Here is a 57,671-nt window from a genome sequence, read left to right as displayed (position 1 = left end):
TTGCTCATCACTTAAAGCTTGTCTCTGCGATGAATGAGTCAAACCACTCCCACTTTTGGGAAAGCAGCAGGATTATTGATATTGTCGGAAAATACCTTGAGAAGCATCTTCAGGAGAGTCCGTCCAATGAAGAGCTTAAAAAATGGTGCGACGGATTTAGAAATGATAAGCGCAATACTGCCCGCCGCTACTGGAAAGAGCTTAGAGACGGAATGAATGAGGTATTCAGCACGTATTAAGGGGTGGCAGTCTGCATTTCGCTTCAAACTTCAGGCGCTCATATGCAGCCTGCCACCACTTAGCCGTCAATTCAAATCTGCCTGTTGACAATTCCAGGAAAATCTGAATTCTAATTTTGTATGCGCAGAGCAAATATTATTTTTTTGTTGTTTGCCATTATTCTTTCTTCGTGCTCGTCTTTAAAGTTCCATGAAGGGAGCAATGATTCCCTTTATGTTTACCGTGATTTCGTAATGGGTGTGCAGGTCGAGCTTACGCTTAGAAGCAGTGACGAGAATACCGCCCAAAACGCCGCAATGGAAGCATTTGAAGAAATGAAACGCCTCGACAGGATGCTGAGCAACTGGAAAGATGACAGTGAAGTATCGGAGATAAACAGGAACAGCTCTACGGAATGGATTAAAGTCTCTGATGAAATGTTTGAAGTGCTATCAAGAGCGCAGAGTCTTTCTAAAGAGACAAACGGGGCATTTGACATTACTGTGGGAAAGCTTCTGCATCTCTGGAATTTTTATTCGCGTAATCCTCTGGAACCTTCGGAAAAAGAACAGCGCAATGCCATGGGGTATGTGAGCTATAAGTTTATCGAACTGGATCGCGTAAAAAAAATGCTCCGTTTCATTAAACCTGGCATTGAGATTGATCTCGGAGGTATCGCGAAAGGATACATCCTGGAAAAAGGGTATGAGGTCCTCGAAGATAATGGAATACAGGCAGGACTAATCAATGGTTCCGGAGATGTTTATGTCTGGGGGGAAAAGCCTGACGGAAACCTCTGGAATGTAGCTGTGAGGAATCCGGGAAACCCTGAAACACCTCTTGCAATCCTGCCTCTTACAGATATGGCAGTGTTTTCATCAGGCGACTATGAACGGAAGTTTTCAAATGAAGGGAAAACTTTTCATCATATCTTTGATCCAAGAACCGGTATGCCTGCGACAGGATGCCACGGTGTTACTGTCATCGCAAAAACAATAAAAGATGCAGATGGTCTTTCATCGTCTGTTTTTGTAATGGGCCCTGAGGAAGGGAAGGATTTTGCTGATAAGATTGGCGGCACAGGTGTAATAATAATTGAGAATGATGGACGCGTGGTTTTCAATAAATGGGTTCGAAAAAGATTTTCAGGTGTTCAAATCGAGTAGGAACTAATTGATTTTTTTGGTGTAAATATAGTGTAAAAAAAATTTGCACATTTTTTACAATTGGTTTAAGATAAATTTGATTTTCGAGCACCCACTCTAACTTTTAATTTTGGAGGAATGTTGTATGACGAGACTCAGATGGCTGTTGGTGATTGTGCTTTGCGGTTCTCTAGGTTTTTATTCTGCTGGTCTTTTTGCTGCTGACGAAAAACCGGGAGCTGCTTCAGCGGCAAGTGCACCTGCTGAAACAAAAGTAAAGCCTGCTGCAATAAAAGCAACGGATAAAAAAATCCCGAACCACCCGAATGTTGAAATATCAATGACCTGCTCTGAATGCCATGAAGTTCAGTACGATGCAGAGTCAACAGCAACTAAAACATGGATTAACAACTATGCTCAGATGCCAAAAGATGCTCTCTGGAAAAAGATCTCTGATTTTCTTCCCAACAGGCAGCGTTTCGTGATGGCAACAGTTGGAGAAAAAGACGGCAAATATTATCCTACGGCAACTACTGCTGACTTTACCCTTGTTCCTGATGAGCATATCTTCATCTGCTCCAATGAAAAGGGAACTGAAAAGATGACAGAGCTTACGAAGAACTCACTTGTAAGCATGGTACATTATGAAGGTTCCATCGAAGGACCAACACCTCCTTCGGTCCGCTGGTGGAAGAGTGTTCAGGTTTTTGGCAAGGCAACTCCTTATGAGCCTGGTACCGCGGAATTTAGTGATCTTGCAAAAAAATATGTCTTTTACAGAGTAACTCCTGACCGCGCTTTGAAAAGAATGATTATGACAAGGATAGATGTTGAAAGGATAATTTATTTTGATTCCTCACTTATGAAAGAAGGGTTTTCACCTTATCAGCTTTGGGAAAAATGAGGGATTGGAATAAATAAATGACAGAGCAAAGTAAAACTAATTCAAAATTCGTTGGTATAGAAATTCCTTCTGGGGTAACCAGAAGGAATTTCTATTTCCTTTATACTGCTGCTTTTCTTGTAAATGTATTGATGGTTTTCCCGGCTGTCATACAGCCTGTATTCCTGAAAGAGATAATAGGTATTCCAGACAGCAAGGCAGGCTCAATAAATTCGCTTTTACAGAATTTAAGCCAGGTGGCTTCGCTTTTCCTTGCAGGCTATGTTGGATTTCTTTCCGACAGACTTGGAAGAAGGATTATGCTCATGTCAGGTGCAGCCATCACAGGGCTTTTCATAATCAGTTTTGGCTATTCAAAAGAATTGGGCATGATAGTCGGATTGTCACCAGAGTATGCTGTCTATGTGACAAGATTCATTCTGGGAGTTGCCCTTATATTTACCTGGCCACATTTCAGTCCTCTCATTGCTGATTATACCAATCCATCAAGCCGCGGAAAAGCTATGGCTATGTATGGAATAGCGATGGGACTTGGCACTATCCTTTCCTTCGGTGCAATAGGTCAGATGCCCAGGGTATTCGGGATATACAACAGCTTCCTTGTTGCGGCGGGAGTTGCCTTCCTTGCATCCATTGTTATCTGGGCAGGGCTGGTTGACAGGATGTCAGAGGAGAAGAAAAAACAGCCCGGCAGATTCAAAGAGCTCATGGCACTTGTAAAAAAATCAACACCGTTGAAAGTGAGTTATGCCGCTACTTTCATAGGCCGTGCGGATACGCCCATAATCCGGCTTCTCATGATGGTCTGGCTCGTCACGGCAGCAGAAAAACATGGATTAACCCCTGTCAAAGCAACCGGTATCGGTGGACTTATAATGATGGGTTTTGCAGTAATGGCAATGCTTAGTAATGTTGTAGCAGGTCCTCTTGTGGATAAGATAGGCCGCGTAGCAACAATAATCCTTTCCATGGCAAGCGCATCCATAGGATTTGGTCTGCTGTATTTTGTTGATAATCCCTTTTCATATGCTGTAGCATTGCCAATAGGTCTTATAGGATTCGGGATGTCTGGAGTGGTGATCGGCGCAAATACACTTGCGGCAGATGCAGCACCGAGGTATCTGGTCGGCACTGTTATGGGCGGGCTGAATACAGTCCAGTCAGTAGGGTTAATATTACTTTTGCAGGCGGCAGGAGTTATCCGCGATATATTCTCGACCCAGTTCGCGTTCATGTTCAAAGCTATTCTTAACGTACTTTTCATCGTCTGGTTACTGGTTGTAAGGAAAAAATGTGAGGCAGAACTCACATTGACAGCAAATGCTGAAAATCTTGGGGCCGCAGAAGCAGTTTTAAAATAATGGAGGACACCGCATGACTTTCAGGTTTTTAGGGGGGAGATACTGGTTTGCCGTGCTTTTTGCTTTATTTTTGATTTTATCTTTTTCCGGCACTTTAGCTTCCTTTGCGGCAGAAAAAGGAAATATCTCAGGCACTGTCACAGATGAGGCAAGCAAAACGCCTCTTCCCGGTATAGCTGTAACCGTAGAAGGAACGGACATTATCGTTTATACGAATGAAAAGGGAGAATATGAGATAAGTCTTAAACCCGGCACATATAAGCTAAGGGCTGAACTTTTAGGATATAAACCCTCTGAGGCATTGAATGTAACAGTACTTGAAGGGGAAACAACCAAAGTCAATTTAAAAATGGAGGAAGCCCTTGCCATCAAAGGTGAGGAAGTCGTAGTCACGGGAGAAAGGCTTAATATTCCCCTTTCAAAGACAACAGCTTCGGTTGCTGTAGTGTCTTCCAGGGATATTGAGAAAGTCCCGGTTGCAACAAATGCTGCTGATCTTCTTGCTTATACCCCGGGTGTACAGATGGAAAGCGGCTCATCTCCTTTTACCAAGACGATAAAGATAAGAGGAAGGACTGCAACCCCTCCGCGTACCGCATCAAGCGGGATACTTCTCCTTGTTGACGGCATACCTTCAAATGACCCTGCGTCAGGATATGCGAACATTTACCAGATACCTTCCGAGAACATCGAGAGGATCGAGGTTGTAAAAGGTGCTTCATCAGCACAGTACGGTGGTCAGGCAGCAGCGGGTGTCATAAATATCATAACGAGGAAAGGGCAGACTAAACCTTATACATCTGCAGGAGCAAGTTTCGGGACATTCCAGCGCAGAAGCAGGGCTGAAAGAGAGTTATATGAAAGTTATACCTTCAGTCACGGCTGGGGAAATAAGTATTTTGATTATGCATTAAGCGTGGCGTATGCCCATACAAGCGGTATTACGAGCGCAGATACCAATAAGGTTGGAAGCGCTTACAGCCTGTTTGCCAAAAGCCATCCCGGGCAAGGGCGTCTTCCTGATGGTACGAAGGTTCTTCTCAACAGAAGGGAAATCCCTTTTATGCTGGGGAAAAATGTCAACGAGCTTTTTGATGTTGGTGACCATGACAAGGCTGAGAGATATTCAGCAAGTGCTAGCCTTGGCATTAATCTGTTCAAAGGGAATAAGCTGAGAATCAACCCGAGTTATTCCTTTCTTAACTCCTACAGCATATTCTCTCCCGGAAACATACCTATATCAATACCAAGTGAAACATTTCTCCAGTCAGGCTTAAGGATACTTAACAGAAGGGATGCTCTTAACATAATTGACAAATGGGATATCACCCCGAATCTTACTTACAATTTCAGGATGGGACTAATAAAAAGCACTGATATCGCTGATTTCCTATTTGTGAATGATTTTATTGACTATGATAAGGAGACGGAAGCGGTATCTGGTTTGAAAGACGGTTTCGTAGGAGGAGGTGGCCCATTTTCACCTGCCCCTGACTTTATGTTAAACAGGAGCTTCACATTTGCAAATGACTTAAGCTACAAATTTGACATTTTAGATGGCGACACGCTTACAATAGGCCAGGAATATCAATGGACAAAAAGCTCATCGCCCACCTTAAGTTATGTACAGCCGAGCGTTAAAAGGAATATTCATTCCCTGTTTTTTCAGAATATGCTTGTTATAAAGGACCTGACATTTTCAGTTGGCGGCAGATGGGACCAGGCTACAACGTTTATCGATGATTTTGATGATGAGTTTTCACCTCGTGTTGGATTTAATTATGAGATTTCTCCGGGCACGAGTTTCCGTTTTTCAATTGGAAGGGCAAGAAGGTTTCCTGAGTTTGCAAGAAAATTCGGACTTGCTCAGTCAAATGGACGTTCTTTCGGGAATCCTGCCTTAGATCCGGAAATTAACTGGACATACGAACTCGGATTCAAGTTCTCGACTAAATATGTAAATGGCGATATCGCATACTTCTATGATGATTACTCGGATTTTGAACTTCCCGTGACCCTGCAGTCATTGGGATTTGCAGACGGTGCGGCTTATTCGGAACAGGTTCTTGGTATTTCAAGAGCAGCACAGGCAGCCACTGGCAAGAATTTTGAACAACAAAGGAGCAATACTTATATAAACGGACCTAATGTTGTTTTCCAGGGATTTGATACATCTGTTGAAATAAATCCAACAAAAGACTGGCAGATTTCACTTTCGTACCTGTTCCAGAGGGCTATTGTAGGAAATCCCAATCCTTTTGACTTCAGTCAGGGAACTCCTCAGAGACTTTTCATTGCTGCTGACGGGATACCAATAGGACCACTTCTTGAGCAAGGCAACAGACTCGAGTGGTATCCTACCCATATATTCAAAGTAGGTTCCGGTTATACTTTTCCATTCGACCTGAGAGTTGATGTAGAGGGGCGCTTTAAGAGCACCACTCATTTTGTGACTGCTGTGTATCCCGGCGGAACACTTCCGCAACCCGAGCACTGGATATGGGATTTCAAGATGGCGCAGCCTTTATTTAATGGCAAGGCGAAACTTACCTTTTCCATAGAGAACGTTTTCAGCAAGCTCTATTTTGAAAATGGCGGAATACCGTCCAATGTGGCGAGGTATGTTTGGGGGTTGGAGACCAAATTTTAAACAGATGCAATATTTTGCATAATACTTTGTCAGTTGCCGGATCGAAAATGCTCACATACGGAAAAAGTATGCTCCGCTTTTCTCACTGGCAACTTTCGCGTCTTACGCGAAAATCTTGCATCTGCTTGAGAACTACAACACTCCTAATATTTACCATGTTTTTTTTCCAGACAGGTGCAGCTTATTCAGCAGAAGAAGAGCTGAGTGATAATACTGTCTCTTCTGAAAGAATCTCAGAAAAGGATTTTGAAAAAATCCCTTCTCCGGTTGATGCAGCAGATTTCCTTACTTATGTTCCTGGGGTAGAAACTGAATCGAGTTCATCGATAATGATGAAAACGATAAAGATCAGGGGAAGGACTGCTGTTCCGCCAAGAATCGCATCGAGCGGGATAAAGCTTCTTATAGATGGTATTCCATACAATGACCCTGCAACCGGTTATGCAGACATCTACCAGATTCCATCTGTCAATATCGAAAAAATCGAGATTTTAAAAGGAGCATTATCGGCACGCTACGGCACAGAGGCTTCAGCAGGTGTTGTAAATATCATCACCAGGAAAGGAACATTGAAACCTATTACAGATGCCAAGGTTAGCTATGGGACTTACCAGCGGCGAAGAAGTGCTGAAAGAGAGTTATATGAGAACTATTCAATGTTTCATGGCTGGGGCAACAAGTATTTTGACTATGCAATAAGCGCTGATTATGTTCATTCAAGCGGGTTTACCACTGCTGATAAAAATAGGGTAGGAAGTGCATACACCCTTTTTGCAAAGAACAATCCCGGAATGGGCAGGTTTCCTGATGGAACAAAGGTTCTCCCCGGCGGCAGAAGAGAAATCCCATTCAAATTAGGAGAGGATCTCAATGAACTTATAGATGTTGGAGACCATGATAAGTCTGAGAGATATTCTGTTAACCTTAATCTTGGCTTCAATCTCTTTAAAGGAAATACCCTGAGAATAATGCCGGGGTATTCTTATGTTGATTTTTACAATGTTGTTTCTCCGGGTAATATGCCGCTTGAAAGACCTAGTGCGATATTCTCGCAGTATTTAATAAGGATTAAAAACAGGAAGGACACACTTAATATTTCAGACAGATGGGAGATAACGCCAGGGCTTACATACAATTTCAGGGCTGGTCTTATGAAGAGCACTGACATGGCAGACGCTATTCTAGTAAATGATTATATTGACTATAGCCCGGAAGAAGAAACTATAAATGGTCTAAGAGACATGTTTGCAAATGGCGACCCTGAAAATCCTTTTTCCATTATTCATGACGAACTCATTAACAGGAGTTTTAGCATTGCAAATGATTTAAGTTACAGGTCTGATATCTTTGACGGGAATATATTGACTGTCGGTCAGGAATACAGATGGACTAAGAGCACATCAAAATCTTTGGGATATTTAAACCCAAGTGAAAAAAGGAATATTCATTCCCTGTTTTTTAATGATCTACTTTATGTTAAAAACTTTACATTGTCCCTTGGCGGAAGATGGGATCAGGCAACAACATTTATAGATGATCTTGATGATGAATTCTCCCCGAGAGCGGGCTTAAATTACGAGTTCAGTCCCGGAACAAGCCTTCGTTTTTCAGTTGGAAGAGCAAGAAGGTTCCCGGGGTTTACAGATAAATTCGCCTTTGCCCAGTCAAATGGCATTCTTTTTGGCAACCCTGATTTGAAACCTGAAGTGAACTGGACATATGAGATGGGTTTTAAGTTCTCAACTAAATACGTAAGCGGTGACATCGCTTATTTTTATGATGATTATTCTGATATTGAAATCCCTGTGCCATTAGGTTTCGTTGGCAGGGATAGAAATGGTGTCCGATACAATGGTTCGACTTACAGCGAAGAAGTTCTCGGAATTTCGCCAGAGCAGCAGTACAGATCAGGCAAGAATTTCGCTAACTACACGGCGTATACATTTATCAATGGCCCTGATGCAGTGGCTCAGGGTTTCGATACAGCACTTCAATTTACTCCATTGGGAAAATGGGATATCAATGTTGCATATACTTTCCAGAGACATGTTGCAGGAAACCCCAATCCCTTTGACTTCAGTCAGGGAGCTCCTCAAAGACTTTTTATTGCCGTTAACGGAACAGCCATAGGGCCTAAGTTTAAGGATGGGAGTAGAATGGAGTTCACTCCTACCCATATATTGAAGATTGGCTCCAATTATACTTTTCCATTCGGTCTATGGTTTGATGTTGAAGGGCGTTTTAAGAGCACCACTCATTTTGTGACTGCCGTATATCCCGGCGGTTCACTACGCCAGCCTGAGCATTGGATATGGGATTTAAAGATGGCACAGCCTTTGTTTGACGGGAAGATGAAGCTCACCTTTGCGATAGAAAATATCTTCAGTAAATTCTACTACGAAGATGGAGGATTCCCATCCGCAGTTGCAAGATACATAGCCGGTATCGAGACTAAATTTTAGTTCTCATATTTAAATCAAAGCACAAGTTTCCTGTAAAGCATAAGCTGAGGCAGTCTGCGTTTCGCTTAAAAATTCATGCGCTCCATGCAGACTGCCTCAGCTAAATCCTTGCTTGGATATAGTTAACAAGAAGTTTAAACGCTAAGCCAGCCATGAAATGAATATGATCAGCGGGCGAGTCTGATGAAATGACAAAACCTTACATATAATGATTCCTTCAACTCCTGCTGGGGGAGCTTCAGATTAAAATACGAAACTTCTATAAAGTATGAGCTGCAGTGCTTAGCCTATGGCTTGGCATGTCCCGCAGAAGGCGCATGTAGTTCTAAGCCTGCGCGGGACTGGCAAGCCATAGGCTACAGGGTATTATTTCCCGAAATACCTTTCCATTTCTTCAATCAGGCAATGAAAAGATGAGAAGTTGTTTTCAGGCATGATCTTGACATCAAGCCCCATATTCTTTGCTGTTGCTCCGGTATAAGGTCCGACGCAGGCTATTGTCGTGCTGTTGAGTGCTTCTTTTCTATTGCCTAAGATTGACAGCATGCTGTCAACTTCCGCAGAGCTTGTAAAAGTAACAACATCTATTTCACAATTAATCAGCATTTTTTTCTCTAAATCATAACCGTTTTTTACGGGAGCCGTTGTATATGCAGGTATCCGTTCCACATCCATCCCTAAACGTTTAAGCCTTGCAACGAATTCCGGTACAATGCGCGGCTCCTTCATCCCGATTACTTCAGGTACTGGAAGGAGGATCCTGCCGCTTTTGATGTTTCTTCTTTTCATTTCTTCAACTATTCCCTCTGTACTAGCCTCCTCGGGGATAAGGTCAGGTGTTATCCCTCTTGATTCCAATGCCTCGCTGTCTGCTCCTATGGCGCAGGTCTTTGTTTTTCTGAAAGCCTCTTGTGGATTTATTTTAAGCACGTTAAGCCTTTTAAAGAATGCCTCTATTCCATTACGGCTTGAAAAGCCGACCCAGTCATAGCCAGAAAGTCCGTTTATGGCATTGTCGAGAGCATGGTAATCCTTCACAGGTTCTATCTCGATTGTTGGCATCCATACCGGCTTTGCGCCGCGCTCTACAAGATACTTTACAAGGATCCCGGCATAATTTCTCGGAGATGTTATAAGAATATGTTTTCCAAACAAAGGAAGCTCTTCCTTTGCTATTAACTTCTGGTTAAAATCTATATTTATTACTTTTCCCATTTATTTCTCCTCTTACCTGGTTGACTTTTTCTTCATCCTCCATTCCCAGAAATTTACCAGGATAGAGGAAGTAACAAGACAAAGAACTGTATAAATAGCAGGCGCTATGGCTGCATCCTTTGAAAAATGCTTGAGAGCAAGAACCGTTCCAAGCCCTGCATTCTGCATCCCTACCTCAATGGCTACAGTTTTTCTTGCCTCCACATTCCATCTTAAAATGGCTCCCCCGCCGTAACCGCAGAGATACCCTCCGAAATTCAGAACTATGAGAGCTGCAAGGACATATAGTGAAGAAAAAAGAATATGTTCACGGTTCGATGCGACAACGATTGAGACAATCAATATTATTGTTATTGATGCTATTGCTCCAAGATAAACCGTTACTCCCTCGATAGTCTTTTCAAAACGGGTTTTGGTAATGTATCCTGCGATAACAGGAATTACTACCATCCAGAGAATACTCAATACCATTGAGAAGAACTGAAGTTCGAGTTTCCCTCCCCCGTAAAACATAAGCATCATTGGGGTAAGTATAGGAGAGACAATAGTTGATAGCGATGTTATGGATACGGAAAGAGCCACGTCAGCCCCTGCAAGAAGTGACATGAGATTGCTTGCCATTGCTCCCGGCACTGCTCCTGCAATTAATATGCCTGTGCGTGCATCTCCGTCTATCCTGAAAATCCATACCACAAGAAATGAAAGCAGCGGCATAAAGAAAAACTGCATTGCCGTACCTGAGATCGCACGCGTTGGTTTCTGCCTCAACATCTCTACCTGTTTTTTAGGCATAAGCATTCCAACGCAAAACATAGTAATGGCAAAAAAATAATTCAGGTATGGAGCCGCTGAAAGAGCCCAGAAGGGCACTAAATATGCGAGCGCAGAAAAGATCATTACATTGAGGACAAGATAATCCTGAATAAATGATGCAATTTTTTTAGTCATTTGAAATTTTCCCGCAATTGAATAAACAATTTTATCTTACAAAAATAAAATTATTATGTAAATAATCTTCGCATTAGATGTGTGCTGAAGTTTTTAGCGACCAAAAATTCAATTTATTGTCTGCAATAGTTTATGTTATAGATAAAAAAATGAGGAATATTCTTATAGTTGGTATTGGCGGATTTCTCGGCTCTGTGTCGCGATATCTCGCTGGAGGCTGGGTGCACAGGATACTTAATAACTCATCGTTTCCATTCGGGACGCTTGCGGTTAATATCTGCGGTTGTTTTCTTATAGGTCTTCTTGGCGGGCTTTCAGAATCCCGGCAGCTATTTACAGGCGAAAGCCGACTTTTTTTATTCATAGGAGTTCTTGGTGGTTTCACCACATTCTCATCCTTCGGATATGAGACATTCGCTCTTGCGCAGGATGGTGAGACACTGGCAGCTTTAGCAAATGTTGCGCTTCAGGTTGTTCTTGGGCTTTCTGCCGTATGGCTTGGTAATGTTGTTTCACGTTTTATGTGAGGTGATATATGGTTTTGCCGGAAGAAGGACATTTACTTCGTATTTTCATTGGAGAAAGCGACAAACATGACGGTATCCCGCTCTATGAATGGATAGTGAAAAAGGCGCGGGAGTTCGGGCTTGCAGGAGCTACGGTTCTGCGCGGGCTTGAAGGGTTCGGGGCTCATAGCCGCGTACACACTGCAAAGATACTCCGCCTTTCAACTGACCTGCCAATCGTAGTTGAAATAGTTGATACGAAAGACAAGATAGAAAACTTCCTTCCGGTAATCGACGATGCCATTCCGGAAGGGCTTGCAACTCTTGAAAAAGTCCAGATCCGTTTTTACAGAGCCGGAAAACCGAAATAAGATTAAGCTGGCAATTTATGCCTTAAAGCAGATGTTTCATGATATCCATTGGCACCTCAGGTTTCAGCTATGATGACTGGCGCGGAGCTTTCTACCCGGATAAGATGCCGCAGGGGGAGTTTCTCGCTTATTACTCGAAATATTTTGATACCTGCGAACTCAATTTCTCTTACTACCGGATGCCTGACAGTAATATCTTTGAAAGAATGCTTGAAAAGAGCGGGGGGAAAGTCAGCTTTTCCGTAAAGGCATTTCAGGATATAACTCATAAACCTCAATGCCCTCCTGAGATAATCAGGCAATTTAAAGATTCGTTGTCGCCCCTTGTTGATGAAGGGAAGCTTGCGGCACTCCTTTTCCAGTTTCCCTATTCATTTAAGGATGTCTCGGCGGGGATGAAATATATAACTGTGCTTAATGAAGAGTTTAATCCCTTGCCTATGGTCGTTGAATTCAGAAACCGTGTATGGATTTCTGAAAACACCTTCTCATTCCTTAAAGAGAAAAATATCGGATATGTATGTGTTGACGAGCCTCAGTTAAAAGGGCTTATGCCTCCTGTTGGTGTCTCTACGTCGGATGTTGCATATGTGAGGTTCCATGGGAGAAACAGTGAAAAGTGGTGGGATCATAAGGAAGCATTTGAGAGATATGATTATTCCTACACAGATGCTGAGCTTGCCGGGTGGGTGCCGAAGATAAAAGCCCTTGATGAAAAGAGCAAGAGTACTTTGGTCTATATGAACAACCATTACCGGGGTAATGCGGTTAAAAATGCAAAGAGGCTCAGGGAAATAATGGAATCGGATAAATAGGGTTTTTATGATTAATCGGGAAGATGCAGACGGTCAGAGAATTAGCTTGACGACGTGCTTTATTTCTATTATTTAGTATCGAGTGAGCATTCGAAAAATACCGGCTTACCGGACTAATATTGCAAGTTCAGTAAAGAAGCAAATTTAAACTCGAAGGGGGAAATTTATGGACAGAATCATCAGAGTGGATATGACCACACTGAAAGTGAAAGAGGAGAAGTGCCCGGCTAAGTATGCACTGCTAGGCGGACGCAGTCTGACTTCGCAGATAGTTGCAGACGAAATTCAGGCGACATGCAATCCTCTGGGACCGCTTAACAAGCTTATCGCAGCGCCCGGAGTTTTAAGCGGCACATCTGCAGCATGCTCAGGCAGGATGTCTTTTGGCGGAAAGAGTCCTCTTACCGGCACGATCAAAGAATCGAACGTCGGAGGTATCGCAAGCCAGAAGCTCGCAAAGAACAATGTCAAGGCTATCATCATTGAAGGTGAACCTAAAGACAACAAGTGGCATCTTCTGAAAGTTACAAAAGATGGCGCGGAACTCGTTTCAGCAGATGACATTGCAGGTCTTGGAACCTATGCGACAGTTGAGAAGCTCTGGAACAAGCACGGCAAAGGCGTTGGCGTAATCAGCATTGGACCCGCAGGTGAAGAGAGAATGGCGAATGCCGGAATCTCCGTATGCGACCCTGAAGGCGGCTCAGGAAGGTTTGCAGGAAGAGGCGGCTTAGGCGCAGTTATGGGTTCAAAGAAACTAAAGGCAATAGTCGTTGATGATGCAGGCGCAGGTAAGGTTGCCATCAAAGATGAAGAGAAATTCAAGGCAGCAGCAAAGATTTTCAGCCAGGTCCTGTTAAAGCACCCGGTTACAGGTGAAGCGCTTCCCAACTACGGGACAGCAGTTCTGGTCAACATCCTGAATGAAGCAGGCGGATTCCCGACCAGGAATTTCAGGAACGGCCGTTTTGCAGGCGCAGCAGGAATCAGCGGAGAAAAGATAGCTGAAGAATGTAAGAGCCGCGGCGGTGAAGGAAAAGCAGTACATGTTTGCCATCCAGGATGCGTAATCAGGTGTTCCAATATTTTCCCTGACAAGAATGGTAAATCACTTTGTGCTCCAGTTGAATATGAGACAGCATGGTCATTGGGCGGCAATCTTGAAGTTGGCGACATTGACAGCGTTGCGATAATGAACAGGATTTGCAATGACGTGGGAATTGATACGATAGAAGCAGGAGTTACCCTTGCAGTTGCTGCAGAAGCAGGGCTTGCAAAGTTTGGCGATGCAGCTTCCTTTATCAAAGTCCTTGAAGAAGTAGGAAAGAAAACGCCTCTCGGCAGAATAGTAGGACAGGGCGCAGCAGTTCTCGGCAAGATATACGGGATTACCCGCGTTCCTGTTGTTAAAGGACAGGCGCTTCCTGCTTATGACCCGAGGACAGTAAAAGGTATCGGCGTAACCTATGCCACAAGCACAATGGGCGCAGACCATACAGCAGGTTATTCTGTATGCCAGAACATCCTCAAGGTAGGCGGCGATATCAATCCTCTTAAGAAAGAGGGACAGGTTGACTGCTCAAGGGATATGCAGGTTGCAACAGCGGCTGTTGATGCAACAGGGCTTTGTCTATTTGTTGCGATTGCATGCCTTGATATGCCAGAAGGATTGCAGGCTATTGCAGATATGATCAGTGCTCAGTACGGAATCACATTCACGGTTCCTGATATTATCGAGCTTGGCAAGAGCATTATCCGCACAGAGCTCAAATTCAACGAGGCAGCAGGTTTCAACAAGAACGACGACAGGCTTCCGGAGTTCTTTGACCTTGAAACATGTCCTCCGCATAACATCAATTTCGGTATCACCCCGGCTGAGCTGGATCAGGTCTGGGCAAAACTATAAGTTTAATTTCAAGCCTGCCGTCTCGCTCGGACGGCAGGCTTTTTTTTGAGGCAAGGTAATTTTTTATGCAGAAAATCGAAGTCAGAGCTTATGCTACCCTTTTGAAATATATGCCGGACCTTGATCTTGCGAAGGGGAAGATGATAGATATTGAAGACAACACTTCAATAGAAAGTCTTCTTAAACTGCTTGGCATACCAAAAGAAGAAACAAAGATCATAATCGTGAACGGCGTCCATGCCGAGCTTGATTACATTGTAAAAGAAAACGACCGCGTTGCGATTTTCCCACCTGTCGCCGGCGGGAATTAAAAAGGGGACGCAACCCTTTTTTTCTTTCTTTTTTACTTTTCTTTAATAAGGGTTGCGTCCCCTTTTTAATTTTTATAAGGGTTGCGTCCCTTTTTTACTCTCTTTTTTACTTACTTTTTTAGCATTAGCAGACCGTGAAGAGTTGTAAGCGGATGGGGCGGACAGCCCGGGATATATAAATCAACCGGTACTATGCTGTCAGCTCCGTTGTTAGCCTGACAGTGGCCAATATATGGACCTCCTGAGATAGCGCAAGCGCCTGCTGCAATGACAAGCTTTGGAGACGGTACGGCAGCATAAGTTTTTTCAAGGGCAAGTTTCATATTTTCAGTGACCGGGCCTGTTATGAGCAGGCCATCTGCATGGCGTGGCGATGCGACAAACTGAATGCCGAAGCGGCCAAGATCATAGACTATGGTGCTCAACACATTTATATCAGCCTCACAGCCGTTGCATCCTCCGGCGCTGACCTGGCGGAGCTTTAGAGACCTGCCAAAAAGTTTTTTTATTTTTTTATCAAGCCCTGTCTCAACATTCATTGTTTCGCCTGCTTTTAAAATCAGGTTCTCCCTCTTATGTTTTGAAAGCTCGTGATTTTTCGTGAAGCTTATTGCTTTCCCTGTGCATGCATCTGTGCACTCGGTGCAGAAAAGACATTTACCTAAATCAATCTGAATTGTCTTGTCATTACATGAAAGTGCAGATGAAACAACAAATGAAACAGCGCCCACAGGACATGCGTCTATACAGGCGCGGCAGTTGTCGGGACATTTAGACCGGTCGATCGCAGGATATCCCCTAAAGCGGTTCGGCAGAGGAGGTGCATCTCCTGCCGGATAGGCAATTGTACATTTACCCTGTTTAAAACGCTCTTTTAAGACCTTCAGCATATTTTTACCTTACAAATCATGTCCGCAGTATGAAAGGTTGAAACTTTTATTGCATAAAGGAAAATCTGATATCTCCTCATTGCGCATGGCCATTGCAAGCCCGAACCAGTTGTGGAATGAAGGATCGACTATCTTATAGCGGGAAAAGCGGCCGTTCTCATCTGTTATCCCTACATGGCAGATCTCCCCGCGCCAGCCTTCAACGAGTGATACTACGAGTGAATCGGAAGATAATTTACCTATGCTGGTTTTCACCTTTTCATCGGGCATTGTTTTAAGCTCCTGCCGGATGAAATCTGCAGACCTCTGTATCTCAAGCCAGCGAACATAAGCTCTGGCAAATACATCACCTGAGCCCCACGTGGATACAGGGATTTGAGAGAACCTGAAGTAGCCGTATGGAAAATCGAACCTTACGTCACGCACTATGCCGCTTGCTCTTGCAGGAACGCCCACGATTCCTAAAGCTTCACAGGTTTCCCGTTCAAGTTTTCCTGTTTCTTCAAACCTTCCCACAACGGTTGCAGTTTCCCAGAGCAGGTTTACAGCCCCTGCTGTCTCTTCCGTTGCACGTTCAAGCCTTTTTAAAAGTTCTGAGACGAGAGCTTCATCTGTGTCGAATGCTGTTCCTCCCGGTCTTATAAACCCGCGTCCGAAACGGCTTCCGCAAAGGAGCGCCGTCATGTTGAGAAAATCGCCGCGCAGCCTTCCGCAATATGATGCTGTCGGAAGATAGCCGATATCTCCGGAAAGCGCTCCCAGATCTCCTGTGTGATTTGCAAGGCGTTCAAGCTCAAGGGCGACTGCCCGAAGAGTCTGCGCCCTTGCGGAAATATTGCATCCTGCCAATGCCTCAACGGCATGGCAATATGCGGAAGCATGTCCCACCGAAGTGTCGCCGGCAAGTGTTTCCATGTAGTGGATTGTGCGCTTGTCAGGTCCTCCGGGAATAACCTGCTCTATACCGCGGTGCTGGTAGCCAAGTGATATCTCAAGGTGCAGGACTTTTTCTCCGTGGCACTGGAAACGAAAATGTCCCGGCTCGATTATCCCTGCGTGAACAGGGCCGACTGCGACTTCATGCACCTCTTCACCTTCGACTTCAAAAAAATCAGTAACGCCCGGAAGCATTTCTTTCTCTCCCTGATGTTGTTTCTGCTTATTCTTTTCAGCGCCAAATGGTAAGTGAAAACGGACCGGCTTTAACCATGGATGACCTTCAGGATGGATGCCGAATTGTTCTGCTATTTCCCTTTCAAACCAGTGCGCCTGCGGGCAGTCGGGTGTCAATGATTTATAGGTATTCCCGCATTCACTGGCCGCAAGAGACAGGACTCCGGTCTGATCCTGCGCAATAACAGCTATGAGAAGGACAGAATTATCTTTTCTTCTAAAACCGAACAATGACACAATCCTTGCCCCGGCTTCAACATACTCTATAACTTCTTTTCTGAACCGGGAAATATCAAGTAATGGAATGTTTTCAAAGGGTACGGCTACGGAGTTATAGATATTTAAAAAAGGAAAATTATCCATCAGAATCCTCCCAACATATTAGATGCCTGCTCAACCGCACGGCTTAGAAAGGAGGGAATATAGATGCCAAGCACTACCATTATAATACCGAGCGCCACTGGGGGTATTATTGAAAGCAGGGTTTCTTTTCCCGGTTTGAGGTTTTTAATCTCTTCTGACGGGGTTCCCTGTACCATTGGCATCATGACGGTTGCCATCCCTATGAAAATCAGGGCCAGAAACAGGAGATATGCTGATGCTGCGATGAAGTGTCCGCTTTCAATGGCGCCTTTCAATATGAGAAACTCGCTTATAAATGAGCCAAATGGAGGAGAACCGGTAATCGCAAAGAGCCCGGCTATCCATAATGCTCCTGATTGAGGAAGGATGCGTGATATCCCCTTGACCCTGCCGCAGTCCTTGGTTTTATAAAAACTAAGGATGTTCCCTGCCAGAAGAAAAAGCATCCCCTTTGTAAACGAATGATTGATTGCATGAAGGATTGCGCCGAATCTTGCGCTTCCCCCGATACCGACACCGAGAGAGAGGATACCCATGTGTTCTATGCTTGAATATGCGAGAAGCCGCTTGTAATCGGTCTGGCCGATAATGAAAACTGCGGCTACAAGCATTGAAAAAAGACCGAATACAGTAAGTAATTTCTGACTGAACTGTGCGATTCCCGCGGCAGAGCAAATCTGATATGCCCTTAATATCCCTACAAAGGCGCAGTTTAGAAGCGCTCCTGAGAGAAGTGCGGAGACTACTGAAGGTGATTCACTGTGAGCATCAGGAAGCCATGTGTGCATCGGAGCAAGCCCCATTTTTGTCCCATAGCCTACCAGAAAACATATGAAAGCTGCTTTAAGCCACGGGATATGAAGATGTGGTGCATCTTTTATCATCTCGCCAAGGACCATGGAGATATGGTTCCCTTTTTCCATGGAGGCAGCTACGGCAAGGGAGAAATTGCCGAGCAATGCAACTGCGATTCCGACAGAGCAGACAAGCAGATATTTCCATGTCGCCTCCAGAGACCTGTGATGTCTGTGAAAAAAGATAAGCGGCGCACTGGCAAGCGTCGTTGCTTCAATTGATACCCAGAGTATCCCGAAATGCTGGGAAAGCGGGACAAGGGTCATGGTTGCAAGAAAAAAAAGAAGACATCCGGTGAACCTTGCTTCAGGTGCATTTGAAAAGAAAACCCTTTCTTCAAAGTCCTCATGGTTTACAGGCGGTTCGTTTTTCAGATAATTGATCGCATATAAACTACAGAAGAAAAAAAGAAGGCTTGTTATCGTGAGAAACAGAAGACCTATTGCATCAAAAGCAAGCCATCCTTCAAGTGAAGGTGCTGGTTTCACCGACCATGCTGACAAAGTCATACCTGTGTGGAAAATCGCAGTGATCAACAGCAATCCCCTGCGCCAAATATTATTTCGCAGGATCAGCGCCGCGATACCTGCAAAGAGAGGGACTAATATCAATGCTGAGATCATTTTTCTCCGTCCTTCAATTCTACGAGCTGGTCGGTGCTTATGCTGTCAAACTCACGGTTGATATGAAAAAGCGTGATACCCATGACGAATACGGCAACGAAAATATCGAGTAATATTCCAAGGTCAACAAGGAGAGGCTCATCGTATGCGAGTCCTACCCCGAAAGTATAGATTCCGTTTTCAAGCGTAAGATACCCAAGCACCTGACTTATGGCTTTCCGCCTTGTGACTATAAGGAAAAATCCTGTTAAAATAGTGAAGAATGCAACGGACAATGTAAGAGATGAAGCTTCCCCGTGAGGGACTGGAAGCCGTGAGCCTATCCATAATGAGATTACGAATGCCGCACCTCCAAAGCCAAGCGATGTTATGTAGCCTACAAAAGGCTCTACTTCGCGACGTACTTCGGCCTCACGGATTGCACGGGACAATAACCACGGGAAGACCATCCCCTTTAAAATGATTGTCCCTATAGAAAGGATCAATGAGTCGATAGTTAACCCGCCCCCGCTTACCATGAGAGGCAGAAGACTTAGGAGTATCCCCTGCAATGCAACGATCCGTATGCAGCCTGCAAGCCTGCTTGAGCCGAGAAGAAGAAGGCTTGTGATCATAAATACGATCATTATGGCATCAAAGAAATTTATCATTATATCACCTTAGATATCACCTTAGCGCCAGGGCAAGTGCAATGACCGCGGTTGCGCTTGCTCCGATGAGGAGTTGCGGAATCCTGCGAAGCCTGAGCCTTGCCATTGTTGATTCAATGATCCCGACGCTGACAGAAAGTATGAACAGAAAAGCTGATGTCATCAGGATGTTCATCCAGTAATTGCTGCTAAGTACAGGAAGGATTATTCCGGCCATCAGTGCACCAAGCACCCAGAGCTTCAATGCTCCTGCATAAAGAATCAATGCCAAATCAGGACCTCCGTGGTCCAGCACCATTACTTCATGAATCATAGTGAGTTCAAGATGTGTGTTAGGGTCATCTACCGGGATACGGCAATTCTCGGTAAGGAATACGGCGAGAATGGAGATACCTGCAAGAACAAGTACTGCCAAAGAGCTTGTCCATGTATCAAGTGATAAAGCCTTAGAGATTCCTGAGATAGAAAATGTCCCGGTCTTGATCACAACCGCTGAAAGCCCTAAAAAAAGTGTGACTTCTGCAAGGGTTGAAAACTGTGCTTCGCGGCTTGCCCCCATACCTTCAAAGCTTGACCCTGTGTCGAGCGCTGCGAGGATAGTAAAAACACGGCCAAGACCGAGTATGTACGCAAACAGTATGATGTCGCCGTTAAAAGCAATAAGAGCCCTGATCCCGCCGAAAGGAATGAGAGTTAGCGCTATCAAAACAGAAGACAGTCCTGCTATGGGGCCTGCCCGGAAGATCCATGATGTCGTACGGCTGTAAACAGCTCCTTTGCCAGCAAGTTTCCAGAGGTCGTAATAAAGCTGAAAAATAGGCTGGCCTTTTCTTCCTCCAAATAACGCCTTGGTACGGTTTATCACTCCGGGGATAAGTGGTGATAAAATTATGGCCATTAATGGCGGAATAAATAGAGGAATAAATAGAGGAATAAATGAAAGAGTTTCCATCCGTTACATCAGCCCCCAGATTAAAAGGATTAAAAGTGTAAGGGCAATATAAAGAACATAAACCTGCACTTTTCCGCGCTGAAGCCACTTCAGTTTGGATATGCCATGGTTTATTACATTGAAGACAGGTTGATAAAAGCCTTCAAGAAAAGTATCTTCAGGTTCGCTTGCAAATGATGCGTGCGCAGGAAAAAAACCTTTTGGCGGAAGACCTCTTCCTTTTAACCAGATGAATTTGCTGAAAAGTCCTGTCAGCACCGCAGGATATGAAGATGAAGTGTATTGCATTCGCGGTGAAGGCTTTGCATATCCGCAGTCCCATGTAACAGTTTCTTCTGTCTTTCGTCCCTTGAGGAGTATATGGCGAATAATCGCTATCACACATGCGAGAAGTAAGACTCCGCATGCACAAACTGCGATAAATGAAAGCATGTCTGTGACTTTTCTCATGCTTTCTTCAATAGCTCCTGCGCCTCCTCCGGTTATATCTCTTAAAACGGGTATAAGGAGCTTTACAACAGCATAGGGGAATATCCCGATAAAGAGACATGCAGCAGAAAGAATCAACATCGGTATCCGCATTAAAAGACCCGGCTCATGAGCGTCTGCGGCATGTTTTGTCCTTGGTTCGCCAAGAAAACATATTCCGAAAACTTTTGTAAAACAGGTGGCGGCAAGTCCGCCTATCAGGGCTAGACCTCCGATAATTGCGAGCATCAATCCTGCTGTCTCCCCGTGATTTGCAATGATTAAATAAAATGCGCCCGAATAGATCATGAACTCACTGATAAATCCATTAAGCGGAGGCAGTCCCGAGATTGCAACCGCGCCGGTGAGAAATGTCATCCCTGTCCACGGCATTCTTTTTTGAAGACCTCCGAGACGGTCGAGGTTTCCCGTGCCTGTACTGTGTATCACCGAGCCTGCGCCTAAAAAAAGCAAACCCTTGAAAATTGCATGGTTCATGACATGAAGCAGTGCACCTCCAAAACCAAGTATCGCTACTGTAAAGGATCCGAAACTCAGCCCGAGATATCCCAGACCAAGCCCTGTCATTATGATTCCGATGTTTTCTACACTGCTATATGCAAGCAAAGGTTTAAGCTCACGCTGGGTAAGCGCAAAGAGAATACCAATGATACCTGAACTCAATCCAATCCCTACCATCATCCAGCACCACCATGGTTGCGGCGTGCCAAGAAGCATTAAGATCCGCATAATGCCGTAAATGCCTGTTTTGATCATGACTCCTGACATCAGGGCAGATACATGACTTGGCGCGGCAGGATGTGCTTCAGGAAGCCACACATGGAGCGGAACAAAACCGGCCTTTGTGCCGAATCCGGCAATGGCAAATAAGAATATTATGGTTATGACTGTGGGGGAAAGATTGTTTACCTGACCCAACCGTTCAAAGTCAAGAGAGCCGCTCCTGCCTCCAAGCAGAATAAACATGACGAATAAAAATGCTGTGCCTGTGTGCGTTGCAACAAGATAAGTCCAGCCGGCTTTTTGCACATGTTCTTTTTCATTTTCGAATGTGACCAGAAAAAAAGATGAGAGAGACATGATCTCCCATGCAACAAGGAATAATATCCCGTTTCTTGCGATGACGACCATGAGCATGCTTGCAATGAGCAGGTTAAAGAAGAACCACGGCGTCCCGAGAGATTTTTTCTCCCTGTAAGCCATGAGATACCGGTAGCCGTACATTGCGGCTATAATGGACAATCCGAGGATAATTGCAGCAAACCATGCGGAAAGACCATCCAGTCCGATGTTAAAGGAGCCGTATGGTATATTCCATGAAGCATGGAATGATTCAGAGCTTCCTCCGGTAAGGATCCGGCTTGCCGGGAATAGCCCGGCAACAGAGCCTGCTATTGCGCCTGCGGCTCCAATACCTGAGGCTGTTATCGGAGACCTGCGGGTTGCAAGTGCGCCGAAACCGCTGATTATGAAAACACTGATTGCTATGAGAATATAGAACATTGGAAATGTCCTGCCCTTTATTTATCCGGTTGAACCAGGTGATTTGATATTTGAATCGATCCGGTGCGCCATCTTTAGAATCTCTTCCTTCGGGAGTTTCTGTTTGATGACTTTGTTGAAGGAAGGATTATGAAGCGCAAATGCGAGCCTTGAAAGGAGTTGCAAATGAATACGGGCATTGGGAGTCACAATCGTGAAAAGAGTATGAACAGGTTCTCCGTCGATAGCGCAGAAATCTATCTCTTTTTTCAGAAAGCATAAAGAAATTACAGGTTGTGAAACATGAAAAACTATAGGGTTTCTGGAATGCGGTATTGCTATCCCCTTGCCGATTCCGGTTGATGATAATTCTTCTCTTGCAAGAAGAACGCGCAGCAATGACTTGCGGTCAGCCTCCTTTGGAAGCGGCATGAGATCAAGAACAGATTTAAGTACTGATGGTTTGTCATCACCCTCGACATTATAGAAAATTCCCCCCCGTTCAAGAGCGCTGGAAAAACTTAAAGCTGAGCCAGAACCTGAACCCACACCTGAAACAGAGGTGGCATCCGTTGTTTCAATAATTTCTTCTGAGATGTTTACGCCCTGCGAAGTAGCCCATTCAAGAAGCTCGGCCCGATTGAACCATGTACGTCCGCTAACCTGATTTGCCGGAAGTTTCCGATCCCGGATCCATTCATATATTTTTTTTTCTGAGACGTGCAGAAGCTTTGCAGCGTCCCTGATGTTTAACTGCATTATACCTTTCCCATTATGCTTTTACTGCACTACAGAACTGCCAAATATTTAAAACGTGATTAATACTCCTTTTGTGAGCCTCTGTCAATAATCGCACAGATTTGATGTATAGGCATGATTAAAAATCTCTCTGCAAGTTGAATTCTTTTGACAATAAATCAATTTTGATAGTAACATTTCCAATGTTAATTGTACCTTCTAATTAAGAACTATTATAGTGAATGACAAAGTCCAATACTGGATTGAAATTTCCGACTACGATATTGAAACTGCAAGTGCAATGTTGGAAACGAGAAGATTTTTGTATGTAGGTTTCATGTGTCATCAGGCTATAGAGAAAATTCTAAAAGCTTTTTATCAGCTGATAAGAGATGAAATCCCTCCAAAGACTCATAATCTAAGATTTCTTGCAAAAGAAACTGGGTTAAGTGAATCATTGTCAGAAACCCAGAAATCTTTTTTTAGAATGTTGGAGCCAATGAACATAGATGCACGATATCCTGAGTATAAAGAAAGAATATTTGACTCTTTAACCTATGAAAACTGCAAAGAAATTCTAAGCAAGACACAGGAGATGCAGAAATGGATCAAACAGAAATTATTAGAAAAGCAGAAGAATATATAAAGCTAATCAGAGAGATTCTTTTTTTAAGAAAAGCTGTTCTGTTTGGGTCGTATGCCAATGGAAATCCGCAGTCTTTTAGTGATATAGATATTGGTTTGTTTATTGACAGCTTAGATCCGGATGATGATTATTTTCATTTGATGGAAAGGCTTTACGAATTAGCTGATGATATTGATGTCAGAATAGAGCCGCATCTTTTTATAAAATCTGAAGATCGATCAGGCTTCTCTGAAGAAATTGAAAGAACAGGCATTACGATAGGTTAATCTTTTTACATCTATAAATACATTACAACTACGTTTGCAGCTTTGAATTGACATTCCTCTTCAATCGAAGTTAAAGATAAATGAGTAGTGTTTTTCCATAGCTCCATATAAAGAAGTGATATGGAGTCATAGGGATTGATAAAATAAAAGATTGACAAGATAAAGGATTGATAAAGTAATTGATAAAGTAAATGGAGTGATTATGAAGATTCACGATATTTCTCTACCTGTCTATGAAAAGATGGTCGGCTGGCCTATGGATCCGAAGGTCAAACTAAGATTGAAAAGTAAAATAGAGTCCGGAGCCCCCTGCAATCTCACAAAGATAGTTATGAGCGCCCATTCAGGGACGCATATCGATGCACCTTTTCATTTTATAAAAAAAGGAAAAACTGTTGACCGCCTCCCGCTTGAAGCATTTTATGGAGATGCTGTCGTGGTTGAACTGGATTCTAAGGACAAGATAAATATCAGGGATCTCTCGGCTTTGAAACTTAAAGGTAAGAAAAGGGTTCTTTTTAAAACCCGTAATTCATCTTTATGGAAGAACAAAAAATTCATAAAAGACTTTGTTTACTTCACTGAAAAATCGGCTGAGCATCTTGTAAAATGCGGAGTAAAGCTTGTTGGTATTGACTATCTTTCTGTTGAAGAATATGGAAATGAAAAGCATCCGGCACACTCGGTTTTCCTTTCTGCTGAAGTCATTCTTCTTGAGGGATTGAATCTTTTGACAGTGAAGCCGGGAAATTACACGCTCTGCGCGTTTCCATTAAACCTTAAGGGGTGCGACGGGGCACCGGTTAGGGCTGTATTGATAGAGGAATAAGTTGGAGTGTAAGCTTTAGGAAAAAGGGTTGCGTCCCCTTTTTAAAATGGAGGGATTTTTGAATGATCAAACTTACAGAAGAAGAAAGACAGCAGTTATTGACTTCCTATGTCAACGGTCTTGGCATTGAGCGAAGGCATCTCAGTAAAGAGGAGACAGAGCAGGAAATAGTGAAATTCCTGTCGCTGAACAATGTCTGTGTCCTTTCTACGGTAGGCAGCGACGGAAAGCCGCGTTCAACTGTCGTTGACTATGAACATGAAGGAATGATAATCTATATAATGACAGAGGGTGGCGTTAAGGTTGACAACATCCTTGGCAATCCCAATGTCTCGCTCGGCATATACGCACCTCACAAGACCATGCGGGGAGTCATGGGACTGAATTATCAGGGGACAGCGGAAGTCTTCACGTTCCAGGAACACAAAGATATTTTTATGAAAGTCCTGCCGCTCTTCAGTCATGTGATAGAGAACTTCAAAAAAGAGGTAAAAGGTGTAACTCCGCGCCCTGATGTTATGAAACTAATAAGAATAAGTCCGGTGAATGTGAATTTTATATGTTATGCAAGAGGTCTTCCCGAGGCTGTGTGGACAAAGTGAGCATTTTAACGCATGATCGCTGAAGAGGAACTTTATTTTTCACTGAGGAGGATATTCAAGTCAGTTTTTCTTGTTCTGGCTATCTTTCTTTTTGGAACAGGCGGTTATTATCTGATTGGGATTGCAGAAGGGAAGGGATGGAGGCTTGCGGAATGCGCCTACATGACGGTGATAACCCTTTCAACTGTAGGTTTTGGTGAAATTCTTGACATCGGCAACAGCTTGTACGGAAGAGGGTTCACAGTTTTCCTCATCCTTTGCGGGATGGGTATATTGCTTTATGGAGTAAGTACGATCACGGCATTTATCGTTGAAGGTGATCTCACAAAAATTCTTGCGAGAAATAAAATGAAAAAAAAGATACAGGAGAAGAAAGGACATTATATAGTCTGCGGTGCAGGGGTCACTGGCTCCGGCGTAATAAGAGAGCTTCTCGATACAAAAAGAGATTTTGTGGTGATTGACAGCAACATCGAAAAAATCGAGAAAGCCAGAAAAGAGGGTGAGTTCCTGTATATAGCCGGTGATGCCTCGGTTGACGAAGTATTGCTAGACGCTAATATACTTGAGGCTGCCGGTCTTATAGCCTGCCTTCCGGAAGACAAGGATAACCTCTTTGTAACCATGACAGCGCGGGAGTTGAATCCTGATATACGGATAATATCAAAGGTGATTGACTATAGCTCAGGTCAAAAGCTTTTAAAGGCAGGCGCGAATTCTATTGTTTCCCCCAGTACGATCGGAAGTCTGAGGATGGTCTCAGAACTCATACGCCCCAGTGTTGTAAGCTTTCTTGATGAGATGCTAAGGGGAAGAGAGAAGAATTTCCGTATAGAAGAATTTCAGATACCGGATGGTTCGAAGCTTTCCGGTAAGTCAATCCTTTCTTCAGGCGTATACACTGAAGCTAATATCCCTGTCCTTGCTGTAAGAGAAAAAGGGAAAAAGGAATATATATATAATCCTCCTGCTGACATGAAACTTTCCCCGGGGACAGTGCTGATAGTTCTTGCTGACAGCAGTGCATTGTCAACATTAACGAAACTCAGTAATGAGTAATGTATCGAATACCACCGCCTTTGTGGCTGGGATTCTATCCTTTGTCTCTCCATGCGTTCTTCCTCTTGTACCGGCTTATATTTCCTTTGTGTCAGGAATGATTGCAGGAAACGGAGATGAGCCAGAGAAAAGGAGAGGAACAACATGGATTACATTCATAAATTCCCTTGCCTTTGTAGCGGGTTTTTCCATTGTATTTGTAATCCTCGGTGCCTCTGCAACTTTTTTAGGAAGCTTTCTCGGCAGCAAGGTTACACTGGTAAGCCAGATAGCCGGCGCCATTATAGTGATATTCGGCCTCCACACGATGGGTGTTTTCAGGATAAAGGCGCTTGACATTGAAAAAAGATTCAACATCGGGAAGAAAAGGGTCGGCGTTTTAGGCTCACTGCTTGTAGGATTTGCTTTTGCCTTTGGATGGACACCCTGCATTGGCCCGGTGCTCGGCGCAATCCTTGCCCTTGCTTCTGCGCAGGACTCTGTAAAAGAGGGGATGGTGCTTCTTTCCTTTTATTCAGCCGGGCTTGGCATACCGTTCCTGCTCACATCTCTCGGCATCAATCAGTTTTTCAGATTCTTCGGCAAAGTAAAAAAACATTTCCGGACCATTGAAATCGTTGCGGGGGTTTTCCTTGTGGTAGTTGGTCTGCTGATAATGACAAATAATTTCCAGAAGCTTATTTACCTTATAGCATGGTAGACGGGATTCATGGTTAAAATTTCGGTTGTCATTCCAGTTAAGAATTCCGGAAAAACTCTTGAGGAATGCATCCTCGCAGTCAGAGCCGGCACTTTTCAGGATTATGAGATTATTGTCGTTGATGATTTAAGCTCTGACAACTCGATTGATATTGCCAGAAAGCATGGCTGCACGGTTGTTAAATCCCATTCACCTCATGGCGTTTCAGCGGCACGAAATACCGGCGCTGCCGCTGCCGCTGCCGGGGCAGAAATAATCCTGTTTATTGATGCAGACATCTTGATAGAAAAAGATTCTCTTGATAAGATAATGAAAATCTATAATGAGAAGAATGTTGATGCTGTTGTCGGCGTACAGTCCGAATTCCTGCGATACACTAATTTCCTGAGCCAGTTCAAGAACCTATGGATGCGTTATACTTATTTAAGCCAGCCCGATTATGTTTCATTGTTTTATACAAGCATGGCTTCGATAAAGAAGGATATTTTTCTCGCTATGGGTGGTTTTGACGAGAATTACAGAATGCCTAATGTTGAGGACACTGATTTTGGACAGAAGCTTGCTATGAAGGGAGTAAAGATTCTTCTTGCGAGAGAGCTTGCCGTGGAGCACCTGAAGGGGTACAATTTCTGGTCTATTCTAAAGACAGATTATTACAGGGCCCGCGGGCTTATAAAAATGACAATGCGCAGAGGTGCTGCAATGTTTAGTGGTGGAAATAAAACTTCTGTTCCAAACACATATATCATGCAGGTCATTTTTTTTATGCTCTTTCTTTTCCTTTTTTTGTCATTTGCCTTGACCGGAGAAAAAATGTTTCTTCTGGCAGGATTATTCTTTTTTCTGGTTATATTTGTTGCGAATATCAGTTTTCTTAATTTTCTAAAAAAGAAGAAAGGAGCTGCCTTCGCGATGGCAGGTTTTTTTTTCATAGTTTCTGATAATCTGGCGGTTGCAGCGGGATTGATAACGGGTTTTGTGTCATATCTCTTTGGCAGCCGCTATTACTGAGAGGATATAGTGAAAGCATCAGGTTATTTAAGACATCTTGGCGATATAATCAGGAAAAAATCTTCGACACCTCTCTACCTTGTTTTTTTCATCACAGAGAACTGCACGGCAAAATGTGTTCATTGCCTTCTCGGCGAAAGGGCAGCCCGCAAAGACGAACTCACCATTGATGAGATTGAAAAAATATCAGCCTCGATGGATGAGATACTTTTCCTTCTTCTTACAGGCGGAGAGCCGTTCCTTAGGGATGACATTGCGGAGATCGCTTATATCTATTTTAAGAACAACCGGGTAAGTAATCTTGGCATACCGTCTAACGGCTCGCTTCAGGGAAAAGTGGTCTCTTCTGCAGAAAAGATACTCGAGAAATGCCCGGGTATTGATTTTGCCATAGATATATCCATTGATGCGATTGATGCAGAGCATGACAGGCTTAGAGGTTATGAAGGGCTTTTCGAAAAAGCCCTGTGGACATACAGGGAACTGAGGAAACTAAAAAAGAAGTATAACAACTTCAATCTGAATGTTGCCCTTACAGCATCAGGCTACAATCAGGAAAAACTCCCTGAGATCTATGCCTATCTAAAAGATGAGCTTGGCGCTGATGCCATAACGTATCTTTTGACGAGGGGAACCCCGCGTGACCCTTCTGCAAAACAGGTAGATATTAACAAATACCTTGAGCTTGCCAATATAATTGAAAATGATACAAAGAAAAATGCATTGTCAGGGTATAAGCGTTTTTTTGGATGCGACCTTATAAATGCCATGAAAATAGTGAGGCAGAAAGTGATTGCCGAGATAGTGACAGAAAATAAATCAGTCCTCCCATGTTATGCCGGCTCTTTAAGCGCTGTCATAACAAGCAACGGGGAGCTTTGCCCCTGTGAACTGCTGGACAGAAAAATGGGAAATCTCCGTGATGCAAACTATGATTTTAAAAAAGTCTGGAACAGCGAAACTGCGGATAATATAAGGCGCTATATAAAAGAGTCAAAATGCTTCTGCACCTATGAGTGTTTTCTTACTAACAGCATACTTTTTACCCCTTCCATATTTCCCACTGTGTTCCGGGAATGGGCAGGGATAAAGATCGGGAGGATGAAAGCTTAATGTATAACGGCAAAAAAATATCTGTTGTAATGCCATGTTACAATGAGGAGGCAGCAATCGGCGGAGTGATCAAGAGTATTCCCCGCTTTGTTGATGAGGTCATAGTCTCTGACAATAATTCCACGGACAGGACAGGAGAGATTGCAACTTCTCTTGGGGCAAAGGTTGTTTTCGAAGAAAGGAAAGGTTATGGACGGGCATATAAGACAGGATTGAAATGCGCGACAGGCGATATAATAGCCACACTTGACGGTGACGGAACTTATCCGGCGCTTGCCATCCCATATCTTGTTGACATACTTCTTGTTGATAAACTTGACTTCATTTCGGCAAGAAGGATCTTCTCAAGCTGGGATATCCTCAGTAAGAAGAACTATAAGGAGGCTGTGCTTAGATATATTGGCAACACGGTGCTCTCACTGTCAGTCCTCTTTCTTTTCGGGAAATCAATCCATGATTCGCAATCGGGCATGTGGGTATTTAAACGTGAAGTCTTATCCCAGATCAATGTGTTGAGCGACGGGATGCCTTTTTCCGAGGAGTTAAAGATTGAGGTATTCACGAACAAGAATCTTCGCGCAAGGGAAATTCCTATTGAATTCTTCTACCAGAAAAGGGAAGGGGTGAGCAAACTCAACCTCTGGGGCGACGGCACCAAGAACCTTCTCTATCTTTTCAAAAAGCGCTTCAGCCTCATCAATGGCGGAACAAAGTGGTGAGGGCTGTTTTCCTCAGCTTCCCGGGTTAAAGCACTGCGGGATGATGCATGCTGACTGATTAGGACCTGCACCTGTGTCGCTCTTGCATACACCGAGCACTGCTTCTTCAGGGACGAGTTTTACTTTTTAGCTTTAACCTTCTTCGCCGTCACTTCCACCTTCACCGCATCGTGCTGAGCTGGTCCGGTATTGCTGTCAATATCTTCAAGCTTGTACCAATAGGTTTTGCCTGCCTCGATGTTCTTGTCTTTTAACTTGTAGCTTGCCCCTTTTGTGCTACTTCCTTTTGACTTGATAAGCTTTTTGTTAATCTTCGTATATGGACCGGATTCCGATTCACTGCGGAGGACGTTGAAGCCGAGGTTGTCGATTTCAGTTGCGGTCTGCCAGGTAAGAAGAACTTTCTTGTTTTTTAAATCAGCAGTGAAGGAGGAAAGGGTGATGGCGGTAGGGATTCCTTTTCCAGCGGTTAAGTAATGATCCAGCTTTGATATAAAAATAAAAAAAGTAACGTAATATTCTGGAGTGGTGTTATAAGCGCCTTCTGTGGTAGGAAAAACATGTGAACCGGAAGATCCATTTGAATCAGTTTCCCCGGTTACATAAACATTTCCTGAGGAGTCTAAGACTATGGCACGGCCATATTCACTATGTTCTCCACCTAAGAAAGTTGAGGCGTTCAGGGAAGTTAGCATATTGTCCAGTTTTGATACAAAAACATCACGCTGAAGATTATGGCTTGTATCGAAAGCACCTTCTGTGGTTGGAAAAGGAATTGCACTACCCACAGGGTAAATAGATGAAGAAGTCTCGCCGGTTACGTAAACACTTCCCCAAGAATCTACGGCTATACCATACCCATAATCATTATTGTTTCCGCCTATAAAGGTAGAAGCAACCAGGGTATTTAATTGATTATTCATCTTTATGACAAAAACATCATAACCACCGTTTGGCGAGGTATCGTAAGAACCTGCTATTGTAGGAAACCCAGTTGAAGGTTCCCCTGTCACAAAAACATTGTCCGATGAATCTATAGCTATAGCACGCCCATAGTCATTATAGGTTCCTCCTATGAAGGTAGAAGCAAGGAGTGAGGTCAACGTATTGTCCAGCTTTGATATAAAAACATCTTCACCCCCATTGTATGAAGTATCATATGCGTCTGTAGTTATGGAAAAGTCAGATGAACGGGTGTATCCTGTCACAAAAACGTTTCCTGATGAATCTAATGCCATTTTCTTGACATAATCGCTGTTGACGCCGCCTAAAAAAGTCGACCCCATCAATGTACTTAAGGTACTGTTTAACTTTGATATAAAAACATCATATCCACCATTATGTGATATGTCATATGCACCTGTGGTTGTTGGAAAATCAGATGAGTTTGTATATCCGGTCACATAAATATTCCCTGTTGGGTCTAATTCTAAGTCATAGGCACCCTCATAAGTACTGCCACCTAAGAAGGTCGACGCAAGCAATGAACTTAAATTGTTATTGAATTTAGATATAAAAACATCGCTACTATTCATCAAGCTATCATATGCGCCCGCAGTTATTGGAAAATTAGAAGAACCGGTGGTCCCTGCCACATAAACATTTCCTGATGGATCTATGGCTATAGAATAGGCTGTCTCAGAAATGCTTCCTCCCAGATAAGTTGAGGCAAGCAAAGTGCTTAATGTGTTATCCAACTTTGATACAAAAGCATTATGAATATCAATACGCGTGGGGCTATATGCACCAGCCGTAGTCGGGAAATTACCAACAGTATGTCCTGTTATAAAAACATTTCCTGTTGAATCTAATGCTATATCATAACTATAATCCTCACCTACTTCCCATATATATGTTGAGGCGATCAACGGGTCAATTACAAGAGGATAGTTTTTGTCATAAGACGCGACGCGGAATGAATAAGATGAAAAATCAATGACAAAGTCGCATTTCACTTCAATCTTCTTTCCATCAATTTCCTGATAGGCAAAAGGTTTGGTGAATTTTATGGTGCCGAGTTCTGTTTCGATTTCGAGCTCGCCGTCTTTGTTAACTGAAATATCTTCTGCTCCTTCAACCTTGAGTTTTATGTCTTCAACATCACCGCATTCATTCACATAGAAAAGTTTTTCAACATTCTTGCCATAGGCTTTGAGTTTAAGCTCTACGCCTTCGTAGACTTCGCCGAGGCTTACGCTTTCAAATGTAGAGATGTTTGACTTCCAGTTGTCTTTATTTCCGACAAAGTAATTTACGTTTGTGACGGATTTGCTTTCACCTTTAATGGCTGAGGGTGCTGAGCCAATGAGTGTTTCGCGTAGAGATGTGGAATCTTCTTTGTTCGACAACCCATAAACGATTTCACCCTTATCAGTAACATAAACATTCCCGGCAAAGGTGTTTGCATAGAACTTTACTGACTTATCTTGTATCTGTCCTTGATTCTCGATGAATGGGATTTGAAGCTTTGCGGCTTTCGACATTATCTTTGATGTATCTGGCGCAGTATTGGCGAAAGCAAAGCATGGAGCCAATAAAATTAACAGGAACAGAATAGATGAACTTAATCTAAGCTTTGTCATAACTTCCCCTTATTGTAGTTCAAAGCAGCTAAAATTATTCTACTGGTCTTTTGTTCTCCCCGCACAACCACTTTGTTACCCCAGCATAACCAATCTGTCATCCCCGCACTTTCACTTCTGTCATCCCCGCGAAAGCGGGGATCCAGAGTCTTTCTTTTTTATTTTTTAGATTTAATCTTCTTCGCCGTAACTTCCACTTTCACAGCATCATGCTGAGACGGTCCAGTATTGCTGTCAATATCTTCGAGCTTGTACCAATAGGTTTTGCCGGCCTCGATGTTCTTGTCTTTTAACTTGTAGCTTGCACCTTTTGTACTGCTGCCTTTTGACTTGATAAGCTTTTTGTTAATCTTCGTATATGGACCAGTTTCAGATTCACTGCGGAGGATGTTAAAGCCAATGTTGTCGATTTCAGTTGTAGTCTGCCATGCCAAACTTACTTTTTTATCTTTGGATGTTGCTGAAAAAGATGAGAGGGTGATGGCAGTAGGTTCATTGGTGATAATTCTAAGTACAGGTGCTGCATACGTCCCTGCTTCAGATGAGTCGGTGAATGAAATTAAAGGGCTATTGGCAATAGTCGGGTCATTACAAGAATAAGGGAAGCAGTTGTTAGCAATATATAGTTGGTTCCAGAAGATAAGAAAGCCAGCATAATTGTTTGAACTTATATTTGAAATCTCGCTTTCTATGTCTGATGTTACGTCAACAGAAATAAGTGTTCCTGTTATAGGTAGCGTACCCCCATTTGAATACGTGATAAGAGTCCCGATTTTAGAATCAGGATAATAATAGTTTCTTGTAACCCCAGAATAACCGGATTGATTATTGCAATAAAATGTTCTTGGAGAATCCTCAGCGCTGATTGCTCCATCCTGGTTTTCTTCTTTCTCTCTGAGAATAATAAGTTGGTTTCCTCCAGTATGAGCCGGGATAGATGAATTATCTATTTGGAATAATAATTCTGCTGTGAAGGTGTTTTGCTGCAATGTGCTTAATGAGCTTATATCAAATTCTAATATTCCAATTCTGCGGTAATTCTCATATATAACGCCGTTATGATTTTTATAATATTCAAATAATTCTATGTTATCATTTTCAAGTGAGGTGCTTATTGTTTCTGCCCTTTTTGTCCACCCCCCCAAGCCACAGGGTAGATGGGTGTATGAAAGAGGAGGTATGCTGGAAGTGTTATAGTATGAACCATATCCCCCAAAGCCTTTAGCTAAGTGTTTTGTCACTGTTCCATCAATGACGGGTGCCAATGTTATTTCACCCGCGTGAATGTTATTTATAAAGATGATGAACGCAATGGATAAAAATAAATAAGTAATTAGAATTGATTTTGGCTTTCTCATAACTTCCCCTTATTGAAATCTAGAAAGAATGTTTTTTTAACAGCGAAATATAAAAAACTTAAAGATAGCGTAAAAAGAAGCAAACAATATGCCAAAAATAGAAATTGAAGGAGTGGGAGATAACTTGCTGATTTATTGCATTATACTTTTTTAGTCTTGTTTATCCACAGAGCTGCAAATTTTAAAACTGTTCACTCTGCCTGACACTTTTTGAAGGGATTTTTAACCTCTTGATTTTTAAAGATAAAAAATGTCCAGAAATCCGACGGTTTAACGGGGAGCTGACAGAAAAACCTGCAAATCCTTAAACTCGGTATATCCATCTGCCGGATCATTTCCTGCCATTGAGAATGATAGCTCCATTGTGGTCGCACCTTCCGGGATATCTACAAAATCACGTATCCATCCCCAGTAAGTGAAGTCACCGGTTAAAAGCGCTTTTGCATTTAGCTCTTTGCTGCTCCCTGTCTCTTTCCCGTTTGCGTCAAAGAACCTCGCCATTAACTGCGGAGTAATTCTATAGTCAGAGGTCTTCTCCCTGCCGGAGATAAAAATCATGCCTGCATTGTTGAGCAGGATTTTTTCTCTATCAACAGATGTGCCTGAGATTTTAATTGATGGTTTGACCGCATAAAATGAATATTTTAATTTCCCCTTCCATATATTAATGGGATTCCATCCGGGGAAAGTCGAGACGATCTCCATTTCGCCGTCACACATATCTTCCCACATTTTTCCGGGATGGTCGCCATAGGGTCTTATGAAGACAAGCGAATGCTCTCCTAAAATCGGCGTTGTAATTTTTCCATCTTCCGCCATGGCGCCATATTTTTCAAGGCACCAGAGTCCCCAGTATGGTACGCTTATGAGAAGGTCGCCGGGCTTGTAGATTTTTTTTACTGAACTTGCCGCGTCCCTCCAGTTTTCTTTTTGCAGAAAGATTGCGTCGTGCATTGTGGGATACCAGAGAGCCAATATGAGAATTGCAATGAATGTGTTAAGCACTGCTGATATTTTCATTTTTTGCGAGTTGAAAACCCTCATGCCAGATAAAAATGTCATACCTCTTGAACAGAGGATCAGGAAAGGGGGGAGAAGGAAGATGACGTATCTTATCTGGAATACCCATCTTGTTTTGAATATAAAAAATGAAATCAAAGGAACGAGCAGAAGCGAGTTTATGATAGCGAAAATTACGGAGTTTTTCTCTCTCTTGAATGCAAAAAGCCCGCAGATAAAAAAAACCGGAATAAATGTTGCGGCAGTTATGTTCCCTCCTCCTAACCAGAGAAATGTCGTGGAAAAGTCATTGCTCAAAATCTCGGCAAATGTGAGCGGGATTATCATTTCCTGCCTGTGCGGAGCCTGAGTAATGAGAAACCTGAGCCACGGCAGATAAAGGATTCCTGAAACAGCGAGACTGATTGCGAGCTGTCGTATATGAGATAATTTTTTTTCTAAACCGGATAATGTGATTACATAAGCTATATGCGATATGACTATGAATAGGGTGAAATAGTGTGTGTAGAATGAGACAACAGTTACCGCGGAATAGCATCCCCAGTAAAAAATCTTGCCTGTCTTTAATGCCCTCAAAACAAAGAGCGAGGACAATATTGAGAGCAATGCAAAGAGAGAATACATCCTTGCATCACGGGAATAGAGGATATGAAGCGGCGCAAGTGAAAGGAGGATTGATGATATAAAGCCTTCTTTCTTTCCAAAAAGTTCTTTTCCAAGAAAATAAATTCCTATGATGGCGACTGCACCAAAGATAAGTGCCGGTATCCTGTATGTGAATTCCGAAGATGCCCCGAGCAGGTGTGCTATATGGAGTATGAAATAATCGAGTGGAGGTGACACCTCGGTCTGCGTGATGAGGCGGAATATCTCTCTGAAAGGCTTTTCTGCGAATGTTGTCGCCTGAATCTCATCGCCCCAGAAGCCTATCAGAGCGAGGTTGTAACAGCGTAGCAGTGTTCCCGCAACAGTGATTGCAAGAAGAAGAAAGATGTCGTTAATTCTGCTTTTCTCTTCCATTCTTTTTATCTTCCTCCTATAACTGCTCAGCTCCCTAGCGTAACTGCACCGCAACTTTACTGCTTCTGCCGGTTATCATTTTTTCCTGAATCGCGCAGACAGGGATATTTTCTTTATCTTTAAGGCACCGCTCTGCAATATCGCGGAGAGTCAAAAATTTTGTGCCGTGCTCAATCAACCGCTGAAGCAGATTTTTCAATATGGTTGTTCCCGGCTCAACCCCTTCAAGCTCCGGATGTACAGTCATTATTGTAAGATCGCTTTTTGCAATCTCTCCCATGTAATAGCCGGGCATCTCTTTTTCCCTTATGCCGTCGATGCCGTAAATCTCATCAAAGGTGAGGACAGTCGTTGGAAGTTCGAGAGTGCTGAAATTTCCCGACGGTGATTTTACAAAAAAGGGCGTAGTGCCTCGTGTATCCGTATGATAGGTGAATCCGAATGAGTCCTCTGCTCTAAGGCTTGAATCAGTTGCCCGCCAGCCGGGAGAGGCGCAGGCAAGAGGTTTGCGAGAAAGGGCATCCTCATAGATGCGGGATGATTTTGAAAGCTCTTCTTTTATCTCTTCCTCGGTGAGAAAGGAAAGTTTCTCATGCCATTTGACATGGTCATAGCCGTGAATCCCGACCTCATGGCCGCGAGCGTCAACTTCCTTTATTACATCCTTGTTGCCGGAGCCTATTATTGGAGCTTTGCATATTGAGCCATACGACAAAGTCCTGAGAGGGAATTTTTTTATCTTCCGCGTCCGCGCCGACATCTTGAAGAACTCTTTCCTGAATATCCTTACAAGCGCTTTGCCGGAATTGTCAGGCCCCATGGAGATAAAAAATGAAGCCTTTATATTGAACTGCTCAAACACTCTTAGCAGGGAAGGGACATTGTCCCTCATGCCGATGTAAGTATCGACATCAACCTTTATTCCTATCGTAGGGGGAAGGTCGGACTTAGTAACGCCCTTCATTTTCCATGAACCATTGAATGGTCCTTCTAAGCCCCTCTTCAAGAGAGATTTCAGGAGTTACCTTGAGAATCGTCTTCATGCGTGTATTGTCAGGAACCCTTCTCTGAATGTCTTCGTAGCTGTCGCCGTAAATTGATTCCTTGGTGACGTGCTTTGTGCCCACCTTTGCGCCTGCAATCTTTATCATGAGATTGGCGAGGGTCAATATATCTGTTTCTACATCTGTGCCGATATTGAATATCCCGCCGTTTGTCTCATCCATTAGCCCCGCCGCCATAGTTGCCCTTATCGCATCATCAATATAAGTGAAGCAGCGTGTCTGTTTCCCGTCACCGATTATCGTGAGGTCTTTTCCCTTTAATATCTGCCCCATGAATATGGTGAGTATCCTTCCGACATCGACCCTGTCTAACCTTGGCCCGTAGGCATTGAAATAGCGCACCACTGTTACGGGAAGCCCCATGCTGTGGTATGCAAAGCAGAAATGTTCTCCTGCAGCCTTGGAAGTGGAGTAGCACCAGCGGTCAATCTTTGTGGAACCTAATACCCTGTCGTCATCTTCCCTGAAGGGTATTTTCGGGTTCCTGCCATAGACCTCGGATGTTGATGTGAAAACGACTTTTTTATTATATTTGAATGCTGACTTAAGAACGTTCTGTGTGCCGTTGATATTTACGTTAAGGACATTGTATGGGTCGCCTACATAGTGTTCAACACCCACGACTGCTGCCATGTGATAGATGAGGTCGCATTTAAGTGCGAGAGTGTCCAAAAGCTCGTCGTTGAAAATAGAGTCGCGGATGTAGTGGAACTTAGGGTTTCCTATGTTATGTGAAATCTTGAAGTCCTTTGCCGTATCAAGGGCAAACACCTCATCGCCTCTTTTTAAGAATGCATCGCCTAAATGTGAGCCAAGAAAACCTGCTCCGCCGGTTATGAGTACTTTCAAATTGCGACCTCCATCTTATTGAAGTTTTAACCGCAGATAACGCAGAGATTTATCATCAGTCCTCCGTGACCTCTGTGGTTTAATTATTAAATGTTTTCCCTTCAAATTCTTTCAATTGCTTGAAAATTTGCTTTCCCTTTATCTCTCCTTTTCCTTCAAACTGCAATGATTTTATGAGCAGATATCCTTTTCCCGTCTTTACGAGAACCCCTGCTGAAGGTGAGACTTTCACTATTGTTCCGGGCTGTACTTTGCTTCGGTTGTCATTTTTCCCCGAAACAGAGGCTTGCCAGATAAGAAGTTTGTTGCCGCCAATGTTAGTGACTGCCCCCGGATATGGGTGAGTCACACCTCGTATCAGATTATAGATTTTAAACGCCGGCTCGTTCCAATGTATCATTCCGTCTTCAGGTTTTCTTCCGCCATAGTAGCTTGCCTTTGATATGTCCTGAGGAACAGCTTTGTATGTCCCTTTTACTATAAGAGGATAGGTCTTCTTTATTAGCACACGTGCCGCCTTTTCCATTTTGTTAAAGAGCGTGAACGCAGTATCTGTTTTGGAGATTGCGACCTTCTTCTGCGCCACGATCAATCCTGAGTCAGGTGTTTTCTCCATGAAGTGAAGGCTTACTCCAGAGTATGGCTCGCCATTTATTATGACCCAGTTTACAGGACACCTTCCCCTGTATGCAGGCAGATATGAGCCATGAAGATTCATTGCGCCTTTTGGAGGGATATTGAGGATTGTCTCAGGGATCATGTGCCGGTAGTAGAATGAAAAAATGAGATCAGGTTTTAAATTTTTTACAATGTTTAGGAAATCCTCTGTCTTTATCTCAGCCTTTTCAGGCTTAAACACAGGGATTCTTTTTTTTGCGGCGAGTTTAGCTACGGATTTAAACCAGACATTTTCCCCTTCGTCATCTTCATGCGTGACAACACCCACGATCTCAGCTTTCATCTTTAGAAGCTCCTCCAAACATGCGTAACCGATGTTGTGGTAGGCGAAAAGCAGTATTCTCATGGTTTATTCGAACTTTGATATGACATATCTGGGCTTCCCGCGCACCTCTATGTAGATCCTTCCTACATATTCGCCAAGCACACCTGACAGTATTGACTGTATACCGAGGAATGTAAAAAGAACTGCTATTAAAACATGTATGTAACGGACTTCCGGGAGGAGAACGCATAATACGGACAGTATGACTGTTGCTAAGGCTCCAAGGCTTGCGAATATTATACCGAGAAGCGTTATAAGCTGGAGAGGGAAAAGAGAAGAATTCGTCAGTATGTCAAAGTTGAGTTTAAGCAGTTTGAGAGTGTTATATTTTGAGACTCCTTTTTCACGTTCCCTGTGGTCAACGGCAATCTCCGTAGGATTTTTAGAATAAGAAAATGCGAGAGCTGGTATAAAAAAGCTTGAAAATTCGTTAAGTTCAATTATCCTTTCAACAACATCCCGCCTGTATGCGCGAAGCATACAGCCATAATCATTGAGTTTTATTCCTGTTATCCTCTCAAGAACGCGGTTGCCGAATTTTGATATAGCCTTCCTGAGGAAAGGGTCACGACGGTTCTTTCTCCATCCGCCGACTGAGTCATGCCCTGCTTCAATCCCGTCGAGGAGTTTTGGTATCTCTTCAGGAGGATTTTGCAGGTCTGCGTCTATGGTAACTATCACTTTCCCTCTTGAAACTTCAAAGCCTGCGAATATGGCTGTGTGCTGACCGTAGTTCTTTGCAAGCTGGAAAATGCGGATGTGATTATTTGCTGATTTAAGTTTAACGAGTATATCCCAGCTTTTATCCCTGCTTCCGTCATCTACAAATATTACTTCATAAGTTTTGCCGACCGTTGAAAGAGCCCCATCAAGTTCAACCATAAAATCTTCAAGGTTTTCCTCTTCGTTATAGACCGGCACAACAATAGAAACATAAACGGGATTCAGGGCTTCTTCATAGGGTTTGACGCTCATAATCTATTTCTTGTTTGCCTCGGTTATGCATTTGATTGCGTTAGAGACATATTTAACATCAGCCGCTTTCATGCGGGGATAGAGCGGCAGTGAAATAATCCTGTCAGATACGAAAGCGGATTCCGGATAATCATTCTTTTTGTATCCGTATTTTTTTCTGTAATAAGGCTGGATATGTATTGCAGGGAAATGAATCCCTGTCCCTATGTTAAATTTTTTCAATTCATCGATAAATTCATTACGCGAAATCTTAAGCTTTTCAAGATTTACTTTTATTATATACAGGTGCCATGCATGGCGGCAATCATAATCAACCACTCCGGGAATAGAAATGCCATCGCAGTTTTTTAGCTCCCGGTTATAAAGTTCAGCAAGCTTTGTCCTTTTTTCAATGAAGCCGTCAAGCCTGCCTATCTGGTGAATTCCTATCCCTGCCTGTATGTCGAGCATGTTGTATTTAAAGCCCGGTATAACGAGCTCATACTGTACCTTTCCTTTTTTGGAGTACCTGTCCCATGCGCTTGCCGTTATGCCATGAAAACGGAGGAGCCGCAGTTCTTCATTGAGCTTATCGCTCTTGGTTGTTATGAGACCTCCTTCGCCTGTTGTTATGTTCTTTAGCGGGTGGAAACTGAAAACAGTCATGTCACTCAGTGTCCCGATTTTCCTTCCCTTGTATTCAGTACCGATAGAATGGGCTGCATCCTCGATGACGGCCAGCTTATGTTTTTTTGCAATGCTGAGAATCCTGTCCATGTCGCAGGGCTGTCCTGCAAAGTGCACGGGAATTATAGCTTTTGTTTTTTTAGTTATCTTTTTTTCTATCTGGTCTTCAAGGATATTCATCGTGTCAGGATTGATGTCAACGAATACAGGTTTTGCCCCGACGTGTTCAATGACGTTAACTGTTGCGGCAAATGTCATCGGTGTTGTTATCACCTCATCGCCCGCTTTTATGCCAAGCGCAATAAGTGCGATGTGAAGCCCTGCGGTGCCTGAGTTCAAAACAATGCAATGCTTTGCTCCGGTGTATTCCTGAAGTCTTTTTTCAAATTCTATGACTTTTGGCCCCGTCGTTATCCAGCCTGATTTCATGGAGGAGACAACTTCGTTTATCTCTTCTTTTTTTAATGTTGGTTTAGAAAGCGGAAGGAAGTCTTTTCTTATATGAAGTTCATTTACACTCAAAATATTTCTCCTATTTTAAATTTTATACTATCATATATTTCTGAAAACAGAACTGAAAAGAAATATTACACTCATACTTCAATCAGCTATATTTATGTAGTCGTGTTTTTGATTTTACTGTATAAGCAGTGGGATTGGTCTTTGTAAGGGTGGATGATGATGTCTGTAAAAAAGGATTATTTAAAAAAAATCTCCGGCATTTTTATTTTCAAGGGATTAATCATAATATCGTTTCTCTCCCTTTGCTTTCAGGTTGCGGCGGCGACGCGCAGTGACACGGGAAGAGTGCAGTCGGACATCAGCGGCAGTTATGACATCACAGGCAAGGAATATGTTTCTATTTTAGGAGAAAAACAATCCATGCCGTTTGCCGACGAAATCCATCTTAATTCCGGCGGGAGTTACAGCGACAGCATCGGGATGAAAGGACACTGGAAACAGAAGGGAAGGAATAAATTTATTGTGTCATATGAAAAGAGTGAGACTGCCAAATTCATGAAAAAACAGTTTGCAGATTTTGGCTTAAAGAATGTTGACGTTTCCATCCGCTACATGAATCTCAAAGGCACTGTTATAGACGGCAAAATCAGCGGAAGAATCTCCGGCAGGATGTCCATTAAAATCAGCGGGACATCATACACTGCAAAGATAACAGGGAATTTCCACGGCAGCAGACAATGAATATGAGCGAAGAATCAACATTTCCTAATAACTTCCTGTTTAAGTGTTTTCTTATTTTCATTCTTGTTATTGGTTTTCTGTTAAGGCTGACAGGCATAGGTTTCGGATTGCCATATCCCTATCAATGGGATGAATCGCAGCTTACAGATACCGCATTAAAAATGATGAAGACCGGAGATTACAATCCACATTTCTTCAAATACCCCACGCTTTATATCTATCTTCAGCTAATTGTTTATGTCATCCATTATTTCTATGCCATGGGGACAGGGATTATTTCTTCGCTTGATGAAATCAAGACTGAAGCTGATACGCATTGGCCTTGGACTATGAGCCACCCTTCATTTTACTTATGGGGCCGTCTTTTGACATGTCTATTGGGGACAATAACGATATTTTTTGTTTATAAAATAGCCATGACTCTTATCAATGAAAAAGTCGCTCTGCTTTCTGCATTATTCCTGGCCCTTTCTCCGGGGCATATTGAACATTCGAGATATATAGGTCCGGATGTACCGGGGACTTTATTTGTTTTGGCTGCTGTTTTGTTCGCATCTTATATTTATAAGTATGGCGGCAGTTCCACTATCTACAGTTTAGCCGGTTTATTTGGAGGATTTGCAGTTGCCACAAAATATAATAATTTTTGGGTTATATTCCCATTGATCATTGCCCATGCTTTCAATCAAAGAAAAGAGGGATTTTTCAAAAAAAATTTTTTCCTTATGATGTTTTTTTTGATTTTTGGGTTTTATCTGGGTTGTCCGTATGCATTATGGGATTTGCCGGGTTTTTTAAAAGGCGCAGGCTGGGAAGTCCGTCATTATAAATTAGTGGATCATCCCGGCGCCGAAGGAACTGACAGCGGATTTTTTTATTTCTCATCTTTGTATGATTATTCTTTGGGGATACCATTGACCATCTTTTGCCTTTCAGGTCTGGTGATAGGATTTTTAAAGAATCTCAAGGCTCAATTGATAATTTTATCATTCCCGGTTTTATATTATTTTTTTATGTCAATGCAGAGAGTCAGATTTATAAGAAATACTATGCCTCTTTTACCTTTCGCATGTATCTTTGCGGCTATTGCACTTTACTATTCATTGGAATATCTGGCTGAAAAAAAGAGCTGGATCAGCAAATACAAGCAGCATATTTTATGCGGCAGTATGGTAATCTTGACTATATGGCCCTTTGTAAAATCTGTATCCGATGCAAAAGAACTTCATTATCTTAAGGACTCACGAACGGAAACAGCAGAATGGGTTAAAGAGAATATCCCGGAGGGTTCAACCATCGCTGTAGCATCACAGTTACATTTTTATTTTAATGACCTGAAAGTGAAAAAAATCAATATTCTGGAATGCGATCAGGGGGGACAGTTGTCATGGTTTAAAGAAAATAAAGTTCAGTATTTTATAACTTCAGATAAATTCGGATACTTCTGGTTTCCGGAAGATCAAGCCCGTCGGAAGCTTGCAAGTGAATTTAATAACAGATTTAAAGGACTGAGGATTTTAAAAGCATTTGGATCTGATAATTTATTTTTAGACAGGTATTCAACAAATCCACGTGTCATCATTCTAGGCGGTTCGTAAGCTATGCCATGCTTAATGCTAATTTCCAAACTTGATATCTCTCTTGCCAGTGAATCATTTCTTAAAAAAGACTGGAATAAACCGGAAGAAGATGAGGCATGGAGAAATTTGTAAAAGGTGATGTTATAGTTGTTCCAATTCCATTGTTATAGACAAAGTTATAGAAATAGTTCGTAACTAAATCTTTGAGTTCACAAATTGCAGGCTTGAATTGATAACTCCTATGGAGGTGTCTGATGAATAAAAATGACAAATCTCTGGTTGAAGTATGGAAATGGAAAGAAAAAGTTTATGACCATTTAAAAGGATTACCATCAAAGGACTATATCGAAGAAATAAAAAGTGATGCAGAGAAACTCCTTTCTGATAACGGCATTAAATTGACTAAATTTCCTGCAAAGAACAAATCTCGGAAAGTTGCATAATAATATGTGGTAGCATTTTGCGACCTAACTCAAACCAAAAGATTCCCTGCTTTGAATGGCATGATGGGGATGCTTACAACGTAGAAATCGCTGACTATCATTAGGAGACTATAAATGACTAAGCAAAAGCTGCAGCCGATTCATCCTGGTGAAATCCTCTTGGAAGAATTTCTTAAACCTATGGGAATTAGCCAATATAAAGTGGCAAAAGATATTAGTGTGCCGGCAAGGCGTATCAATGAAATTGTTCAGGGGAAACGTTCCATTTCTCCTGACACTGCTTTGAGGCTGTCACGTTTTTTTGGTCTTTCAGAACGATTTTGGATAAATCTACAAGCACGGTATGACCTTGAAATTGAAAAAGACCGATTAAGTGGCCGACTTAATAAAGAGGTGCACGTTTATGTCAATGGGTAGTAGCAATAGAAACCAAAGAACACAAATGTAATCTTTTCTATTAGATTTTTTAGTAGGAAACAAATGGGAAGGTTGTGCATTTTCTGAAGTCAAAAAAAACAAAAGAAAAACTTGATATCGCTATTACCGGTGAATCATTTCTTAAAAAAGACTGGAATAAACCGGAAGAAGATGAAGCATGGAGAAATTTGTAATATGTAAGAGCAACATAGGAACGGGACCGAATCAGTCAGTCTGAATAATACCTCATTTCTGGATCCCCGCGTTCGCGGGGATGACAAAGAATAAGCGGGGATGACAACAATTTATCCCGATGCAGAGCATAGAGGGATTCTTCTAATTAAATCTACTCATGAAACTCAAAATCGCAGTAGCCTGTTTTTCTTTACCCCAGATTATATTTCACCAGGCTCACTGCATTTAAATCATCTGTTCCTAATCTCAGCTTTCTTGCGTGGGCGAGGGCATCTTTCCACATGTCTTCGCTGTAGGTTGAGTCATGCTCTGCCATCAATTTTGAGCTTAACGTGTCGCAGGCTACGATATCACCTGAGATGAACATCTGGTTTACGCCTTTCTTTATCTCTGCACCATCAAGCAGTGGACCGCTCTTTGTGAGAAGGTCTGCGGCATCAACAACTGAAAGCTCGCACCTTACGGCATCGGAGAACTCCGCTGAAAGCATGCGGAATGGAATCCTGAAAGATTCTTCGAACTCCTGAGGGTTCTGGCGCTGGCGGAGCCTTGCATGGCTCTCATAGCGGTTCGGTCCGTAAACACAGCCAAAAAGGTTTTTCATCGAAGAGCTGAAACCAGCTTCGGAATGCCTTTTCACAGTCGGCATATTTATTATAATGTCGCGCCCGCAAAGATAATTGGAAAGGTCTATGACAGGCATTACCTGCCATGCAGGATTTGTAACAGCTCTGAATAGACTCTTATTTCCCGGTTCATCAGGGGCAAGGTTAAAACCTATTTTTGCCGCTGCGGCTTCAAGTCCCATCATAGAAAATTTTGCGGCAGTCCTTCCCGATGCATCATAGATTGAAACATCTGCCGCCCCGCAGTCTTTAAGTATCTTGCATAAATGAATGACCAGCTCCGGATCCGATGAGACAGGGTAGGGACCAGCGGCAACTGTGTTGGGCTTTAGAGTTATCTTTTTTCCCTTCATTATCGAGGCAAAGTTCGGAAGGGCTTCGATTCCCTTTTCAAGGCGTTTTATCTTCTCGCCTCCGGAAATGCTCACGACAACAGGTTTTCCGTCTTTCATGAAAAGGTCTTTCAGACCGCTCCTAGGAACGCCCGCTGCCCCAGAGGATGATGAGTTGTTGTTGACTGCGGCTTCCATTGCTGCACTTTCATTTAACGACGATGTAAAAGGCAATGAGAGGACACTTATTCCCAGAGAGCCTGCGACTGCGCCCTTCAGGAAATTCCGTCTTGAAATATCTTTTGTGTCATTTTCCGGATGCTTCTTCATAATTACTTTGCCCCTTTCTCTTTTTTCTGAATTCTGGAGTCAACGGCTTTGCCAAAATCTTTTATGACGGCAAGAGTCTTTGGGTCGCTCTTAAAGGCTGTTATCCTTACAAAGTATTTTCCGCGGATGAATTCTGTCTGGTTTTTCCCCTCCTGTCCGTCTGCGCCGAAAGCAGGTTTTGGAAGTCCCTTCTTTTTCATTCCTTCAAGGAGTGTGACCGCACTTTTAGCGTCCTTCATCCTGTAGATGTCAACCGTGAATGATTCGCCGTCTTTTGAATAAGCCTCTGTGACGAGCCTTTCAAAACCCCTGTCTATATAATATGGAGCGCCGCCATCTATGTAATCAAAGAGATTCCTATCATCGTAGAACTCATATTTATATGGATTGGTAAATCCCTTCTCTTTCATCTCCGAAGGGAGGAGTGAGGCAAGCCCATCTTCCTCAGCATGGATAGTTTGCACATAAATCAGACTAAGAGAAAAAATCATTACAATAATCAAAATGACATTTGCAGTTTTAAAATTCATATCAGCTTTTTCTCCTTTTATTTGGACCAGCGGGGTTTAAGAGTATCTGATTATCAGGCGCTCTTGTCTCACCAATTGATGTGACATAGACTGCGGCTTTGTCCTGCACAGGACACTTTGTCTCGCAGGCTCCGCATCCGATGCAAAGCTCGGGGATAACATAGGGCTGCTGCACTGTTATGATCCTGCCGTCAGGGGCGCGTACCTCAGTTTTTTCAAGACGTATTGCTTTTTTGGGAGTAGGGCACCATTCCTCACAGACTATGCAGGGAGTTGCCATAGCCCAGGGAAGGCACCGCCCCCTGTCATAAAATGCTGTTCCGATTCTTACAGGTACACCATTTTTGCCGGTTTTTTCAGCTTCTGTCAGTTTCTTTATGGCTCCCGTGGGGCATACCTGAGAGCAGAGTGTGCAGTTGAATTCACAGTAGCCGATTCGCGGAATAAGAACCGGCGTCCATATTCCTTCAGGACCCGCCTCCCATGATGCGGGATGAAGGGCATTGTTGGGGCATACCTTCATGCACTGTCCGCATTTTATGCACTTTGCAAGGAAATCTTTTTCGGCAAGCGAGCCGGGGGGGCGGATCAGCTTTTCATTGAAGTTCACCTCTACTTCGTCGCTTGTCCGTGCAAAAGGGTAAATGACAAGCCCTGCGGCAATTGATGTAATTACCTTTCTGCGCCTTATGTCCGGGGTTTCAATTATATCCACGCCCTTTGGCATCACTTTGAAACGTATTACATCCTCAGGGCATACTACCCTGCAGTTAAAGCACATGTGGCATTCGGGCGCCCGCCATTTGACTCTCCCTATCGGCTCACATGCACCCTGACAGCTTACAAGACAGAGATTGCAATCCGTACATTTTTCATTCCTCTTTTCCATTCCGAAGATCGAGAACCATGATGCCGCACCTAAAAGCGCGCCAAGCGGGCAGAGTATGCGGCACCAGAAGCGAAGCATGCGGCGGTTAAGTAGAAGAATGGTTATAAATATTATTCCGATGATATAGCCGCGGTGGAAATGAGGCTGTGTGAAACTCAGCACGCTCTTGTCTGCAAGATTATAAAGAATGTCCCCTGCTCGCTGGATGAATTTCATATTTGTAAGCGAGAGGGAATCGAGAGTCCATCTTATACTTAATGTCAAAGCAGGAATTACAGAGGTGACAAGCGACCTTGTAAGCAGAGCTATGGGATCCATAAAACCAGTGAGAAGGCTTGTACACGTTGCAGCTCCGAGCATTACTATGAGGACGATATATTTTATCCTGAAACTTTCTTTGTAACGGTTTTCCTTTATCCATGCGCTTCTTTTCTTTTCGGTCACTGCTGTGCCGGTAAGGTGGTTCAGTGTGCCGAGAGGACATACCCATCCGCAGATGAATCTTCCGAAAAGCATGGAGAGAATAAGAACAGGGATGCTCCATTTAAGACCTTCAAAGAGTGTGTGAGCCGCAATCGATGTAGTTATACCGACTAAGGGATCTGCCTCGAGGAATATCTGCACAGGGTAATTAAGATGAATATCAGTTACGTCATTTTCAAAAGTTCCCCTGTATTCGCTCTGGAATATAAAGAAGATGAACAATAGGAGGAAAAATGTCTGTGACACTATCCTCAACGTTCTTATCCATCTTATAGACCCGGTTTTTTTTGTTTTTTTCAGACAGCACTCCTCACTGTTTTGATTTTCGAAATATCGGTTTCGCCAAGCTTTCTTTTATGTGCTTCAGCTAAAAATCCCAGGCTAAGCGGTTCTATTCCAAAAAGGCTTGCGCCGAACGCATCGACTGCTATCTGGTCGGTTGATGCGGCAATGGTCTTCTTCTCAATCACATCATCAAGGTTCCCACCCTGAGGGCCGTTCGCCGTGAGTATCCTGTAGGCATCGAGAACCGTAAAGGTTGGGGTCATGAACGCTGCAAGGTCTGCAATGCTTTCGCTTATGTTCTGATGCAATGCCTCGCGCCTTCCTCCTAAAATACCGTACCAGTTCTTAAGACCCATGGTAAGTCCGGAGAGATTGTGGTGCTTGGCTATGGGTACATTGATTACCTTGTCCGCTTCAATGAAATCTCTGTAAACTGGCCATTCTTTTAATACGGTGCCGTTTATTTTAAGCTTCCTGAAATTTCTTTCCTTGGGGAGATTTACGATTGCACCTGCGCCTTTTGCGGCTGCGGCTATCCCGCTTCTCTCATAACAGCGCACTGCGTCATTACAGGACACGTCAACAACAATCACCTGTGCCGCGCCGGCATTGAGACACAGCTCGACAAGACGTTTTATGACAAAGGGATTGGTGTTTGCCGCCTGCTCCGGGACGCGGTCCCACCCGATGTTTGGTTTGATCGTGACCTTGTCTCCCCGGCTGATGAACTTATTTATGCCGCCTATGTTTTCAACAACCCTATCAACAAGCTTCGCGATATCTTCACCTTCAGCGATGCCTAAAACCGGAGATTCTTTTAAGCCGGCAATGGAGTAGTCCCTGTTCTGGATTGCGAGGGCACTCTCTTCTGATTTTTCTCTTCCAAGGAGAAGATATCCCGCTCCACCTGCAACTGTGACACCAAGCGCAGCTCTGCCGGATTTTTTTATGAATTCGCGTCTGTCGATTTTATAGGGCAAGTGTGTTTTTTCTCCTTTAAGACAGCTTATAATTAATCATTGAATATATGACTGTCAAATATTTTTAGAGCAGGATGGTTAGGTTGGATATTTATGTTCTTTCCTTATATTCTGCGTGGCGGTTGATCTTTGGCACGTGTGTCCAGACAATTAATCCATAAATGAGAGCAAGTAAATCGGCTATACCTACAAGGATGAAGGGAGATGAATGGGAGATCCGGTCAAAAATGATACCTCCGCACTGGACAAAGAAAAGTGTTCCAAGCGATCCTGCTATGCTGGCGGTTGTCATCACTGAGCCGAGTATCTTCTTTGGCGCAAGGTCGGCAGTCAGTGTTGAAGAGCTTACTGAGACCGCTGCTACGCCAAGACCCGTGACAATGCCGCAGAGTTTAACGGCAACAGAAAAAGGATTTGAAGTTAAGCCTAACAATAGGAATCCTAGTCCCTTTAAAGCAAGTCCGCTGACGAGAATCGGCCTTCTCCCGATCCGGTCAACAAGGATTCCCATGACAGGTGTAAAGGCAAGCGCACAGATGCTTGAAAGCCCGACTACTATTCCTCCCATGGCAGTTGCCTGCGCTCTTGTGTAGCCGAAATCAGGAGCGCTTTCAACAGCCCATATCATTATGAATATACCGAGTATTATCCTGTCTGATGATGCGGGGAATGTTGATACAATGCAAAACCTCAGCCCTTTATTGATTTTAAGCTCTGCGAATACCTCCTTGAGGCTTTGAAGAGTTGACTGACGTTCGCTTCCCCTTCCTTCGTGATGAGGAAGCTTTCTGTCAATGACCATGAACTTTGTCACAAAGAGTGATAATAAACAAATCCCTGCACCTGCCAAGAATAATGAATATACGCCGTAAATTTTCTGCACTGCGGAAAAAATAAAAAATGAAAAGGTAACGCCTATCCCCATCATCGATGCGCTTATTGCCATTGCTTTTCCGCGGCTTTTAAAATCTGTGTAGTCTGCTGTGATTATCATTGGCTGCGGGAATGCAAATGTCATAGAGATGGCTAAGATAAAGTGGAATAGAAAAACGAAGTAGATTGCCGGCAATCCTGTGAATGCAGAGGCGGATAATGGAAGCGAATAGATTAGAAACGCAGCAGTACTGGCAAGCATTCCGTAGAAAAGCAATATCTTCCTGCCATACCTGTCTGAGAGTGAGCCGACAAAACCTACAAATATAACTACAGTCACCGAGCCTATTATCTGTATCGCCGAATTTATAGTGCCGAAGTTAGCGTCGCCTATGCCGATTGTTTCCTTGAGGAAACGGGGCAATGCGATGGTAGGTATCATGTAGGCTAGCAGCAGCAAGGCAGAGTTTAAGAAAACTCCGATGAAGTTTTTCCTGCTCAGATCCGGCGCTACAGTAATCCCGAGGAACTTATTATCTTTTGTCATATTTTTTCACCTTGATTTTCCTACCTTGATGAATGCAAAAAAATAAATCGTTAAATTAAAACCAGATTTCACAGCGTTAAGTCAAATTATTTTGGTTAATTTTTGTAAGCTTTTATTGTGAGAATTGTAAAAGATGTGGAAACCAAACAACATTTTTTGTAGGGCACGTTCTCCGAACGTGCAATTGTCTGGGATGTTATAAATGTCTGCGAGCGAATATGATGAACCTCCACGGAGTAAAATCCATGGAGGTTCATTCATTATTTCTTACGCTATCTGTTTGCCGTATCCCTGAGGTGTTGCGCTGTTGTCAAAGACTTCTTCCACGTTGAATATGTAAACAGGAAGATGTGTCTCACTTGGATCCTCTCCAAAGTATGCATCGTGAATTCCATGAGAGAAATCAAAGTAAGGTCCTTCTGTGTGGACTTCAACGCTGCATCTTAATTCAAAACTTAAAACAGGAGGAGTGAAATAAAGAAGCGTTGCCTTGTCGCTTTTTTGCACATAATCCCATGTATGTCCTGGTTTGTCAGGATACTGATGACCAAGCTCTATTGTGCAGACCTTGGAAAAATCCATCTTTTGTCCCGCTACTTCTTTTTCAAGGTACATCAACTTTGAGAGCATTATTAATGATTTTTTCTGGTAATCGCGAAGCTTTTCTCTGTCTTCCTTGGTGGCATGTTCGTGCCGCCCGAAAGCTGATGTCGAATCAGCAGCCATCCCTTCTTTCTTTATATGGTCCTTGAATATTTTTGTGACCTCTATCATATAGTCTTTCTTTGGTACGAACCCGGCTCCTATGATTTTGGCATTTGTCAGCAGCGAACCGTCAGGTCCCTTGGTTGCTGTGCATAGAGCGGGGAGTATTCTTGTTGTGTCAACGAGCATCTTATGGGGGTTTGGAGGCCCCTGAAGATTTATCATTTCTTCAGCCCATTTCTTCCTCCAAAAATAGGCATAATTCAAAAAAGCATCCGGCATTAACGTCATAAAATAGCTCCTCCTTTTTTGGTTGTTAACACGTTGTAAAAAACTAAAAAATAAATTTCCGAGTATGAGCTCACTTTTCTTGACACGAAAAAAAAGCGATGGTATAGTCAACAATTAAATTTGCTTTGTTGTCAAGGAAAAGGCAAAAAAAATAAAAACTTTTGAAAATAAAATCCCACCAAATACGGAGGAGGGGGCAATGAGTAATGTTCTACTAAAACAAAAGAAATTGTCAATGACCGTCATTATCTTTTTTACAGTATTCGCAATTTCTCTTGGCAGTGTCGTGTGTTCAGCAGAGACAGGAACAGTCAAAGGAAAAGTTATAGACAAGTCAAGCAAAGGGATTTTGCCAGGAATATCGGTTTCGGTCGAGGGGACAAATATCCTTGTCTATACTGATGAAAAAGGAGAATATAGCATAGATCTTGCTCCGGGAACATATAAGCTAAGGGCAGAACTTCTTGGCTATAAACCTGCTGAAGCTTCTAATGTCATGATTATAGAAGGAGAAACAAATACAGTTAACCTCTCCATGGAAGAGCAAATGGTAATACGAGGAGAGGAAACTATTGTAACAGGTGAGAGGCTGACAGTTCCCCTTTCAAAGACAACGGCAACTGTTTCCGTAGTCTCGCAAAAAGATGTTGATAAAATCTCTGTTGCCACTAATGCTTCTGACCTCCTCAAAAACACCCCCGGCGTTCAGGTAGAATCAGGAAGTTCAGAATTCTCAAAGACAATAAAAATAAGAGGCAGAACCGTTGCTCCTCCGAAAGTCGCATCTGCCGGTATATTGCTTCTTATAGACGGAGTTCCTTCAAATGACCCGGGGTCAGGATATGCAAACATCTATCAGATCCCATCTGAAAATATTGAGAGGATTGAAGTTCTTAAAGGAGCATCTTCAGCTCAGTACGGAGGACAGGCAGCAGCAGGTGTTGTCAACATCATAACGAAAAAAGGACAGAAGGTCGCTTTTACAAAAGCATCGGTGAATTATGGTACCTATCAGATGAGGCATGGCGCTGAAAGGGAGCTTATAGAAAACTATGCGTTTACACATAGCTGGGGAAATAAAGTTTTTGACTATTCTTTAAGCTTGCAATATTCACACACAAGCGGTTTTACAACTGCCGACACCAACCCGCTTGGAAATGCTTACATCCTTTTTGCTAAAGAGCATCCGGGACAGGGAAGACTTCCCAGCGGCATAAAACTTGTCCCTGGAGGGAGGAGGGAAATTCCATTTCTTGTAGGTCAAAACCCTAATAAGCTTTTCGATGTAGGTGACCACGACAAGGGTGAAAGATATAATGCCTCTCTTAACCTGGGCATAAATTTATTTAAGAATAATAAACTCAGAATCAGTCCATCCTATTCATACCTTAATTTTTATACAGCATTGGCGTCTCCTGGTTTCATTCCTCTTAAGGTGGCAGATGACACTTTTCTTCAGTACCTTTTGCAAGTTTCAAACAGGAGAGATACTATTAATATTGCCGACAAATGGGATATTACACCGGAGCTGACTTACAACTTCAGAGTAGGTTTGATGAAAAGCACTGATATAGCAAATTTTATCTTTGTTAATGATTTTATTGATTACAGCAAAGAAGAAGAGGCGAGAACCGGAATAAAAGACGCTTTCGCGAACGGTACTCAAAGCCCATTTGGAGCAGCGCCGGACTTTATACTGAACAGAAGTTTTAACTTTGCAAATGATATTTCATATAAGTTTGATATTGCTGACGGGAACACAGTTTCCTTCGGGCAGGAATACCAGTGGTCAAAAACCATGTCTCCTGATATGAGTTACACAACCCTGAGCGCAACAAGGAAAGTGGATTCATTCTTTTTTCAGGATATGCAGTCTATAAAGGATTTCACTTTTTCATTAGGTGCAAGGTGGGATCAGGCTAACAGATTTCAGACAACATTTTCTGATGAGCTTTCTCCCCGTTTTGGAGTAAATTATTCCATCGCTCCCGGAACAAGCGTGAGGTTCTCTGTCGGACGAGCGAGAAGATTCCCTGAATTTGCAAGGACAAACGGGTTTGCCCAGTCAGACGGAAAACTTTTTGCCAACCCGAACCTTGGACCTGAGATAAACTGGACATATGAAATGGGTTTCATGTTTATGACAAAATATGTAAAAGGCGACATTGCCTACTTCTATGATGACTATTCTGAACTTGAGATTCCTATACCTCTTGCTATTCTTGGATATGATGCTTCAACCTACAGTGAAAAGGTACTTGGAATTTCAAAAGCCGCACAGTTAGCTTCAGGAAAGAATTTTGGTCAGAACAGAGCACATATATTCATCAATGGTCCGAAAGCAGTTGCGCAGGGTTTTGACACATCACTTGAGTTTAACCCAATAGAAAACTGGGATCTTAATGTTTCGTATACATTCCAGAGACATATAGTAGGAAACCCAAATCCCTTTGATTTCAGCCAGGGGACTCCGCAGGATATTTATTTGGTAGACGGTAAAGGGGTAGGGCCGATATTCAAAGGAGGCAACATGATAGAATATACTCCTACTCATATTCTGAAAGTCGGAACATCTTATACTTTCCCATTTGGGATGAATATGGATATTACCGGCAGATTCAAGAGCCGCACAATTTTTACCACAGCTTCTTATCCGGGCGGTCAATTCCCCCAAGCGGAACACTGGATTTGGGATTTCAAAGTAGCCCAGCCAATATGGGGTGACAAGGTTAAAATTAATTTTGCAATAGATAACGTATTCAGCAAACTTTATTATGAAGACGGTGGAATACCTTCTAACGTCGCGAAGTATTCAGTAGGTATAGAAGCGAAATTTTAGGTAAATTTCACTTCCTAGTTATATATATAAGCTAATTCAGTTTGCCCGTCCGCAGTGGACGGGCAAACTGCTTTTAGTGCCACTTCAAATAACACTTGCTTTTCTATCCTGTTGTTTTATTAATACTCCCGCATTGTTGCCGCATTGACTGATTATTGTATTAAAATTGTAACTGATTGTCGCATTATGAAGATTAGAAATGCTGCAAAGATAGCTATTCCAATTATATTGTTTATGACATCTTGTTTTTTCCACCCGCGTATAGTTAATGCAAAAGTAAAACTTAATGCCTGCGGAGTTTTTGTGGAATCAGGAGTAATCAATAAATATAAAAAAAATGACCGCTCCGATGTTATCGTAGTTTTAAAAAACCCTGAGAGCATTGCCTATTCCCGTCTCACTCAAAGGGCAGAAAAGCTCTGTTCCCGCATTAATAACAATATTGCGAAAAAAAAGAGGTCTCTGGAAGATATCGAAGAAGAACTTAAAGCTAAATATTCAGATGAATCTTTGGTTAAAGATCTTAAAGACAACAAAGCCAAACTCAGCAGGAAAATAAAGAAGCTTTCAGGAAAACTCAAAAACCTTGAAGAGAGTGTCAGTACTTTTTCAGACGAAAGCGAAGAGGAAATGGTTGAACGTATCCTTTCAACTCTGGATAGGAAAAAAAGAACTGATGAAAGCCTAATTGAAACCAAAAGAAAGTTTACAAAAATCCCGGCCTTTAGCGGTATACTCACCAAAAGGGGGTACAGAATTCTACGTAAGAATAAAGATGTCCTTATTATATCTGAGAACAAAAGGATAACGCCTGACCTTGATGTAAGTGTTCCTCTGATAAACGGCAATGATGTAAAGGCTGTGAGAATAAATTCTGATTATATAAATGGAACAGGTGAAACAGTGGCAGTTATAGATACCGGCGTAAATTATAAGAATTCTGCGCTTGGAGGCTGTGTTCCTTCGGATCTTATAACTATAACAGCCCAGGAGACTTATACCCTTGATTCACCCCATGATTATCCTGTAAATTATGATAACTCATGGACTATCACTAAACCGGGATATGCAAATATAGCAGTATATTTCCAGAAAATAGAGCTTCAAAACGGTTCTGATTTTATCTATCTTTTGGATGGAGACAATAATATCATACAGACATTGACCGGGAATTATAACAATAACTTCTGGAGCCACTCAATTCCAGGAAATACTGTTACAATAAGGATGATAAGCGATGCATCAGTAAATGGTTTTGGATTTAATATTACAAAAGTTGCAGATGGAATTACAAACACAGAACCTTTAAATAACTGTCAGAAAGTTATTGGAGGTTATGACTTTATAAGCGATGATTATGACCCTTTTGATGATAATAATCATGGTACCGCTGTTGCAAAGATAATTGCCTCGGAGGATTCTGTGTACGCTGGAGTTGCCCCTGGAGCAAAACTTGTTGCGCTGAAAGTAATGGATAAGAGCGGTAGCGGATCAGCTTCAGATGTTGCAGCAGCGATAGAGTGGTGTATAGCCAATAAAAGCAAATATGGGATAAGCTTGATAAATATGAGTTTTGGAGACGGTGGGAAATACAATAGTTCGTTATACTGTGACCAGTTTTATATTTCACAGATGGTGAATCTCGCTGTAGCGAACGGTATCTTTGTCTCGGTTGCATCAGGCAATGACGGCTATACCAATGGGATAAGCTTGCCTGCCTGTGCATCCGGTTCTACATCTGTCGGTGCCGTTTATTCCAAAGACTGGGGAAGCCTCTCGTGGAGCGGATCTCCCGGGTGTACGGATTCTACAACTGATGCGGACAAAATAACATGTTTTACCAACAGGAACAGCTTGCTTGACCTGCTGGCTCCGGGAAGTCAGATCAAAGTTTCTGATGGCGGCGCGTACTATGGCGGAACATCGATGGCAGCTCCTCATGTTGTCGGTGCGGCAGCTTTAATCCAACAGAATGCCAAAAAGCTTGATGGAACTGCTATGACTCCGACGCAGATTCAATCGAAATTCAAATCAACCGGGGTGCCTGTAACAGATTCTGCTACGGGATTAACATTTAAGAGGATAGATGCTTATGCAGCACTGGGCTGGACAACTTCCTGTTCAGAATATTATCCGGTTTCTGATACAGAAGTTTCATTGAGCGGTGTTCCTTTCTGGGATTCAATTAACAAGGTGCTTTCAGGTGCTGTAGATGTTACAAATCTTAGCTCTGCCAATTTTTATGAATCAAGGATAGTACTTTACGATTTCTCTTCCCCATCGGTTTCAGTGCTTTCACCTGATGGATATATGGATGTAACAATAGATGGTGCGCCTTATGCAAATGTTCCTTATTACTATTATGGTACATTGACTGCAAGCGGGTCATCTTCAGTTAATTTTCGTTTACAAAATTCAGAGATATCAGGTTTTGCTTTTAAGGTGAAGATATTAGCGAAAAATTGTTCCTGAATACATTACTTTTTTTGCGCCCGTAGCTCAGCTGGATAGAGCGGCAGACTCCGGATCTGATTTTGGTAGTTTTTCTAAGTTTTTGAAATCATTGATAACGCTTTGAAATATAGAAACAATTTAGTTGTTTCTGACTTAGGTTCTGTGAGGTCAAAATAGGTCATTTTCGCTATGTTATGGACACTATTTGGACACCAGATTTTTTCCTCTTGGAGCGGAATACTCCGACGACTTTTCTCGAGTGGGCACTTTGGCTTTGGTGTCCATTCCGGTGTCCATATTTTATTTCGTAATTCAAAAATAGTTTAAAATAAATAATGATTTCTTAAATATTTTACGTTATAGTAGGTCAATATTTGCTTTTCATGTATTAGAAACTCAAAACATATCTTTTTTTAAAGACAACAAATAAAAGACTGAGTGGATTGTAATGGAAAGAAATATAAATACCCCTAGCTCTCAGCAATATAATTTCGAAAACTTCACTGCTCTTTCCTGTGACATGATCACAAAGCTTGTCAACCGCACCTGCTTTATGGAATTGTTTAAGAATTTAACATCCCAGGCAGATACTTCAAATCAAACCAGCGTGCTTCTTTTAATCAACGTTGACGAGTTCCGGTCAATCAACGACATTTACGGGCACTCCGTTGGAGATGAGCTTCTACATCGTCTTGCCGTGCTTATCCAAGACACGGTCATAAACTTCGATTTAATAAAATATTATACGAGTAGCGCCTGCATAGTCGGCTATCTGGGAAGCGATGAATTTGGAGTTTTCCTACCTGAAAGAGACAAAGAGGAAGGAATCAGGTTAGCCGAAGAGATTAGGCTAAAAATAGAGAAAACGCATTTTGCTGGGATACCGATTTCTTCCACGGTCAGCATAGGCATAGGTATTTATCCGGAGCATGGCAGTTCTACATCAGAGCTGTTAACCAAAACTGATGCTGCTCTGTATCGGGCAAAGGAAAAAAAGGGGAACTGCTGTCATTTGTATTTATCGGAAGATCGTGTTTTAGAACAGATGCACTCAAGGCTTGAATGGAAGGATCGGATTAAAAACGCTCTTGAGGAAGACAGAATAAGCCCGTGGTTCCAGCCGATACTTTCACTTAAGGATAACCAGATACATCACTAC

50 protein-coding genes (1 of these 50 running past the window's edge) are annotated in these 57,671 nt (G+C 42.8%); 27 read left to right on the top strand and 23 right to left on the bottom strand.

Going from position 1 to position 57,671, the window contains the following annotated elements:
- The 6 genes from HZA77_08495 to HZA77_08470 form a co-directional block, all read left to right on the top strand.
- On the top strand, positions 1-239 hold the 3' end of the coding sequence (locus HZA77_08495) for an aldehyde ferredoxin oxidoreductase (protein ID MBI5375461.1). 1,642 nt of this gene lie to the left of the window's left edge; 239 of the gene's 1,881 nt are visible here — the last part of the coding sequence; its start codon lies beyond the left edge, outside the window; its stop codon occupies positions 237-239.
- Between the two features lie 147 nt (positions 240-386).
- Positions 387-1,385, top strand: coding sequence for an FAD:protein FMN transferase (locus HZA77_08490; GenBank protein MBI5375460.1), 999 nt, complete (start codon positions 387-389; stop codon positions 1,383-1,385).
- Between the two features lie 124 nt (positions 1,386-1,509).
- The gene (locus tag HZA77_08485) at positions 1,510-2,268 is read left to right on the top strand and encodes a pyridoxamine 5'-phosphate oxidase family protein (protein ID MBI5375459.1); all 759 of its coding nucleotides are present in this window, start codon (positions 1,510-1,512) and stop codon (positions 2,266-2,268) included.
- A gap of 17 nt (positions 2,269-2,285) precedes the next feature.
- On the top strand, positions 2,286-3,629 hold the full coding sequence (locus HZA77_08480; protein MBI5375458.1) for an MFS transporter: 1,344 nt from the start codon (positions 2,286-2,288) through the stop codon (positions 3,627-3,629).
- A 13-nt stretch (positions 3,630-3,642) separates the two neighbouring features.
- Positions 3,643-6,279 carry a TonB-dependent receptor gene (locus tag HZA77_08475; GenBank protein MBI5375457.1) on the top strand — a complete coding sequence of 879 codons (2,637 nt, stop codon included), beginning with the start codon at positions 3,643-3,645 and terminating at the stop codon, positions 6,277-6,279.
- Between the two features lie 14 nt (positions 6,280-6,293).
- Positions 6,294-8,741 (top strand): TonB-dependent receptor, encoded by a 2,448-nt coding sequence (locus HZA77_08470; protein MBI5375456.1) that lies wholly within the window; start codon positions 6,294-6,296, stop codon positions 8,739-8,741.
- 366 nt (positions 8,742-9,107) lie between these two features.
- On the opposite strand, the gene HZA77_08465 is transcribed toward HZA77_08470, so the two are convergent.
- Positions 9,108-9,956 carry a uroporphyrinogen-III synthase gene (locus HZA77_08465; GenBank protein ID MBI5375455.1) on the bottom strand — a complete coding sequence of 283 codons (849 nt, stop codon included), beginning with the start codon at positions 9,954-9,956 and terminating at the stop codon, positions 9,108-9,110.
- 12 nt (positions 9,957-9,968) lie between these two features.
- A complete protein-coding gene (locus HZA77_08460) occupies positions 9,969-10,904 on the bottom strand; it encodes a bile acid:sodium symporter family protein (GenBank protein MBI5375454.1) in 936 nt (311 codons plus the stop codon).
- Between the two features lie 149 nt (positions 10,905-11,053).
- Here HZA77_08460 and crcB point away from each other — a divergent pair, with 149 nt between their 5' ends.
- From crcB to HZA77_08435, 5 genes are all read left to right on the top strand, one after another.
- The gene (gene crcB, locus HZA77_08455) at positions 11,054-11,431 is read left to right on the top strand and encodes a fluoride efflux transporter CrcB (protein MBI5375453.1); all 378 of its coding nucleotides are present in this window, start codon (positions 11,054-11,056) and stop codon (positions 11,429-11,431) included.
- An 8-nt stretch (positions 11,432-11,439) separates the two neighbouring features.
- Positions 11,440-11,781 carry a DUF190 domain-containing protein gene (locus tag HZA77_08450; protein ID MBI5375452.1) on the top strand — a complete coding sequence of 114 codons (342 nt, stop codon included), beginning with the start codon at positions 11,440-11,442 and terminating at the stop codon, positions 11,779-11,781.
- A gap of 38 nt (positions 11,782-11,819) precedes the next feature.
- Positions 11,820-12,596 (top strand): DUF72 domain-containing protein, encoded by a 777-nt coding sequence (locus tag HZA77_08445; protein MBI5375451.1) that lies wholly within the window; start codon positions 11,820-11,822, stop codon positions 12,594-12,596.
- 166 nt (positions 12,597-12,762) lie between these two features.
- Positions 12,763-14,502, top strand: coding sequence for an aldehyde ferredoxin oxidoreductase (locus tag HZA77_08440; GenBank protein ID MBI5375450.1), 1,740 nt, complete (start codon positions 12,763-12,765; stop codon positions 14,500-14,502).
- A gap of 65 nt (positions 14,503-14,567) precedes the next feature.
- Positions 14,568-14,813: a MoaD/ThiS family protein gene (locus HZA77_08435; protein MBI5375449.1), complete on the top strand. Its 246-nt coding sequence runs from the start codon at positions 14,568-14,570 to the stop codon at positions 14,811-14,813.
- 110 nt (positions 14,814-14,923) lie between these two features.
- Here the strand turns inward: HZA77_08435 and nuoB are convergent, their stop codons facing one another.
- Genes nuoB through HZA77_08400 form a run of 7 tightly spaced genes read right to left on the bottom strand, consistent with a single transcriptional unit; the run spans position 14,924 to position 23,049 of the window.
- Positions 14,924-15,703 carry an NADH-quinone oxidoreductase subunit NuoB gene (nuoB, locus tag HZA77_08430; GenBank protein MBI5375448.1) on the bottom strand — a complete coding sequence of 260 codons (780 nt, stop codon included), beginning with the start codon at positions 15,701-15,703 and terminating at the stop codon, positions 14,924-14,926.
- A gap of 9 nt (positions 15,704-15,712) precedes the next feature.
- The gene (locus HZA77_08425) at positions 15,713-17,239 is read right to left on the bottom strand and encodes an NADH-quinone oxidoreductase subunit C (protein MBI5375447.1); all 1,527 of its coding nucleotides are present in this window, start codon (positions 17,237-17,239) and stop codon (positions 15,713-15,715) included.
- Complete coding sequence (locus tag HZA77_08420) at positions 17,239-18,717, bottom strand: NADH dehydrogenase FAD-containing subunit (protein ID MBI5375446.1); 1,479 nt, start codon at positions 18,715-18,717, stop codon at positions 17,239-17,241. The genes HZA77_08425 and HZA77_08420 overlap by 1 nt, the downstream gene beginning before the upstream one ends.
- Positions 18,714-19,367: a hydrogenase gene (locus tag HZA77_08415; GenBank protein ID MBI5375445.1), complete on the bottom strand. Its 654-nt coding sequence runs from the start codon at positions 19,365-19,367 to the stop codon at positions 18,714-18,716. The genes HZA77_08420 and HZA77_08415 overlap by 4 nt, the downstream gene beginning before the upstream one ends.
- A 16-nt stretch (positions 19,368-19,383) precedes the next feature.
- Positions 19,384-20,319 carry an NADH-quinone oxidoreductase subunit H gene (locus HZA77_08410; protein ID MBI5375444.1) on the bottom strand — a complete coding sequence of 312 codons (936 nt, stop codon included), beginning with the start codon at positions 20,317-20,319 and terminating at the stop codon, positions 19,384-19,386.
- Between the two features lie 3 nt (positions 20,320-20,322).
- Positions 20,323-22,311 (bottom strand): hypothetical protein, encoded by a 1,989-nt coding sequence (locus HZA77_08405; GenBank protein ID MBI5375443.1) that lies wholly within the window; start codon positions 22,309-22,311, stop codon positions 20,323-20,325.
- A gap of 21 nt (positions 22,312-22,332) precedes the next feature.
- Positions 22,333-23,049, bottom strand: a complete 717-nt coding sequence (locus HZA77_08400) for a PTS sugar transporter subunit IIA (GenBank protein MBI5375442.1) — start codon at positions 23,047-23,049, stop codon at positions 22,333-22,335.
- Between the two features lie 217 nt (positions 23,050-23,266).
- Here HZA77_08400 and HZA77_08395 point away from each other — a divergent pair, with 217 nt between their 5' ends.
- The 9 genes from HZA77_08395 to HZA77_08355 all read left to right on the top strand — a co-directional run bounded on the left by HZA77_08395 (position 23,267) and on the right by HZA77_08355 (position 29,973).
- On the top strand, positions 23,267-23,674 hold the full coding sequence (locus HZA77_08395) for a HEPN domain-containing protein (GenBank protein MBI5375441.1): 408 nt from the start codon (positions 23,267-23,269) through the stop codon (positions 23,672-23,674).
- On the top strand, positions 23,632-23,940 hold the full coding sequence (locus HZA77_08390; protein ID MBI5375440.1) for a nucleotidyltransferase domain-containing protein: 309 nt from the start codon (positions 23,632-23,634) through the stop codon (positions 23,938-23,940). The genes HZA77_08395 and HZA77_08390 overlap by 43 nt, the downstream gene beginning before the upstream one ends.
- A 202-nt stretch (positions 23,941-24,142) precedes the next feature.
- Positions 24,143-24,769 (top strand): cyclase family protein, encoded by a 627-nt coding sequence (locus HZA77_08385; protein MBI5375439.1) that lies wholly within the window; start codon positions 24,143-24,145, stop codon positions 24,767-24,769.
- Positions 24,770-24,831: 62 nt separating this feature from the next.
- A complete protein-coding gene (locus HZA77_08380) occupies positions 24,832-25,371 on the top strand; it encodes a pyridoxamine 5'-phosphate oxidase family protein (GenBank protein MBI5375438.1) in 540 nt (179 codons plus the stop codon).
- Between the two features lie 12 nt (positions 25,372-25,383).
- Complete coding sequence (locus tag HZA77_08375; protein MBI5375437.1) at positions 25,384-26,430, top strand: NAD-binding protein; 1,047 nt, start codon at positions 25,384-25,386, stop codon at positions 26,428-26,430.
- Entirely contained in the window at positions 26,423-27,130 is a 708-nt protein-coding gene (locus tag HZA77_08370) for a cytochrome c biogenesis protein CcdA (protein ID MBI5375436.1), read from the top strand. The genes HZA77_08375 and HZA77_08370 overlap by 8 nt, the downstream gene beginning before the upstream one ends.
- 9 nt (positions 27,131-27,139) lie before the next feature.
- Positions 27,140-28,141 (top strand): glycosyltransferase, encoded by a 1,002-nt coding sequence (locus HZA77_08365; protein ID MBI5375435.1) that lies wholly within the window; start codon positions 27,140-27,142, stop codon positions 28,139-28,141.
- 9 nt (positions 28,142-28,150) lie between these two features.
- Positions 28,151-29,254: a radical SAM protein gene (locus HZA77_08360; GenBank protein ID MBI5375434.1), complete on the top strand. Its 1,104-nt coding sequence runs from the start codon at positions 28,151-28,153 to the stop codon at positions 29,252-29,254.
- Entirely contained in the window at positions 29,254-29,973 is a 720-nt protein-coding gene (locus HZA77_08355) for a glycosyltransferase family 2 protein (GenBank protein MBI5375433.1), read from the top strand. The genes HZA77_08360 and HZA77_08355 overlap by 1 nt, the downstream gene beginning before the upstream one ends.
- Positions 29,974-30,092: 119 nt before the next feature.
- Here the strand turns inward: HZA77_08355 and HZA77_08350 are convergent, their stop codons facing one another.
- From HZA77_08350 to HZA77_08315, 8 genes are all read right to left on the bottom strand, one after another.
- Complete coding sequence (locus HZA77_08350) at positions 30,093-32,555, bottom strand: SBBP repeat-containing protein (protein MBI5375432.1); 2,463 nt, start codon at positions 32,553-32,555, stop codon at positions 30,093-30,095.
- Between the two features lie 158 nt (positions 32,556-32,713).
- Positions 32,714-33,913, bottom strand: a complete 1,200-nt coding sequence (locus HZA77_08345; GenBank protein MBI5375431.1) for a hypothetical protein — start codon at positions 33,911-33,913, stop codon at positions 32,714-32,716.
- Positions 33,914-34,183: 270 nt separating this feature from the next.
- The gene (locus tag HZA77_08340) at positions 34,184-35,953 is read right to left on the bottom strand and encodes a glycosyltransferase family 39 protein (GenBank protein MBI5375430.1); all 1,770 of its coding nucleotides are present in this window, start codon (positions 35,951-35,953) and stop codon (positions 34,184-34,186) included.
- Positions 35,954-35,987: 34 nt separating this feature from the next.
- Positions 35,988-36,959 carry a polysaccharide deacetylase family protein gene (locus tag HZA77_08335; protein MBI5375429.1) on the bottom strand — a complete coding sequence of 324 codons (972 nt, stop codon included), beginning with the start codon at positions 36,957-36,959 and terminating at the stop codon, positions 35,988-35,990.
- Entirely contained in the window at positions 36,901-37,866 is a 966-nt protein-coding gene (locus tag HZA77_08330) for an NAD-dependent epimerase/dehydratase family protein (GenBank protein MBI5375428.1), read from the bottom strand. Before HZA77_08330 ends, HZA77_08335 begins: the two co-directional genes overlap by 59 nt.
- 79 nt (positions 37,867-37,945) lie before the next feature.
- Positions 37,946-38,890, bottom strand: coding sequence for a formyltransferase (locus HZA77_08325; GenBank protein ID MBI5375427.1), 945 nt, complete (start codon positions 38,888-38,890; stop codon positions 37,946-37,948).
- A 3-nt stretch (positions 38,891-38,893) separates the two neighbouring features.
- A complete protein-coding gene (locus HZA77_08320; protein ID MBI5375426.1) occupies positions 38,894-39,817 on the bottom strand; it encodes a glycosyltransferase in 924 nt (307 codons plus the stop codon).
- Between the two features lie 30 nt (positions 39,818-39,847).
- Positions 39,848-41,011 (bottom strand): DegT/DnrJ/EryC1/StrS family aminotransferase, encoded by a 1,164-nt coding sequence (locus HZA77_08315; GenBank protein MBI5375425.1) that lies wholly within the window; start codon positions 41,009-41,011, stop codon positions 39,848-39,850.
- 180 nt (positions 41,012-41,191) lie between these two features.
- Between HZA77_08315 and HZA77_08310 the strand changes: the two genes are divergently transcribed.
- The 4 genes from HZA77_08310 to HZA77_08295 all read left to right on the top strand — a co-directional run bounded on the left by HZA77_08310 (position 41,192) and on the right by HZA77_08295 (position 44,153).
- Positions 41,192-41,713 (top strand): hypothetical protein, encoded by a 522-nt coding sequence (locus tag HZA77_08310; protein MBI5375424.1) that lies wholly within the window; start codon positions 41,192-41,194, stop codon positions 41,711-41,713.
- A gap of 2 nt (positions 41,714-41,715) precedes the next feature.
- Positions 41,716-43,311, top strand: a complete 1,596-nt coding sequence (locus HZA77_08305; GenBank protein ID MBI5375423.1) for a glycosyltransferase family 39 protein — start codon at positions 41,716-41,718, stop codon at positions 43,309-43,311.
- A gap of 236 nt (positions 43,312-43,547) precedes the next feature.
- Positions 43,548-43,736: a hypothetical protein gene (locus HZA77_08300; GenBank protein ID MBI5375422.1), complete on the top strand. Its 189-nt coding sequence runs from the start codon at positions 43,548-43,550 to the stop codon at positions 43,734-43,736.
- A gap of 114 nt (positions 43,737-43,850) precedes the next feature.
- On the top strand, positions 43,851-44,153 hold the full coding sequence (locus HZA77_08295) for a HigA family addiction module antidote protein (protein MBI5375421.1): 303 nt from the start codon (positions 43,851-43,853) through the stop codon (positions 44,151-44,153).
- 385 nt (positions 44,154-44,538) lie between these two features.
- Here HZA77_08295 and HZA77_08290 read toward each other — a convergent pair whose 3' ends face one another.
- From HZA77_08290 to HZA77_08265, 6 genes are all read right to left on the bottom strand, one after another.
- The gene (locus HZA77_08290) at positions 44,539-45,636 is read right to left on the bottom strand and encodes a DUF362 domain-containing protein (protein ID MBI5375420.1); all 1,098 of its coding nucleotides are present in this window, start codon (positions 45,634-45,636) and stop codon (positions 44,539-44,541) included.
- A gap of 2 nt (positions 45,637-45,638) precedes the next feature.
- The gene (locus HZA77_08285) at positions 45,639-46,166 is read right to left on the bottom strand and encodes a hypothetical protein (GenBank protein MBI5375419.1); all 528 of its coding nucleotides are present in this window, start codon (positions 46,164-46,166) and stop codon (positions 45,639-45,641) included.
- Between the two features lies 1 nt (position 46,167).
- Entirely contained in the window at positions 46,168-47,784 is a 1,617-nt protein-coding gene (locus HZA77_08280) for a 4Fe-4S dicluster domain-containing protein (GenBank protein MBI5375418.1), read from the bottom strand.
- Positions 47,785-47,834: 50 nt separating this feature from the next.
- Positions 47,835-48,773, bottom strand: a complete 939-nt coding sequence (locus HZA77_08275; protein ID MBI5375417.1) for a DUF362 domain-containing protein — start codon at positions 48,771-48,773, stop codon at positions 47,835-47,837.
- Between the two features lie 121 nt (positions 48,774-48,894).
- Entirely contained in the window at positions 48,895-50,223 is a 1,329-nt protein-coding gene (locus HZA77_08270) for an MFS transporter (GenBank protein MBI5375416.1), read from the bottom strand.
- Positions 50,224-50,490: 267 nt separating this feature from the next.
- Complete coding sequence (locus tag HZA77_08265) at positions 50,491-51,219, bottom strand: hypothetical protein (GenBank protein MBI5375415.1); 729 nt, start codon at positions 51,217-51,219, stop codon at positions 50,491-50,493.
- A gap of 199 nt (positions 51,220-51,418) precedes the next feature.
- On the opposite strand from HZA77_08265, the gene HZA77_08260 reads away from it, so the two are divergent.
- From HZA77_08260 to HZA77_08250, 3 genes are all read left to right on the top strand, one after another.
- On the top strand, positions 51,419-54,058 hold the full coding sequence (locus HZA77_08260; protein ID MBI5375414.1) for a TonB-dependent receptor: 2,640 nt from the start codon (positions 51,419-51,421) through the stop codon (positions 54,056-54,058).
- A 186-nt stretch (positions 54,059-54,244) separates the two neighbouring features.
- Positions 54,245-56,530, top strand: coding sequence for a S8 family serine peptidase (locus HZA77_08255; GenBank protein MBI5375413.1), 2,286 nt, complete (start codon positions 54,245-54,247; stop codon positions 56,528-56,530).
- Between the two features lie 430 nt (positions 56,531-56,960).
- Positions 56,961-57,671: diguanylate cyclase (locus tag HZA77_08250; GenBank protein MBI5375412.1), on the top strand; the 711-nt coding region annotated here is incomplete at its 3' end.

It is taken from the genome of Candidatus Schekmanbacteria bacterium (assembly GCA_016219965.1).
Classification (GTDB): domain Bacteria; phylum Schekmanbacteria; class GWA2-38-11; order GWA2-38-11; family J061; genus JACRJM01.
Note: the sequence above shows the minus strand (reverse complement) of the source record. Positions and strands in the feature narration are given on the sequence as shown.

What these genes read in the sequence shown, in the direction of transcription:
- HZA77_08270 (MBI5375416.1), bottom strand. Translation starts at nt 50,223, where the DNA reads ATGACAAAAGATAATAAGTTCCTCGGGATTACTGTAGCGCCGGATCTG.
- HZA77_08295 (MBI5375421.1), top strand. Translation starts at nt 43,851, where the DNA reads ATGACTAAGCAAAAGCTGCAGCCGATTCATCCTGGTGAAATCCTCTTG.
- crcB (MBI5375453.1), top strand. Translation starts at nt 11,054, where the DNA reads ATGAGGAATATTCTTATAGTTGGTATTGGCGGATTTCTCGGCTCTGTG.
- HZA77_08380 (MBI5375438.1), top strand. Translation starts at nt 24,832, where the DNA reads ATGATCAAACTTACAGAAGAAGAAAGACAGCAGTTATTGACTTCCTAT.
- HZA77_08400 (MBI5375442.1), bottom strand. Translation starts at nt 23,049, where the DNA reads ATGCAGTTAAACATCAGGGACGCTGCAAAGCTTCTGCACGTCTCAGAA.
- HZA77_08420 (MBI5375446.1), bottom strand. Translation starts at nt 18,717, where the DNA reads ATGATCTCAGCATTGATATTAGTCCCTCTCTTTGCAGGTATCGCGGCG.
- HZA77_08355 (MBI5375433.1), top strand. Translation starts at nt 29,254, where the DNA reads ATGTATAACGGCAAAAAAATATCTGTTGTAATGCCATGTTACAATGAG.
- HZA77_08290 (MBI5375420.1), bottom strand. Translation starts at nt 45,636, where the DNA reads ATGAAGAAGCATCCGGAAAATGACACAAAAGATATTTCAAGACGGAAT.
- HZA77_08415 (MBI5375445.1), bottom strand. Translation starts at nt 19,367, where the DNA reads ATGATAAATTTCTTTGATGCCATAATGATCGTATTTATGATCACAAGC.
- nuoB (MBI5375448.1), bottom strand. Translation starts at nt 15,703, where the DNA reads ATGCTGAAGGTCTTAAAAGAGCGTTTTAAACAGGGTAAATGTACAATT.
- HZA77_08285 (MBI5375419.1), bottom strand. Translation starts at nt 46,166, where the DNA reads ATGAATTTTAAAACTGCAAATGTCATTTTGATTATTGTAATGATTTTT.
- HZA77_08485 (MBI5375459.1), top strand. Translation starts at nt 1,510, where the DNA reads ATGACGAGACTCAGATGGCTGTTGGTGATTGTGCTTTGCGGTTCTCTA.
- HZA77_08435 (MBI5375449.1), top strand. Translation starts at nt 14,568, where the DNA reads ATGCAGAAAATCGAAGTCAGAGCTTATGCTACCCTTTTGAAATATATG.
- HZA77_08390 (MBI5375440.1), top strand. Translation starts at nt 23,632, where the DNA reads ATGGATCAAACAGAAATTATTAGAAAAGCAGAAGAATATATAAAGCTA.
- HZA77_08365 (MBI5375435.1), top strand. Translation starts at nt 27,140, where the DNA reads ATGGTTAAAATTTCGGTTGTCATTCCAGTTAAGAATTCCGGAAAAACT.
- HZA77_08260 (MBI5375414.1), top strand. Translation starts at nt 51,419, where the DNA reads ATGAGTAATGTTCTACTAAAACAAAAGAAATTGTCAATGACCGTCATT.
- HZA77_08255 (MBI5375413.1), top strand. Translation starts at nt 54,245, where the DNA reads ATGAAGATTAGAAATGCTGCAAAGATAGCTATTCCAATTATATTGTTT.
- HZA77_08450 (MBI5375452.1), top strand. Translation starts at nt 11,440, where the DNA reads ATGGTTTTGCCGGAAGAAGGACATTTACTTCGTATTTTCATTGGAGAA.
- HZA77_08475 (MBI5375457.1), top strand. Translation starts at nt 3,643, where the DNA reads ATGACTTTCAGGTTTTTAGGGGGGAGATACTGGTTTGCCGTGCTTTTT.
- HZA77_08445 (MBI5375451.1), top strand. Translation starts at nt 11,820, where the DNA reads ATGATATCCATTGGCACCTCAGGTTTCAGCTATGATGACTGGCGCGGA.
- HZA77_08375 (MBI5375437.1), top strand. Translation starts at nt 25,384, where the DNA reads ATGATCGCTGAAGAGGAACTTTATTTTTCACTGAGGAGGATATTCAAG.
- HZA77_08465 (MBI5375455.1), bottom strand. Translation starts at nt 9,956, where the DNA reads ATGGGAAAAGTAATAAATATAGATTTTAACCAGAAGTTAATAGCAAAG.
- HZA77_08340 (MBI5375430.1), bottom strand. Translation starts at nt 35,953, where the DNA reads ATGGAAGAGAAAAGCAGAATTAACGACATCTTTCTTCTTCTTGCAATC.
- HZA77_08425 (MBI5375447.1), bottom strand. Translation starts at nt 17,239, where the DNA reads ATGGATAATTTTCCTTTTTTAAATATCTATAACTCCGTAGCCGTACCC.
- HZA77_08300 (MBI5375422.1), top strand. Translation starts at nt 43,548, where the DNA reads ATGAATAAAAATGACAAATCTCTGGTTGAAGTATGGAAATGGAAAGAA.
- HZA77_08305 (MBI5375423.1), top strand. Translation starts at nt 41,716, where the DNA reads ATGAGCGAAGAATCAACATTTCCTAATAACTTCCTGTTTAAGTGTTTT.
- HZA77_08405 (MBI5375443.1), bottom strand. Translation starts at nt 22,311, where the DNA reads ATGTTCTATATTCTCATAGCAATCAGTGTTTTCATAATCAGCGGTTTC.
- HZA77_08460 (MBI5375454.1), bottom strand. Translation starts at nt 10,904, where the DNA reads ATGACTAAAAAAATTGCATCATTTATTCAGGATTATCTTGTCCTCAAT.
- HZA77_08410 (MBI5375444.1), bottom strand. Translation starts at nt 20,319, where the DNA reads ATGGAAACTCTTTCATTTATTCCTCTATTTATTCCTCTATTTATTCCG.
- HZA77_08325 (MBI5375427.1), bottom strand. Translation starts at nt 38,890, where the DNA reads ATGAGAATACTGCTTTTCGCCTACCACAACATCGGTTACGCATGTTTG.
- HZA77_08350 (MBI5375432.1), bottom strand. Translation starts at nt 32,555, where the DNA reads ATGACAAAGCTTAGATTAAGTTCATCTATTCTGTTCCTGTTAATTTTA.
- HZA77_08345 (MBI5375431.1), bottom strand. Translation starts at nt 33,913, where the DNA reads ATGAGAAAGCCAAAATCAATTCTAATTACTTATTTATTTTTATCCATT.
- HZA77_08370 (MBI5375436.1), top strand. Translation starts at nt 26,423, where the DNA reads ATGAGTAATGTATCGAATACCACCGCCTTTGTGGCTGGGATTCTATCC.
- HZA77_08480 (MBI5375458.1), top strand. Translation starts at nt 2,286, where the DNA reads ATGACAGAGCAAAGTAAAACTAATTCAAAATTCGTTGGTATAGAAATT.
- HZA77_08440 (MBI5375450.1), top strand. Translation starts at nt 12,763, where the DNA reads ATGGACAGAATCATCAGAGTGGATATGACCACACTGAAAGTGAAAGAG.
- HZA77_08385 (MBI5375439.1), top strand. Translation starts at nt 24,143, where the DNA reads ATGAAGATTCACGATATTTCTCTACCTGTCTATGAAAAGATGGTCGGC.
- HZA77_08265 (MBI5375415.1), bottom strand. Translation starts at nt 51,219, where the DNA reads ATGACGTTAATGCCGGATGCTTTTTTGAATTATGCCTATTTTTGGAGG.
- HZA77_08310 (MBI5375424.1), top strand. Translation starts at nt 41,192, where the DNA reads ATGTCTGTAAAAAAGGATTATTTAAAAAAAATCTCCGGCATTTTTATT.